Source organism: Campylobacter sp. P0085 (genome assembly GCF_002139495.1).
In the GTDB taxonomy this organism is placed as follows: Bacteria; Campylobacterota; Campylobacteria; order Campylobacterales; family Campylobacteraceae; genus Campylobacter; species Campylobacter devanensis.
The window spans coordinates 57,672-110,591 of record NZ_MJKB01000004.1 but is presented as its reverse complement, the minus strand read 5'-3'; the positions used below and the strand labels follow the sequence as shown (position 1 = coordinate 110,591).

The 52,920-nt window shown below is 32.6% G+C and carries 64 protein-coding genes and 2 tRNA genes (1 of these 66 cut by a window edge); 34 read left to right on the top strand and 32 right to left on the bottom strand.

All coding sequences use genetic code 11. From position 1 onward, the window contains the following. From CIGNP85_RS05650 to CIGNP85_RS05620, 9 genes are all read left to right on the top strand, one after another. Positions 1 to 485: WYL domain-containing protein (locus CIGNP85_RS05650; RefSeq protein ID WP_141031749.1), on the top strand; the 485-nt coding region annotated here is incomplete at its 5' end. 126 nt (positions 486 to 611) lie between these two features. Further along, positions 612 to 3,050: a BspA family leucine-rich repeat surface protein gene (locus tag CIGNP85_RS05645; RefSeq protein WP_201790152.1), complete on the top strand. Its 2,439-nt coding sequence runs from the start codon at positions 612 to 614 to the stop codon at positions 3,048 to 3,050. Positions 3,051 to 3,085: 35 nt separating this feature from the next. Next, complete coding sequence (locus CIGNP85_RS05640; RefSeq protein WP_086287358.1) at positions 3,086 to 4,789, top strand: BspA family leucine-rich repeat surface protein; 1,704 nt, start codon at positions 3,086 to 3,088, stop codon at positions 4,787 to 4,789. Positions 4,790 to 5,134: 345 nt separating this feature from the next. Then, the gene (locus tag CIGNP85_RS05635; RefSeq protein WP_086287356.1) at positions 5,135 to 5,968 is read left to right on the top strand and encodes a BspA family leucine-rich repeat surface protein; all 834 of its coding nucleotides are present in this window, start codon (positions 5,135 to 5,137) and stop codon (positions 5,966 to 5,968) included. A 99-nt stretch (positions 5,969 to 6,067) separates the two neighbouring features. Then, entirely contained in the window at positions 6,068 to 7,606 is a 1,539-nt protein-coding gene (locus tag CIGNP85_RS05630; protein WP_086287354.1) for a DUF2779 domain-containing protein, read from the top strand. Between the two features lie 500 nt (positions 7,607 to 8,106). Then, complete coding sequence (locus tag CIGNP85_RS08450) at positions 8,107 to 8,499, top strand: AAA family ATPase (RefSeq protein ID WP_201790154.1); 393 nt, start codon at positions 8,107 to 8,109, stop codon at positions 8,497 to 8,499. A gap of 46 nt (positions 8,500 to 8,545) precedes the next feature. Next, on the top strand, positions 8,546 to 8,932 hold the full coding sequence (locus CIGNP85_RS08445) for an ATP-binding protein (RefSeq protein WP_201790096.1): 387 nt from the start codon (positions 8,546 to 8,548) through the stop codon (positions 8,930 to 8,932). Positions 8,933 to 8,940: 8 nt separating this feature from the next. After that, positions 8,941 to 9,216, top strand: a complete 276-nt coding sequence (locus tag CIGNP85_RS08440) for an ATP-binding protein (protein WP_201790095.1) — start codon at positions 8,941 to 8,943, stop codon at positions 9,214 to 9,216. Positions 9,217 to 9,456: 240 nt separating this feature from the next. Beyond that, on the top strand, positions 9,457 to 9,681 hold the full coding sequence (locus CIGNP85_RS05620; RefSeq protein WP_086287352.1) for a hypothetical protein: 225 nt from the start codon (positions 9,457 to 9,459) through the stop codon (positions 9,679 to 9,681). 31 nt (positions 9,682 to 9,712) lie between these two features. Here CIGNP85_RS05620 and CIGNP85_RS05615 read toward each other — a convergent pair whose 3' ends face one another. The 6 genes from CIGNP85_RS05615 to CIGNP85_RS05590 all read right to left on the bottom strand — a co-directional run bounded on the left by CIGNP85_RS05615 (position 9,713) and on the right by CIGNP85_RS05590 (position 12,783). After that, positions 9,713 to 10,171 (bottom strand): hypothetical protein, encoded by a 459-nt coding sequence (locus CIGNP85_RS05615; RefSeq protein ID WP_141031745.1) that lies wholly within the window; start codon positions 10,169 to 10,171, stop codon positions 9,713 to 9,715. Positions 10,172 to 10,271: 100 nt separating this feature from the next. Further along, a complete protein-coding gene (locus tag CIGNP85_RS05610) occupies positions 10,272 to 10,697 on the bottom strand; it encodes a hypothetical protein (protein WP_086287349.1) in 426 nt (141 codons plus the stop codon). A gap of 276 nt (positions 10,698 to 10,973) precedes the next feature. After that, entirely contained in the window at positions 10,974 to 11,246 is a 273-nt protein-coding gene (locus CIGNP85_RS05605; RefSeq protein ID WP_272888189.1) for an AAA domain-containing protein, read from the bottom strand. Positions 11,247 to 11,405: 159 nt separating this feature from the next. Continuing rightward, entirely contained in the window at positions 11,406 to 11,735 is a 330-nt protein-coding gene (locus CIGNP85_RS05600) for a hypothetical protein (protein WP_086287344.1), read from the bottom strand. Positions 11,736 to 11,884: 149 nt separating this feature from the next. After that, entirely contained in the window at positions 11,885 to 12,475 is a 591-nt protein-coding gene (locus CIGNP85_RS05595; RefSeq protein ID WP_086287342.1) for a hypothetical protein, read from the bottom strand. Beyond that, positions 12,475 to 12,783 (bottom strand): hypothetical protein, encoded by a 309-nt coding sequence (locus CIGNP85_RS05590; RefSeq protein ID WP_086287340.1) that lies wholly within the window; start codon positions 12,781 to 12,783, stop codon positions 12,475 to 12,477. Before CIGNP85_RS05590 ends, CIGNP85_RS05595 begins: the two co-directional genes overlap by 1 nt. A 468-nt stretch (positions 12,784 to 13,251) precedes the next feature. Between CIGNP85_RS05590 and CIGNP85_RS05585 the strand changes: the two genes are divergently transcribed. The 14 genes from CIGNP85_RS05585 (at position 13,252) to CIGNP85_RS05530 (ending at position 24,770) form a co-directional block, all read left to right on the top strand. After that, a complete protein-coding gene (locus tag CIGNP85_RS05585; RefSeq protein ID WP_086287337.1) occupies positions 13,252 to 14,187 on the top strand; it encodes a helix-turn-helix transcriptional regulator in 936 nt (311 codons plus the stop codon). 3 nt (positions 14,188 to 14,190) lie between these two features. After that, positions 14,191 to 14,331, top strand: a complete 141-nt coding sequence (locus CIGNP85_RS08350; RefSeq protein ID WP_179187379.1) for a hypothetical protein — start codon at positions 14,191 to 14,193, stop codon at positions 14,329 to 14,331. An 84-nt stretch (positions 14,332 to 14,415) separates the two neighbouring features. After that, positions 14,416 to 16,542, top strand: coding sequence for a DNA/RNA helicase domain-containing protein (locus CIGNP85_RS05580; protein WP_086287335.1), 2,127 nt, complete (start codon positions 14,416 to 14,418; stop codon positions 16,540 to 16,542). 61 nt (positions 16,543 to 16,603) lie between these two features. Continuing rightward, positions 16,604 to 18,445, top strand: coding sequence for an AAA family ATPase (locus tag CIGNP85_RS05575; protein ID WP_086287333.1), 1,842 nt, complete (start codon positions 16,604 to 16,606; stop codon positions 18,443 to 18,445). Positions 18,446 to 18,448: 3 nt separating this feature from the next. Further along, entirely contained in the window at positions 18,449 to 19,432 is a 984-nt protein-coding gene (locus CIGNP85_RS05570) for a hypothetical protein (protein ID WP_086287331.1), read from the top strand. A 117-nt stretch (positions 19,433 to 19,549) separates the two neighbouring features. Next, complete coding sequence (locus tag CIGNP85_RS05565) at positions 19,550 to 19,954, top strand: hypothetical protein (RefSeq protein WP_086287329.1); 405 nt, start codon at positions 19,550 to 19,552, stop codon at positions 19,952 to 19,954. A gap of 2 nt (positions 19,955 to 19,956) precedes the next feature. Then, positions 19,957 to 21,405: a hypothetical protein gene (locus CIGNP85_RS05560; protein WP_086287327.1), complete on the top strand. Its 1,449-nt coding sequence runs from the start codon at positions 19,957 to 19,959 to the stop codon at positions 21,403 to 21,405. Next, the gene (locus CIGNP85_RS05555; RefSeq protein ID WP_236845598.1) at positions 21,402 to 22,100 is read left to right on the top strand and encodes an OmpA/MotB family protein; all 699 of its coding nucleotides are present in this window, start codon (positions 21,402 to 21,404) and stop codon (positions 22,098 to 22,100) included. The genes CIGNP85_RS05560 and CIGNP85_RS05555 overlap by 4 nt, the downstream gene beginning before the upstream one ends. After that, positions 22,097 to 22,846 (top strand): HNH endonuclease, encoded by a 750-nt coding sequence (locus CIGNP85_RS05550; RefSeq protein WP_086287325.1) that lies wholly within the window; start codon positions 22,097 to 22,099, stop codon positions 22,844 to 22,846. The genes CIGNP85_RS05555 and CIGNP85_RS05550 overlap by 4 nt, the downstream gene beginning before the upstream one ends. Positions 22,847 to 23,063: 217 nt before the next feature. Next, positions 23,064 to 23,384 carry a hypothetical protein gene (locus CIGNP85_RS05545; protein WP_201790106.1) on the top strand — a complete coding sequence of 107 codons (321 nt, stop codon included), beginning with the start codon at positions 23,064 to 23,066 and terminating at the stop codon, positions 23,382 to 23,384. Between the two features lie 10 nt (positions 23,385 to 23,394). Further along, positions 23,395 to 23,613 carry a hypothetical protein gene (locus CIGNP85_RS05540; protein WP_086287323.1) on the top strand — a complete coding sequence of 73 codons (219 nt, stop codon included), beginning with the start codon at positions 23,395 to 23,397 and terminating at the stop codon, positions 23,611 to 23,613. Positions 23,614 to 23,664: 51 nt separating this feature from the next. After that, complete coding sequence (locus CIGNP85_RS08345) at positions 23,665 to 23,817, top strand: hypothetical protein (protein ID WP_179187378.1); 153 nt, start codon at positions 23,665 to 23,667, stop codon at positions 23,815 to 23,817. A gap of 204 nt (positions 23,818 to 24,021) precedes the next feature. Further along, positions 24,022 to 24,363 carry a hypothetical protein gene (locus CIGNP85_RS05535; RefSeq protein WP_086287320.1) on the top strand — a complete coding sequence of 114 codons (342 nt, stop codon included), beginning with the start codon at positions 24,022 to 24,024 and terminating at the stop codon, positions 24,361 to 24,363. A gap of 20 nt (positions 24,364 to 24,383) precedes the next feature. After that, positions 24,384 to 24,770, top strand: coding sequence for an N-formylglutamate amidohydrolase (locus CIGNP85_RS05530; protein ID WP_086287316.1), 387 nt, complete (start codon positions 24,384 to 24,386; stop codon positions 24,768 to 24,770). Between the two features lie 122 nt (positions 24,771 to 24,892). Here CIGNP85_RS05530 and CIGNP85_RS05525 read toward each other — a convergent pair whose 3' ends face one another. The 16 genes from CIGNP85_RS05525 to glmM form a co-directional block, all read right to left on the bottom strand. Continuing rightward, positions 24,893 to 25,297 carry a WYL domain-containing protein gene (locus CIGNP85_RS05525; RefSeq protein WP_179187377.1) on the bottom strand — a complete coding sequence of 135 codons (405 nt, stop codon included), beginning with the start codon at positions 25,295 to 25,297 and terminating at the stop codon, positions 24,893 to 24,895. Further along, positions 25,290 to 25,811, bottom strand: a complete 522-nt coding sequence (locus CIGNP85_RS05520; protein ID WP_086287312.1) for a helix-turn-helix transcriptional regulator — start codon at positions 25,809 to 25,811, stop codon at positions 25,290 to 25,292. Before CIGNP85_RS05520 ends, CIGNP85_RS05525 begins: the two co-directional genes overlap by 8 nt. 15 nt (positions 25,812 to 25,826) lie before the next feature. After that, a complete protein-coding gene (locus CIGNP85_RS05515) occupies positions 25,827 to 26,066 on the bottom strand; it encodes a hypothetical protein (RefSeq protein ID WP_086287310.1) in 240 nt (79 codons plus the stop codon). Positions 26,067 to 26,075: 9 nt separating this feature from the next. Beyond that, positions 26,076 to 26,249 carry a hypothetical protein gene (locus CIGNP85_RS08340; protein ID WP_179187376.1) on the bottom strand — a complete coding sequence of 58 codons (174 nt, stop codon included), beginning with the start codon at positions 26,247 to 26,249 and terminating at the stop codon, positions 26,076 to 26,078. A gap of 64 nt (positions 26,250 to 26,313) precedes the next feature. After that, entirely contained in the window at positions 26,314 to 27,426 is a 1,113-nt protein-coding gene (locus CIGNP85_RS05510; RefSeq protein WP_086287308.1) for an HP0729 family protein, read from the bottom strand. Between the two features lie 936 nt (positions 27,427 to 28,362). Then, positions 28,363 to 29,127 carry a hypothetical protein gene (locus CIGNP85_RS05505; RefSeq protein WP_086287306.1) on the bottom strand — a complete coding sequence of 255 codons (765 nt, stop codon included), beginning with the start codon at positions 29,125 to 29,127 and terminating at the stop codon, positions 28,363 to 28,365. A gap of 88 nt (positions 29,128 to 29,215) precedes the next feature. Next, positions 29,216 to 29,503 carry a helix-turn-helix domain-containing protein gene (locus CIGNP85_RS05500; protein ID WP_086287304.1) on the bottom strand — a complete coding sequence of 96 codons (288 nt, stop codon included), beginning with the start codon at positions 29,501 to 29,503 and terminating at the stop codon, positions 29,216 to 29,218. Then, positions 29,500 to 29,724, bottom strand: a complete 225-nt coding sequence (locus CIGNP85_RS05495) for a helix-turn-helix transcriptional regulator (RefSeq protein ID WP_086287302.1) — start codon at positions 29,722 to 29,724, stop codon at positions 29,500 to 29,502. Before CIGNP85_RS05495 ends, CIGNP85_RS05500 begins: the two co-directional genes overlap by 4 nt. A 147-nt stretch (positions 29,725 to 29,871) precedes the next feature. Continuing rightward, positions 29,872 to 30,672, bottom strand: a complete 801-nt coding sequence (locus tag CIGNP85_RS05490) for a hypothetical protein (RefSeq protein WP_086287300.1) — start codon at positions 30,670 to 30,672, stop codon at positions 29,872 to 29,874. A gap of 135 nt (positions 30,673 to 30,807) precedes the next feature. Then, the gene (locus CIGNP85_RS05485) at positions 30,808 to 31,863 is read right to left on the bottom strand and encodes a tyrosine-type recombinase/integrase (protein WP_086287298.1); all 1,056 of its coding nucleotides are present in this window, start codon (positions 31,861 to 31,863) and stop codon (positions 30,808 to 30,810) included. Between the two features lie 166 nt (positions 31,864 to 32,029). Further along, positions 32,030 to 32,106 (bottom strand) — tRNA-Met (locus CIGNP85_RS05480). Between the two features lie 11 nt (positions 32,107 to 32,117). Further along, positions 32,118 to 32,193, bottom strand: a tRNA-Val gene (locus tag CIGNP85_RS05475). Positions 32,194 to 32,268: 75 nt separating this feature from the next. Further along, positions 32,269 to 32,715 (bottom strand): CopD family protein, encoded by a 447-nt coding sequence (locus CIGNP85_RS05470; RefSeq protein ID WP_086287296.1) that lies wholly within the window; start codon positions 32,713 to 32,715, stop codon positions 32,269 to 32,271. Between the two features lie 50 nt (positions 32,716 to 32,765). Then, the gene (locus CIGNP85_RS05465) at positions 32,766 to 33,134 is read right to left on the bottom strand and encodes an NINE protein (protein ID WP_086287294.1); all 369 of its coding nucleotides are present in this window, start codon (positions 33,132 to 33,134) and stop codon (positions 32,766 to 32,768) included. Continuing rightward, the gene (lspA, locus tag CIGNP85_RS05460) at positions 33,134 to 33,580 is read right to left on the bottom strand and encodes a signal peptidase II (RefSeq protein WP_086229389.1); all 447 of its coding nucleotides are present in this window, start codon (positions 33,578 to 33,580) and stop codon (positions 33,134 to 33,136) included. Before lspA ends, CIGNP85_RS05465 begins: the two co-directional genes overlap by 1 nt. Next, positions 33,573 to 34,913, bottom strand: a complete 1,341-nt coding sequence (glmM, locus tag CIGNP85_RS05455) for a phosphoglucosamine mutase (protein WP_086228324.1) — start codon at positions 34,911 to 34,913, stop codon at positions 33,573 to 33,575. Before glmM ends, lspA begins: the two co-directional genes overlap by 8 nt. Before the next feature lie 168 nt (positions 34,914 to 35,081). Between glmM and rpsT the strand changes: the two genes are divergently transcribed. From rpsT to CIGNP85_RS05440, 3 genes are read left to right on the top strand one after another with little or no spacing between them, the layout of a single operon-like run. Further along, positions 35,082 to 35,348, top strand: a complete 267-nt coding sequence (gene rpsT, locus CIGNP85_RS05450) for a 30S ribosomal protein S20 (protein ID WP_086225312.1) — start codon at positions 35,082 to 35,084, stop codon at positions 35,346 to 35,348. A gap of 8 nt (positions 35,349 to 35,356) precedes the next feature. Continuing rightward, positions 35,357 to 36,424, top strand: coding sequence for a peptide chain release factor 1 (gene prfA / locus CIGNP85_RS05445; protein ID WP_086287292.1), 1,068 nt, complete (start codon positions 35,357 to 35,359; stop codon positions 36,422 to 36,424). Beyond that, complete coding sequence (locus CIGNP85_RS05440; RefSeq protein ID WP_086253146.1) at positions 36,424 to 36,981, top strand: manganese efflux pump MntP; 558 nt, start codon at positions 36,424 to 36,426, stop codon at positions 36,979 to 36,981. Before prfA ends, CIGNP85_RS05440 begins: the two co-directional genes overlap by 1 nt. On the opposite strand, the gene CIGNP85_RS05435 is transcribed toward CIGNP85_RS05440, so the two are convergent. Together CIGNP85_RS05435 and CIGNP85_RS05430 are read right to left on the bottom strand one after the other, a co-directional pair. Beyond that, entirely contained in the window at positions 36,970 to 37,209 is a 240-nt protein-coding gene (locus tag CIGNP85_RS05435; RefSeq protein WP_179186995.1) for a replication/maintenance protein RepL, read from the bottom strand. The genes CIGNP85_RS05440 and CIGNP85_RS05435 overlap by 12 nt on opposite strands. A gap of 11 nt (positions 37,210 to 37,220) precedes the next feature. Further along, a complete protein-coding gene (locus CIGNP85_RS05430) occupies positions 37,221 to 38,741 on the bottom strand; it encodes a phosphoethanolamine transferase (RefSeq protein WP_179187375.1) in 1,521 nt (506 codons plus the stop codon). Positions 38,742 to 38,887: 146 nt separating this feature from the next. On the opposite strand from CIGNP85_RS05430, the gene CIGNP85_RS05425 reads away from it, so the two are divergent. Further along, complete coding sequence (locus tag CIGNP85_RS05425) at positions 38,888 to 39,646, top strand: exodeoxyribonuclease III (RefSeq protein ID WP_086287288.1); 759 nt, start codon at positions 38,888 to 38,890, stop codon at positions 39,644 to 39,646. Between the two features lie 9 nt (positions 39,647 to 39,655). Then, positions 39,656 to 40,156, top strand: coding sequence for an isochorismatase family protein (locus CIGNP85_RS05420; RefSeq protein ID WP_086251123.1), 501 nt, complete (start codon positions 39,656 to 39,658; stop codon positions 40,154 to 40,156). A gap of 106 nt (positions 40,157 to 40,262) precedes the next feature. Here the strand turns inward: CIGNP85_RS05420 and CIGNP85_RS08335 are convergent, their stop codons facing one another. Genes CIGNP85_RS08335 through CIGNP85_RS05400 form a run of 5 tightly spaced genes read right to left on the bottom strand, consistent with a single transcriptional unit; the run spans position 40,263 to position 46,025 of the window. Continuing rightward, a complete protein-coding gene (locus CIGNP85_RS08335; RefSeq protein ID WP_179187280.1) occupies positions 40,263 to 40,415 on the bottom strand; it encodes a hypothetical protein in 153 nt (50 codons plus the stop codon). Further along, a complete protein-coding gene (locus tag CIGNP85_RS05415; RefSeq protein ID WP_086251122.1) occupies positions 40,399 to 42,237 on the bottom strand; it encodes a mechanosensitive ion channel family protein in 1,839 nt (612 codons plus the stop codon). The genes CIGNP85_RS08335 and CIGNP85_RS05415 overlap by 17 nt, the downstream gene beginning before the upstream one ends. After that, a complete protein-coding gene (locus tag CIGNP85_RS05410) occupies positions 42,200 to 42,835 on the bottom strand; it encodes a carbonic anhydrase (RefSeq protein ID WP_086225428.1) in 636 nt (211 codons plus the stop codon). The genes CIGNP85_RS05415 and CIGNP85_RS05410 overlap by 38 nt, the downstream gene beginning before the upstream one ends. Before the next feature lie 47 nt (positions 42,836 to 42,882). Next, positions 42,883 to 45,270 (bottom strand): sensor domain-containing phosphodiesterase, encoded by a 2,388-nt coding sequence (locus CIGNP85_RS05405; RefSeq protein ID WP_236845597.1) that lies wholly within the window; start codon positions 45,268 to 45,270, stop codon positions 42,883 to 42,885. A 38-nt stretch (positions 45,271 to 45,308) separates the two neighbouring features. Next, positions 45,309 to 46,025 (bottom strand): class I SAM-dependent methyltransferase, encoded by a 717-nt coding sequence (locus CIGNP85_RS05400; RefSeq protein WP_086287286.1) that lies wholly within the window; start codon positions 46,023 to 46,025, stop codon positions 45,309 to 45,311. A 101-nt stretch (positions 46,026 to 46,126) separates the two neighbouring features. Here CIGNP85_RS05400 and CIGNP85_RS05395 point away from each other — a divergent pair, with 101 nt between their 5' ends. The 3 genes from CIGNP85_RS05395 to CIGNP85_RS05385 are packed head-to-tail and all read left to right on the top strand — an operon-like array spanning position 46,127 to position 48,542. Beyond that, complete coding sequence (locus CIGNP85_RS05395; RefSeq protein WP_086233426.1) at positions 46,127 to 46,987, top strand: metal ABC transporter solute-binding protein, Zn/Mn family; 861 nt, start codon at positions 46,127 to 46,129, stop codon at positions 46,985 to 46,987. Then, a complete protein-coding gene (locus tag CIGNP85_RS05390; RefSeq protein ID WP_086245816.1) occupies positions 46,984 to 47,745 on the top strand; it encodes a metal ABC transporter ATP-binding protein in 762 nt (253 codons plus the stop codon). The genes CIGNP85_RS05395 and CIGNP85_RS05390 overlap by 4 nt, the downstream gene beginning before the upstream one ends. A gap of 26 nt (positions 47,746 to 47,771) precedes the next feature. Beyond that, positions 47,772 to 48,542 (top strand): metal ABC transporter permease, encoded by a 771-nt coding sequence (locus tag CIGNP85_RS05385; RefSeq protein ID WP_086239129.1) that lies wholly within the window; start codon positions 47,772 to 47,774, stop codon positions 48,540 to 48,542. On the opposite strand, the gene pseB is transcribed toward CIGNP85_RS05385, so the two are convergent. Then, positions 48,543 to 49,538: a UDP-N-acetylglucosamine 4,6-dehydratase (inverting) gene (pseB, locus tag CIGNP85_RS05380; RefSeq protein WP_086225322.1), complete on the bottom strand. Its 996-nt coding sequence runs from the start codon at positions 49,536 to 49,538 to the stop codon at positions 48,543 to 48,545. A 15-nt stretch (positions 49,539 to 49,553) separates the two neighbouring features. After that, positions 49,554 to 49,985: a copper chaperone PCu(A)C gene (locus tag CIGNP85_RS05375; protein ID WP_086225323.1), complete on the bottom strand. Its 432-nt coding sequence runs from the start codon at positions 49,983 to 49,985 to the stop codon at positions 49,554 to 49,556. Between the two features lie 120 nt (positions 49,986 to 50,105). Between CIGNP85_RS05375 and CIGNP85_RS05370 the strand changes: the two genes are divergently transcribed. Genes CIGNP85_RS05370 through CIGNP85_RS05360 form a run of 3 tightly spaced genes read left to right on the top strand, consistent with a single transcriptional unit; the run spans position 50,106 to position 52,314 of the window. Then, a complete protein-coding gene (locus tag CIGNP85_RS05370; protein WP_086234899.1) occupies positions 50,106 to 51,071 on the top strand; it encodes a L,D-transpeptidase family protein in 966 nt (321 codons plus the stop codon). A 3-nt stretch (positions 51,072 to 51,074) separates the two neighbouring features. Next, the gene (gene cmeU, locus CIGNP85_RS05365; RefSeq protein WP_086225325.1) at positions 51,075 to 51,317 is read left to right on the top strand and encodes a CmeU family protein; all 243 of its coding nucleotides are present in this window, start codon (positions 51,075 to 51,077) and stop codon (positions 51,315 to 51,317) included. Beyond that, a complete protein-coding gene (locus CIGNP85_RS05360) occupies positions 51,310 to 52,314 on the top strand; it encodes an alanine racemase (protein WP_086245158.1) in 1,005 nt (334 codons plus the stop codon). Before cmeU ends, CIGNP85_RS05360 begins: the two co-directional genes overlap by 8 nt. 246 nt (positions 52,315 to 52,560) lie before the next feature. On the opposite strand, the gene gdhA is transcribed toward CIGNP85_RS05360, so the two are convergent. Then, on the bottom strand, positions 52,561 to 52,920 hold the end of the coding sequence (gdhA, locus tag CIGNP85_RS05355; RefSeq protein ID WP_086225327.1) for an NADP-specific glutamate dehydrogenase. The gene runs 1,005 nt beyond the window's last position; 360 of the gene's 1,365 nt are visible here — the last part of the coding sequence; its start codon lies beyond the right edge, outside the window; it ends in the stop codon at positions 52,561 to 52,563.

Sequence of the window (52,920 nt, the reverse complement as noted above, 5' to 3'; positions counted from 1 at the left end):
AAAAACTTCAAATTAGATTAAACTATGCAGGTAAGTTTCGCACCATAAACCCTTTAAAAATCGCACTTTTTGGAGGTTTTTGGTATTTAGTATGCGAAGAAGATGGCTTTGTAAAGACATTTTATTTAAAAGAGTTAGAAAATATCGAGCTATTAAATACACATTTTAAACTTTGTACTGATGTAAGCAATGTATTGAAAAATGCTAATTCTGTATGGTTTAGCAATGCAGAATCCTTTAGCGTTAAGCTGTTAATAAATTCACAAATATCTAAATATTTGATTCGTAAGCCATTAAAAACACAACGAATTATAGAAAAATGCAAAGACGGCTCATTAATAATAGAAATCTACGCAAACGATAAAATGCAAGTAAAGCCTATAATATATGAATATTTGCCACATATCACACTTTTAGAGCCACTTTGGCTAGCAAATGATATAAAGCAAGAATTGCAAAGTTATATAGAAAAACTTGAAACATAGATGATTAATATTTACAAATATAAAAAGTTACAATTTTCTACATAGAAATTTAAAATATAGACAATTAATGTCTAAAAATGTATTGTAATATTCTAAAATTAAACCATAAATAAACAAGGAGAAAAAATGGCAGAAATGAAAACAGAGCAAAAAGATATTATGAGCTATCTTTCTGGGAATAAGTTTTTAATACCTATTTTTCAAAGACCATATGCTTGGACTACAAATGAGTGTGAGCAATTGTGGAACGATATTGTAGAGTTTTTCTTATCAAAAGGTCAAGACGATGACGACGATGATAAGCAATATTTTTTAGGCTCCATTGTAATGTATAAGCAAAATAAGGAACAGCATGTTATAGATGGACAGCAAAGAACAACTACGCTAATGCTATTGCTTAAGGCTATATATGATAAGACAATACAAAATGCTAGTAATGATAAAAATTTAGAAGGCCTACAAAGAATTATTGAGAAATGTTTATGGGATATTGATTTTGGATCAGGTAAAGCTAATAAAGAAAAATCTCATTTCAAAAGTGAAGTGGCAACTGATAAAGATAAAGAAGTCCTAGAATCAATTTTGCAAGATACATATACCTTGCCTAATGATATAGATAAGGTTATAAGGGATAAGAAAACATCTGCTTATGAGAGAAACTATCTTTATTTTGTTTCAAAAACACAAGATTCAGATATTACAATTCGTTGGTTAGATTTTTGTCAAACACTACTTACGCAATGCATTGTATTGCCTATTGAATGTGATGGATCAGATGATGAAAAAAAACTTGAAAACGCATTAAGAATCTTTAATACGCTCAATAATCGTGGTATGCCACTAAGTGATTCTGACATATTTAAAGGCATTATCTTTAAAGGCAAAAAAACAAGCTCGGATAAAGCAATCTTTGCAGAAAAATGGAAAGAGATTGAAGAATCTCTTAAAGATAATGAAGATAAAGATATAGATATGAATTTTATCTTTAGAAATTATATGCACTTAATACGAGCTAGACACAAAGATAGTGGCAATGAAATGGGATTAAGGCAGTTTTTTGCAAGTGATAAAAACTATAAAGATATCTTGCGACAAGATGCAACAATGAGCGAGATTGAAGAGCTAAGCAAATTTTGGAATGGCGAATATAAAGATAAGCTTAGCAAAAGATCCTTGCAATTCTATGAAGTGTTAGAGTATATACCAAATGAGTATTGGAAATATCTTGATAGCGTATATTTTATGTATTGCAAAGATAAAGGACTTGACTACTTTAAAGACCACGAGCAGTTTTTGGCTAAACTTATCGCAAATCTGCTTGTAAAACTCATCAACAAGCAGTCTTTATTTGAAGTGAGACCGATAATCTTTAATGCCTATGCATCTTTATATGAAAAAGGCGAGATAGACTTTAAAACAAATACAAAAGAGATTTTAGAAAATGAGATATTTAAAAATCAATTTCTTGGAGCAAATAGTCTCATAAGAAGTCTTTTAAAACTCTATCTATACTTAGAATACCCAGAGCAAGAAGTAGGCATTCATGATTTGCATATAGAGCATATATTCCCACAAAAATTTAGAGCAGACTATAAAGGCTGGGATAAAGCTGAAGCAAAGCCATTTATAGAATCTATTGGTAATAAAATGTGGCTTGATCAAAAGATAAATATACAAGCAAGTAATGACTATTTCGATAACAAAAAAGAAAAATATGCTAAATCAGAAATTTTAGAAGCACAAGAATTAGCTAAATATCCTAAAAGTGATTGGCTAAAAGAGGATATAGAAAAACGCAGAGATAAAATCTATGAAAAGCTAGTAGCCTTTTTTAGAGAAAATATTGGTGGTTCAAGTAGGTCTGATAGCACAAAAGCGGTAAATACAAAATTTCAACCAAAAACAAAAGATGAGTTAAAAGAGCTAGTAGATAACCTTGAAATCAATCTAGGTGATATTGATACAAGCCTTATTACTGATATGTCAAATTTGTTTAAATACATGGACAGAAAGGATTTTAGCGGTATTGAAGCTTGGGATGTTTCAAAAGTTACCAATATGTCTAGTATGTTTAGTGGGGCGAAATTCTTTAATATGGATATTTCGCAATGGGATGTAAGCCAAGTAACTGATATGAGCAATATGTTTAGCTTCGCAAAGACTTTCAACAAATCATTAAATAACTGGAATGTGTCTAATGTAGAAAATATGAGGTATATGTTTTTTGAAGCTAAATCTTATAATCAGCCTATGAATGCGTGGAATGTCTCTAAAGTTACTGATATGAGCTTTATGTTTGCAGATGCTAAATATTTCAACTCTGATATATCTAATTGGGATGTGTCTAATGTAACCGATATGAGCTATATGTTTAGGAGTGCTACTTTCTTTAATCAACCATTAAATAACTGGAATGTATCTAAGGTTACTGATATGAGTAGTATGTTTGCAGATACTAAAAACTTTAATCAACCATTAAATAACTGGAATGTCAGCAATGTAGATTACATGGATGATATGTTTGACGAAGCTGAAGCTTATACCTATGGGGAGTTAAAGAAATAGGGTTTAAAATTTGAAGAAAATTTACAGGAGAAAAAATGGCAAAATTTCAACCAAAAACAAAAGATGAGTTAAAAGAGTTATTAAAAAATCTTGAAATCAATCTAGCTGATATAGATACAAGCCTTATTACTGATATGTCAGAGTTATTTGTAGATGTGGGTCGAAGTGATTTTGGCGGGTTAGAAACTTGGGATGTATCTAATGTTGAAGATATGAGTGGTATGTTTAAGGGGGTTGCACCTTTTAATCACTCTATAGATTCTTGGAATGTTAGTAAAGTCAAAAATATGAGAGAGATGTTCACAGAAGCTTTTTCATTTAATCAACCACTAAATAGCTGGGATGTATCTAATGTTGAAAATATGAGCAGAATGTTTTATTATGCTATTTCATTTAATCAACCACTAGATAACTGGAATGTATCTAATGTAGCTGATATGGGTGGAATGTTTAAAGATGCTGAGAGCTTTAACCGCTCTATAGATTCTTGGAATGTTGACAAAGTCAAAAATACGACAGAGATGTTTGTTAGAGCTTTTTCATTTAATCAACCACTAAATAGCTGGGATGTATCAAATGTTACTGATATGAGCGATATGTTTACACAAGCTAAAAACTTTAATCAGCCATTAAATAACTGGAATGTTTCTAGCGTGACTAATATGAGTAGCATGTTTGAGAGTGCCGAAAGCTTCAACCAACCACTAGATTCTTGGAATGTTTCAAGTGTAATTAGAATGAGCGGTATGTTTGCAGCAGCTAAAAATTTTAACCAGCCACTTGAAAAGTGGGATGTATCAAATGTAATTTACATGGGTAGAATGTTTGAAAAAGCTAAAGCTTTCAATCAACCACTTGAAAAGTGGGATGTATCAAATGTTGAAGATATGAGTTATATGTTTGCAGAAGCTAAAAGTTTCAATCAGCCATTAAATAACTGGAATGTATCTAATGTAACTGATATGAGCTGGATGTTTGGATGTGATAAAGATGTCCCTGATTATTTGCTAGAAAATTTCAATCAACCATTAGAGAATTGGAATGTATCTAATGTAACTGATATGAGCGGAATGTTTGCTGGTGCAGTAGTTTTCAATCAACCATTAGATAACTGGGATGTGTCTAATGTAACTGATATGAGTAATATGTTTGGCGGTGATGATGAAGATGCGACTGGAGCTAAAGCTTTCAATCAACCACTTGAAAATTGGGATGTTTCTAATGTAGAAACGATGCGTTGCATGTTTTGCGGAGCCGAAAGCTTTAATCAGCCACTAAATAATTGGGATGTATCAAGTGTTGGGGATATGAGCGATATGTTTTGTGGAGCTACAAGCTTCAATCAACCACTAGATGCTTGGTATACAGGGAATGTATACAATATGAACGGTATGTTTTGTGGCGCTATAAGCTTTAACCAGCCGCTAGAGAGTTGGGATGTTAGCGACGTAGGCGATATGAGTCGCATGTTTGCTCGTGCTGAATCTTTCAATCAGCCATTAAATTCTTGGCGTGTTTTCAGTGTGGAAAATATGGAAAGCATGTTTGAAGGAGCTACCTCATTTAATCAGCCATTAGAGGATTGGGAAGTATCTAGTGTAACTAATATGTATAGAATGTTTAGAGATGCTACAAGTTTTAACCAACCGCTAGATTCTTGGGATATTAGCAATGTAGATTGGATGGATGATATGTTTGAAGGAGCCAAAGCCTATACCTATGGAGAACTAGAAAATTAAGTAGATTTGTAAAAAGTCAATTTTTGAAATTGACTTTTTATACTAAAATAGGAATTTTATTAATATAATTTTGGCTTTGTAACATAAAATTTTATTACAAAGCCAAACATGAAAATACCTTAAGAGTTTTTATCATAAGTATTTTGCGATCCACGCTTAGAGCCAACAGAGTAATTTATAAAAGATATTTTGCAATACGCCGAACTTTTTAGTGAGCATTATATTAATTTAAGGATTTAAAGCAAGACAAGTTTTTAGTCTACTGTGAGCTAGATTAGATTTGCTATTGTAAAGGATCTTAAGAAAACTCAGAGAGCTCGTAATTTAAAATCAAAGGAGTTAAAAATGGCAAAATTTCAACCAAAAACAAAAGAAGAGTTACAAGAGCTAGTAGATAACCTTGAAATCAAGCTAGGTGATATAGATACAAGCCTTATTACTGATATGTCAGATTTATTTTATAACACAGACAGAAAGGATTTTAGCGGTATTGAAGCTTGGGATGTTTCAAAAGTTACCAATATGTCTAGTATGTTTAGTGGGGCGAAATTCTTTAATATGGATATTTCGCAATGGGATGTAAGCCAAGTAACTGATATGAGCCATATGTTTATATTCGCAAAGACTTTCAACAAATCATTAAATAATTGGGATGTGTCTAATGTTGAAAATATGAGTTATATGTTTTTTGGAGCTAAATCTTATAATCAGCCTATGAATGCGTGGAATGTCTCTAAAGTTACTGATATGAGTAGTATGTTTGGAGATGCTAAATACTTCAACTCTGATATATCTAATTGGGATGTGTCTAATGTTGAAAATATGAGTTATATGTTTTATGGAGCTACAAACTTTAATCAACCATTAAATAACTGGAATGTATCTAAAGTTACTGATATGAGTAGCATGTTTGACGAAGCTGAAAAATTCAATCAACCACTTGAAAAGTGGAATGTATCTAAAGTTACTGATATGAGTAGCATGTTTTCTGGTGCTAAATATTTCAACTCTGATATATCTAATTGGGATGTGTCTAATGTTGAAAATATGAGCTATATGTTTTATGGAGCTACAAACTTTAATCAACCATTAAATAACTGGAATGTATCTAAAGTTACTGATATGAGTGGTATGTTTGAAAGAGCTAAAGCCTATACCTATGGAGAGCTAGAAAATTAAAACAATAAAAAAGTATAATATGCTTGAAAAAAATGAGTTAAAAAAGTCTGTAAATGTCAAGAGTGTATAAAATATAATTCACTAATTAAAGGAAATAAAATGGGTCTTTCAAAATCTCTTTATGTAAATGGCATTCAATGCCCTAAATTAATGTGGCTAAGCAAGCATCGCAAAGGCGATGAGAGGGTGTTTGAGCCAAATGCTAGTTTGGAGGCTATTTTTGAGCGTGGTAATGAAGTGGGTGAGCTAGCTTGTGAGCTATTTGCTGGTGGTGAGCGTATAAAATGGGAAAACTCTACTTTTGATGAAAAAATAGCCCAAACTAGTGAGCTGATCACAAAAGGCACTCGATATATTTATGAAGCAACTTTTAGTTTTAAAGGCGCTTTGATTATGGTGGATATTTTGGAGATTTTGCCTAGTGGCGAGTTGGTGATAAATGAAGTCAAATCAAGCACCATTAATCCATCAAGGCCTCAACCAAATGAAGCTTATTTAAATGACATAGCTTTTCAATACTTTGTTCTAGCTTCACTTGGATATAATGTCAAAAATGTAAATTTGATTTGTCTTAATAGCGATTATATAAGGGGCGATGAGCTTGATATTCATCAGTTATTTTATATCCTTGACCTTACGCAAAATGCTAAAGAGCAGTTTAATAGTATAAAAGAAAATGTGGAGCATTTTGAGAAAATCTTAGAGCAAAAAGATGAGCCAAAGCGCGATATAGGCATACAATGCGGTAAGCCGCATGAGTGTGAAGCAAAAAATTATTGCTGGGGGCAAGCTGGTGCTTTAGTAGAAGGTAGCGTTTTTGATATAGCCTTGCTTGGTGGTAAGCAAAAGTTTAATAGACAAACTCTTTTTGAGTTATTTCATAACAATATAAAAACAATTGATGAAATTAAAAATTTTGATAAAATTCCACCTTATTTTTTAACACAAATCAAAGCTCACCAGCAAAAACTAAGAATAGTGGATAAAAATGCTATAAGAGAGTTTTTATCTACTCTTAGCTATCCGATCTATCATTTGGACTTTGAGACCTTTCAAATAGCTATTCCGCTATGGCGTGGGACTAAACCATACGAGCAAATACCATTTCAATACTCTTTACATATAGATAAAGGTGATGGAAGCACTCCTACACATAAAGAGTTTTTGCCAAATGAGTTTTGCGATCCGCGTTTGCAGCTAGCAGAGCGATTGGTAAATGACATACCAAAAGATGTATGTGTATTGGCTTATAACGCCAAATTTGAAAAAGGCGTGCTTAAAAGCTTGGCTACTATCTTTCCTAATTTAGCAGAGCATCTGATGGCTATACATGATAATATAAAAGATTTAATGCTGCCATTTGATAAAAGGTATTTTTATGATTATAGGCAAAATGGAGGTTATTCTATTAAAGATATACAACCTATACTAGCACCAAGCATAGATGAAGGATATAAAGCCCTAAAAGCAAAAGGAGAAATCTCTAATGGCGGTGAAGCTATGCAAGCTTTTCCTAGTTTTAAGGATAAAAGCGTTGATGAAATACAGGAGTTAAGAAAACAGCTTTTAGCGTATTGTGGGCTTGATACTCTGGCTATGGTGAAGGTGCTAGAAGGGCTAAAAGAGTTAGTTGAATAAGCTTTCATATTGCCTGTCATTGTGAGCTTTTGGCAAAGGCAAAAGCGTGGCAATCTCAAAATTCAAATTTAAATCAAATTCGAAAACCTTAATGCGAGATTGCCGCAGTCGTTTCACTCCTTTACAATGACGCTAAAAACATACAATAATTTATGATGTCTAATTAACTAATTAGCAAACTATACGCCACTAAATTAACTATTAATTTTAAATATATAGAGCTTTACTCAAAGCCACGAATTTGTAGCATAACCTCTAAATTAGTTCGCTAAATAGCGTAAAACTAGATAAATATAAGATAAAAATTTTACTAATACCTCAAAATAATTTTGTAATTAAAATGAAAAAACTTCTATAATTTCATAAGTTTTTTCATTTTAATTACAAAACTTTGCTATAATACTAGCAAAAAATAAAAAGAGTAAATATGCAAAAACTTCATAATAGAAAACGCTATTTTGATGAGCTTTTAGCCCATAAAGATAAAGAGTTAATAAAAAATCATCACAGGCATTAGACGCTGTGGCAAATCTAGCCTTTTAGAGCTTTTTAAAGAGTATTTAAAAAAGCAAAATGCAAAGTTCATACATATAAGCTTTGAGAGCTTGGAATTTGAGCATTTAAGCGATTACAAAGAGCTATATAAACATATAAAATCAAAGATAAAAAGTGGGAAATATTACTTGCTTTTTGATGAAATTCAAGTAGTAAAAGATTGGCAAAAAGCGATTGAGTCCTTCCGCTTGGATTTTGAGTGCGATATTTATATCACTGGTTCAAACTCGCATTTGCTCTCAGGCGAGTTTAGCACTTATCTTACTGGTCGCTTTGTGGAGATTAAATTACTGCCGCTCTCATTTGCTGAGTTTTTGATTCCACGAGCTTGGCAATAATCTTAGTTTAGAAGATAAGTTTCAAAAATATTTAATTTTTGGAGGTATGCCTATTTTAGCTCAGTATAAAATGGACGAAATAAACTCATTTCAAGCCTTAGAGGGTATTATCTCATCAATTTTACAAAAAGATATTTTGGCAAGATGCGATGCTTCATATATCTTGCTAGAAAAAATCACAAAATTCCTAGCTTCTAATATAGGCTCTCTTACAAGTCCAAATAATATCAGCTCTGTCCTAACAAGCGATAAAAATAGCATTTCACGAAATAGCGTGGATAAATATATCAAGTTACTTACAAGCTCATTTGTGTTTTATGAAGCAAATCGTTATGATATAAAAGGCAAGGCTTTGCTAAAAACTGGGCAAAAATACTACATTGCTGATACTGGCTTTTTGGGCGTAGGGATAGCGACTTTGGGCATATTTTAGAAAATATAGTGTTTTTAGAGCTTTTAAGGCGTAGATATAGCGTCCAAATAGGCAAAATCGGCGAGCTAGAAATTGACTTTGTAGCAAGCAATCCAAAAGAAAAAATCTATATCCAAGTCTCGCAAAGCATAATAGATGAAAAAACTCTAAAAAAAGAGCTAAGAGCACTACAATCTATCCCAGATAACTACGAAAAAATCATTATTTCAATGGATAAAAACTATACCTTATCAATAGAAGGCATAAAGATCAAAAACGCTACGGAGTGGCTTTTAGAAGTTTAGAGGGTAGCCTGTTTTTTTTATAAACTTTTGAAATTTTTTATAAATATTTTTAAGCTAAGGTGTATGGTTTGCCAATTATACACCTTGAACTTTTAAATATTTTATAAAAGAAAGCACCATATGAACTTTGTAGATAATATTTTGAAAAACACATCTGGCATGCAAACTTACGAGCAAGAAAGAGATAAAAAAGTAAGAATGTATGCTGATTTTATAATCAAGTTTTGCACGGATGAATAATTGAGCGATAGTGATGATTTTGCAATTCCTTTAAAAGATAAAGAATACGCAAATGAGGCTATAAGAATAGCAGCCAAAGAACTAGGTTGTGCTTACATAACGCTAAATCCTACTATTTTGGATAATATAGAAACGGAAAAACTTTATATGGAAATTTATGGACTTAAAATAAGAGAAAAACTTAAGTTTTTATATACTGCGCTGATGAAACTATGGATATGCTAATTGAGGGCTAATTGTAGATAAATATAAATCTTTAAGATTTATATTTATCTACAATTAGCCAGGCAGAAAGAGCGGCAAATATGTTCTCATTCTCATTAGATTTGCTTTGGTTATTTTTGTTATCAGCAGATCTTTTTTCTATCTCTATTTCTAGTTCATTTACTAATTTTTCTAATCCTGAAATATGATAATCAATAGATGAAGATTTTATTTGAGATTTTGCGGTGCTAACACCTAATAAACCTTTTTTTATCCAGCCAGCAAGAGAATGGTCTTTATAATTTATCTGCTCAAATTGATTAGACGCCAAGGCTCTTTTAGCATCATGCTGAGATATTCTAGCTTGTGATAATTGTGATTTTTCAAAGCGCAACAAAAGGCGTAGTTCATCTACACTAACTTTATCCCCGACAGCATATCTTTCATAGATATTTCTTGCTCTGGCTTTTTCTTCTTCATTTAGCCTATCTATTATTACTTGAAAGCTCATTTTCAAACTACCTTCCATGTATATGTATTTGTTCTATTATTTCAAAAACACTATCATGTCTCTTTTTTGCTTCTGGGTCGCTCTCCCACTTATGTAGCATTTATCTCCCCAATGCCTTGTCGATCTTTCGATCGACGTTTTTGAAGACATCATGTATCTTTTTTGCTTCTGGGTCGCTCTCCCACTCATGTAGCATTTCTTCATATGTTTCTATTAGCTTTTTTGTTGTTGAGATATTAAACTTGATAGCTCCGGTATTCATATGCTTAGCACCAGTGGATAAAGCCATAGCACCCTTTGTGATAAAACCCCAAAATGAGTGGTTATTATAATTTAGCGAGTCAAATTTATCTCTTGCTATTTCTTTATCCAGCTCTACTAGCCGATTTTCCATAAGCTCTATATCATGCTTTAAATATCTAATCAAAAGTCGCAAATCATCCAAGCTTACAGGCTCGCTATGCATTTTTGATTTTATTTCCTCAGCCCTAGCTTTTTCTTGTTCACTCATAAAATATTCAAACATTATTTTTAGCCTTCCAAACACTCACACTTAATGCGTTTTCTATTATACACTTTTTTGATTTAATATTCCTTGTGGACAAATTAAGCTCTTTTTTAAAAGCTCTTTGAATATTTTTATCTCTCATAATATACTTTTTTTAGCATCCATGGAATGTTTGTTCCATTGATTTCTATATAAAATTATAGTTTTTATTTTAGACTTATTTTGTCTAAAAGATTTTTTTATTACAAGAACTACTTTTTAAATAGCTATTTTGTTGTGATTTCTCAAAACTTATTATAAATGAGCATTAAAAATATCTTCTATATCGCTAGAATCAATCCTAGCAATATTTTGCGCTAAAATGCGGAAATACGGCAGCGATGACCAAGCTTTAAAATCCCCTATAACAAAAAAGTTCTGCCTAGCCCTAGCAAGTGCGACATTTAGTAAGTTTGGTCTTTTTGCCGCCCAGCTTCTAGCACCTTCGCTAGTGTCGCCAAGGACTAAAACTACAACCTTTGACTCTCGTCCTTGCATTGTGTGTATAGTATTTGTTTTTAGCTCGATGTTAGATTTTGCTCATGTTTACCACATTTACAAAGGGCGTAATAACGCTAATATCGCTAATTTTACCCCTAGTTCTGTGCTTATAAAATGCCAAAAATGCTTTTAGAGCGTTAATCTCCTCAATTCTCGCATTACCCTCATCTGCTTGACCAGTCTCATTTACATTGTAACAAAAGTCATAGACGAATTTGTTGATATTTTCGCTATTACCAAGCCTAAAACCAAAAGCTCCCCAGCTTTTTTACCCCAGTATTTACTAGCAATAGAGCTAAAATAATCTACATCCAAAAGCTTGCCAAGCAAATTCTCATCTATATCATCTGGGTTAGAAAGCTCTGCGCTTACATTTTCTACTGCTAGATTGTTTGATGAAAAAATCGTCATATCAAAGCCATAAAGCCTAGGATTTAGCAGACCATTTATTGTTATTTCATTCTCGTCAAGCTTAGCAAGTTCCATTGCTCTAGCTGTAAAAATACTAGCACACATTTCTTTTAAAATCGTGGTTTTACCAGTTCCAGGAGCTCCATTTATCGCATAAAATCCAGTATTTTGCCAAAAATCATCCCTGCTAGCTAGATCAAAACGCTTAAAGACTGAGTTTATAGCAAAATTTTGTGAGTCATTTAGCCTAGCTTTTAGCGGAAAAGAGCCTGCTCAAAACTCGCTTTTTTGCAGATTTGAGACAAAAAACTCCCTGCCATACTCACTGCGCCAGTAGCTAGGTAGCTATCTAGCAGGTTATTTGAGCCTTCTTCTTTGCTATAAAGCCCTATTGCGTCTCTAATGCTATCAATGTAAAAGCTATGCATCATAGGAGTGTATTTTGAGCCTGTTTTTGAAGAGATAAAGATACACTGAAGCTTATCGCTAACAAAGAGCTCTTTTTCTCCTAGCATTTCTTCGTATATCTGGCTAGCTTTGGCGTAGAACTCGCTTAACTCATCAAAGTCTAGGCTGATATAAAAATGCTTTGATTTCTCTTCTACGGCTTGATTTGGCTTAAAATCAAAGCGATTGTTTAAAAATCTATCTTGCGCCCAAGAAGTAAGTTTGTTGCTAAAAAGTCGTGCACTACTGCCATCGCACAAAGAACTAAGCGTCTCAAACTCAATCTCCTCAGTTATCAATGAAGCTACCAATGGAGCTAGGCTGAGATCTGAGCTATTTACCCTCTCGTGTGCGTCAAAGATGCAAGTTTTGGTGTTAAAATCAATCTGTTCAAACACTAGCGCAAAGCTAGCACTTTGTCCGTCTTCTTCGTTTGGCGTATAGGCATTAGCGAATTTTTGAGCTTTTTTTGGATATTTTTTGTGGGGTAAAGTGAGCCAAAGAGCGCAAAAGTGATGATTTTGTTATTATCAAGTCTATAAAAGGCGTCTTGCATATGCCTTGTAAATATGCTTTTTTCAGTATTTATTACTACTTTTGATTGCTTATCTACACGCTTTGGGGTAGGCTTGTCTGCTTGTTTTGGAGTTAGCGTCTCGCAAAGCAAAAAATACTTCAAAATATTTACTTTTTCTATATTTGACACGATTCACCTTTAAAGATTTATTGTTTAGATTATATCAAAATTATAAGAAATTGCTTTGCTAATTTTGAAATTAGCAAAGCAAGTCTAAAATAAAAGTAAAATTGTAAAGTAAGTTATTGACTTATTTTGTCAAAATTTTATATTTTTAGAGATTTAGTTTAATTTATGATATGAGAATTTTTTGTAAGTTAAATCCCTTAAACTAGGTCAGTTGTTTTAAATAGTCAAAAAATCATCAACTTAGAAAAATTCATGATTTTACCGATATTTGCGGGTTTATGAAAGTACCTAAATCAAAATAAGTGGTATTTTGATAAAAGCTTGAATAAATTTAAGCTAAGAAATTCTAGATTTGCGCAAGAATTATTGCCAGGAATTCTAGATTTTTCCTTAGGAATTATAGAATTCTCATAATATGTCCAAAAAATATATTATAATTCCACAAAAAAAGAATAAAAAGGACATAATATGACTAACCAAACAATGAGGGTTTTGGAGCTTTTAAAGCGTTTTAATGATGGAAAAATGGTAAAAATCTCGGAGCTAAAAAACCACGCTTTGTGGGAGGGCAAGAGCGAAAAAACTATTCGCCGTGACCTTGATGTAATAAAGCAGTATTTCCCTGATGGTTTTACTTGCGTGCGTGGCGAGGGTGGTGCGTATAGGGCTGTCACAAAAGATGCTTTTGAAAATTTTTTGGACGCTAAGACGCTTAGCTTTTTTGCCCTTGCTTACAATCTTGCTAGCAAAAATCAGCTTTTTTCTAGCTTTGGCTTTGATGAGAGGACAAAAGAAGCCCTAAAAGCCAAGCTAAAAAGCACGAACGCTTGTTATAGTTTTGTCTCACGCCCTTTTGAGAGCATAGAGAGTAAGGCTGAAATCATAAAATCATTAGAGTTTGCTATCACACATAAAAGAAAGATAAATCTAAAATACAAAAGCGAGCAGAAAACTTTGGAATTCCAAGAGATAAATCCTTATAAAATCGTCTTTATGAGTGAGAATTTTTATTTAATTTGTGCTAGCGAGCTTGGGGTTAGCAAGTTTCGCATAACGCAGATAAAAAGTGTGGATATTTTGAGTGCGACTTTTCACGCAAATGCTGATATAAGCGAGTTTATAGAGAGCATTCAAACACCGTTTTCTGAGTTTGGCAAAGAGCCTATAAATGTAAGGCTAAAAATATTAGCGCAAAAGGCAAGATTTTTTAAGGCTAAGAAGTTTTTTAAATCCCAAATGATAGAAAAAAGCCTAGAAAACGGCGATATAATTGTAAGCTACAAGATAACAAACTTTGATGAGATAAAAAGCTTTATCCTAAGCTGGCTTGGTAGTATAGAAATCTTAGAGCCAAAGGCATTAAAAAATGAAATAAACGAGCTTTTAGAGAATAAAAGAGTATGAGCAGTGACAGCAATAGAAAAAGCAAGCAAGATGACGCTAAAAGAGATTCAACAAATGAGTATAGAGGATTATGAAGCATTATTGAAACAATGTTTAGAAGAGATGTATCCGAAATATGCTCAAATCCTGCTGAATAGATATTAAGAAGATTCAGATGAGTTCTTGCGAGATTGTTTGAAACCAAATGTAGCAGCTACAGCGATGATGGGATACTAAAAGGATATAAAAATGGCAAAAATTTTTCCTAGTTTAGATGAAATAAAAAACGGTAGAGTAAAAGCACAAGCAGGTGAGCTATATTTGCTAGAAGCCCTAGGCAAAGGACTAGATGACACATACGAAATATATTTTCAGCCACTACTAAATGGAGATTTTCCTGATATAGTGGTTTTTAGAAAAAATCGTGGTGTCTATATCATCGAGGTTAAGGATTGGAATTTAGAATGCTATGAATATAAAATAGAAGAAAAAAATGGCAAACCAATAGAAACTATGTATGTAAGAGAAGAACAAGCCAGAATTAGAATTCCGATGAACCAAGTAAGAGAATACAGAGATAATATAAAAGATATATACAGCGTAAAACTTTATGAAAAAATACTTTTTTATAGATTAAAAAGTGCATTGGAGCAAGAGAATACACCAAATCCAAATTTCATAATAAACACAGCTGTGTATTTTCACAAAAGCTCTGAAAACCAAATAAAATCTTGTTTTGGAAATTTAGATAAAACAAATTCACCAAATAAATATGTAAAACTATTTGGATATGACTCAATAAATTTACTTATTAAAAATATAAAAAATAAAAGCGAGGTAAATCTTGAGGGTAATTTTGATGAAGTTTTTGATGAAATAGCAGAACTTTTAAGACCATCATTAGATTATATAGACCAAAGAGCCAAAGTCAACAACAATAAGCTTAGCGCAGAGCAGTTGCAATTAAGTAAATATTCGCAAGGCATGAAAAAGAAAATAAGAGGCAAAGCCGGAAGTGGAAAGTCTCTAATACTAGCAAACCTTGCTATAAACGCAATGAAAAGTTTAGAACAAAATAATAGGTATAAAAGAGTTTTGGTTTTACACTATAATATCACTTTAAGAAATAGACTTAGAGATATGATTTCTAGACAATACGGACAATCTTTTGGTGATAAAATTTGGATAACTCATTTTAATGACTTTATCTCAAAAGCATTAAATTTTCATGATATTGAACCATTTGTAATAAGAACTAAAAAAACAAAAATTTTACCAAGTGAAAGAAATATAGAAAATAAAGAAATAATAGAAATAGATTCCATGGATTTTAATGAATATATGAAAAGTGCTATTAAAGATTTATATGATTGTAAAATAGATGAGATATTTAAACAAGATGTTATTTTGATTGATGAAGGGCAAGATTTTAAAAAAGAATGGTTTGCGCTTTTAAGAGATAAGTTTTTAAATAAAAATGGCTCGTTTGTTATATTTGCTGATGAAAAGCAAAATATTTATGAAACTGATTATGGCGAGGAAAGATTGCCAAATACTGGCATCAGTGGTAGGTGGAATGAACTTAAAAAAACTTATCGTTCAAATTATAATTTAATGAAATTTGCTTTGGAATTCCAAAAATATTTTTTAGAAAACAAATATCAATTAGACTATGAAGAACACAAAGAAATAAATGAAAATCGTCTTGATCCTGACTATTATGGGCAGGTTTATATAGAAGATGATATAAAAAATATAAGCATACAATCTATTGTCAATAGAATTTTAAACTTAAGAGATGAAATACACATAAGTGATATTGCTATTCTTGGCTCAAAAGTAAATGCCTTACAGCATATAGACTATAAAGTTCGCAAAGAATGTAGATTTAAAACAAATACTGTATTTGCAAACCTAGAAACGATGCAAGAGATATATAAAAATATGACAAAAAGGATAAAGGAAGCACAAGACAAAGGCTATTTAGATAATAATGGAATAACTGAAAAATTCTTTTTTGATGTAAGGATGATGAACGCCTTTAAAGCAAAACGACATGAAATAGATATGAGAACATTAGAAAGATTTTACAAAAACCCTTCTGCTTTTTTATCAGCAATAGATGATGAAATAGCAAGAATTAAAAAATTTGCCTTTCAAGCTAATTCTGGAAAAATAAAAATTTCTACAATTCATAGTTTCAAAGGATGGGAATCTTATGCTACAATTTTACTTATCGGAGAAAAAATGAATCCGGAGCTAATATATACTGGTATAACAAGAGCAAAAGAAATTTTATATATTTTGAGTGGAAATGTGGAATTTAATAATTTTATAAAGCAATTTAACCGAAATAAAAATAAAATAATATTTTAAAATAGACAAAATATGGCTATAAAATTAGCTATAATTACACAAAAAATAAAAAGGATAAAAAATGAATACAATAGGATTTAAAAACTTCAAAGCCTTTGGCGGTACTATGCAAACTTTCTCAAACAAGCCTATAACGCTGATATATGGACCAAATAGCGTGGGCAAATCAAGCATACTTCACGCTTTAATGTATGCTAAAGAAGTTATAGGTGGTGCTAATCCCGATATAATGAAGATTGATGATATCATAGATTTAGGTGGGTTTAAAAATTTTATTCATAAACACGATGAGGGTAGAAAATTTGAGTTTGAGAGGGAATTTAATGATTTTAGAACTATCGCCTCTATAATGGTAAAAAATAGAGTTCGTATTGACCCTAGTAGCATTGATGCTTACGGAATGTTTGGCTATGAAAAAACTTCTAAATTTTCTGATGAGTTTACAAAAACAAAAGAATGGGACTATATAAAATCAGTTGGTGGAATATCATTTAATGTAAATGAAATCATTACTTATGCAAAAGATGAAAATCTATTTAATGAAGTAATTGAAAAATCTCAAAAGCATTACGATGGTAACATTGAATTTCTAGCTGATTTTTTAAAATTAAAAGAGTGGTATGATGAAATATTAAAATTTACTTTTGGAATTTCATCGGTTAAGTTTAAAACTATCGTATATAATCATAAAGAAAAAAGAGAATTTTGGGACAAACGAGAAGTAAATACTATTTTATATAATTTAGAATTATACTTCAATGATGAATTATACGCTACTGCAAATTTTGATGACAAAAGAGAATTTAAATATAAAATTTCTATAAATCAAGAAAATTCTATATTCAAAAAAATTGCTGATTATGTAAAATATAGTGGAGACATGGAAAAAGAAAAGCGAGATTTATTAGAAGAGCTAGGAAAACAAATAGAAGATGAAAATTATAATATAGACATCAAAGATTATAATTATTTTATGTTTAATTTGGATAAATATTCTTATATGGCATATGCTGGAATAAATGAACTAATAGAAGAATTCCAAAAAAATAAAAACTCTTGGCTTTTATTTGGTGAAATAGCAAATATTTGGTTTCAACTTTACTTTGTCACAAATAAAAATAGCAATTGGCAACATATAGAGCCTTTGCGTCATTATCCTAAGCGTAGTGAGCTAGTATTTGAGCCTAGTTATAGCAATCTTGCAGCACTACAACTAAACTCAAAAGACATTTGGAAAATCATCACACTAGATGATGCAACTGAGCTAAGAAATAAAATAAATGGGTGGTTAGGCGACCCAAATAAACTAAATACACCTTATAAAATAGAAGTAAATAAATTCTATAAAGAAGACCCTGAAAATAAAGGCAGAATTCTAGAAAATGACTATATAACAAAACTAGAATTTCTAGATATACGCAAAAATACGCTAGTATTGCCACGAGATATGGGGCTTGGTGTGTCACAGGTGCTACCTATTTTGGCTAGTTGTTATTTTAGTGCGCCTATAACTACTGGCGATGATGCGTTAAAAAGCACAAATAGCATTTATATAGAACAGCCAGAGCTTCATTTACACCCAAAACAACAATGCGAGTTAGCAGATGAGTTTATAATGGCTGTAAAAAGTGAAGAGAAAAAGCTATATATAGAAACTCATAGCGAGCATTTGTTGCTCCGTATAATGAAGCGTTTGCGCCACTCAGCTGATGGTAAAATCAGCAAAGATGATCTACTATATATCACGCCAGATGATATTTGTCTGCTGTATGTGGATAACGCAGATGATTGTGCATTTATAAGAGAATTAAAACTCGATTGTGATGGTACATTGCTTACTCCATGGCCACATGGATTTTTCGAAGAAGGCTATAATGAAAGATTTGATGTGGATGAGGAATAATTTATGATAGTAAAAGAATTTTTTCTCTCACCAGAAATTTTTACAAATAGTTATTGTAATGGAATAATCGCAGAACGTCTTGAAAATTTACTTAGATATGTAAAAAATAGTGGATTTTTGATATCGTTAAATAATAAAGATTGGTTTAATAATGTAAATAAATTTATTAATTTATTTGATGATAACGATAAAGAGCAATATAAAAATAAATTTATGTTAACGACATTACTAAAAACGCTAGATACGCAAAAAAGAATAGAATACCACCCAAAATCTAAAATTATCCCAGAAAAAGAAGATGATTGGTTGAATATAGCCAAAGAAACTGATAGTCAAAGAAAAATAGATTTTATTTTTAGCAAAAGTGGCGATTGCTCTTTTAATACACATACAATGGATGAACTAAAAGGGGAGCTGCTAGAAAGGATACAAGAACCTGTATCTTATTATGAAATAAAAAATATAGATAATTTTGCTAAAGTGTTTCAAAATATTTTAGGATATGCAAGAGAGGTTAATATTATAGATCCTTATTTTTATATTCATAAGAGCTGTTTTAAAACATTAGAACAAGTTGCCAAATATCTTGGATATTTTAGAGGTGCAAATCCACAAAACAAAGGCACAATAAATATTCATTGCTCTTATTGCGGGCATGATTCTAAACAAAGAATAGATGAGTATAATATGGAAAAATGGCCAAGTAAGCTTGCAGGTTTAAAAAAATATGGTCATATAATTAAAATATATGTATGGGATATGTCAAAAATACCTGATGCTCACAATAGGTATTTAACTACCGAAAGTATTGGAATAGTCATAGATGCTGGATTTGATATTGATGATAAAACGCCGACAAATATTAGTTTATTAAGCAATAAGCTAAGACAAGAAAAATGTGAAATTTTTGGCGGTGAACATCCAGAGAGCTACCCTGGTTTGGAATTAAAATATTTTGTCACAGCTAGTAGAATTGAAAAAAAATAATGGTACGAGGCGCAAGGATGAACGACAATATTTTTAGCAATTTTGATGATAGATTTAAAGAAATCAAAGAAATATTAAAGCGTGAGTATAAAAGCGATTATCTTGTGGGGATTTATTTTGATTTGTTTTTTTGCGCATAAAAAGCTAAGTGCTAGAAAAATATATGATTTATTGAGCTTTGAAAGAGAGCAAATAAAAGAGCGGATAAATGAATATTTCAAGTGCCGTGTAGAACAAGCAAAATACGAGTTTGAGGCTCTAAATCATCCTGTAAATGGCTGGAAAAATATGTTCTCACGCTTTTTGTGCGGTGTAAATCAAGCAAGTGCGTCTCTTTCATCATCTGCTACAAAATGGGCGATAAATGTCTTAGTAGAAAAATCGCAAAAAATAGAAGCTGAGCTAAAGGCATGTTTGGCTGATCCTTTGCGGTATGATAAAGATATCGATGATGAAAATAAGAGCTATTTGGCGTGGTATGAAAAGCAAGAAATCAAAATGCTAGAATATGAAAGTAGGTAAAAATGCTAGAATTGATATCAAAAGGTTTTAATGGACATGTCGCAGTCGGTATAAGTGTAATTGGCGTGTTTTTTGTGTTGTTTTTGGTACATTTAATTCGCACAAAAGCTCTACATCACTTTGCTGTGAGCTTGCTCATAACTACTGGAATTCTTTTTACTTTTTATGGAATTTCAGTTGGACTTATGGGCTTTGATGTAAATGATACAAAAGAGGGTTTGCCAAATCTCATAAATGGGATTAAAACTGCCTTTTTGGTCTCTGTTGTGGGAGTTCTTGGGGCGATTATTTTAAAGGTGCTTTCGCTGATTTTTGAGCTATTTAGCAAAAAAGAGCAAAAAGAGCCAGATGATTACACCCTAGCCGATGTGGCACAAAATCAAAGTAGAATTCTAACTGCGCTAGAAAAGCAAATTGCGCAAAATGAAAACAGCATAAATGCCCAAAATGAAATGAACACAAGGCTTATAAAAGCAATTAGTGGTGATGAGGACTCATCGCTTCTAACACAGGTAAAAAATCTGCGTATGGACACAAATGATAAGTTTAGCGCACTTATAAATGAGTTTAAAAATTTTGCTACTACAATGGCGCAAAATAATCAAAAAGCTTTGATTGAAGCTTTAAGTAGTGTGATAAAGGACTTTAATGATAAGCTTACTGAGCAGTTTGGAGAGAATTTCAAAGAGCTAAATAGTGCTGTAGCAAAGCTGGTTTTGTGGCAAGGAAACTATAAAAATTACATTGAAAATACGCAGAATTCTATAAATTCAGTGTTTGAAGCACTCACTAAGCAAAGCGATGATTACAAAAATCTAGTAAATAGCACAAATGAGTTTTTAGAAAATTCAAAAGAAATTTATAGCGTGGTAGAAAATATAAAAGAACAAAGAGAGCTTTTAGCGCAGAATTCTAGTGCTCTTGCTGCTCACCTTGATAGCCTAAAATTCACTATTCCAGAGATAATGGAGCAGATAAATAGCTTTGCTAAAATGAGTAATGAAAACTTTGTTCAAATTACGCAAATGAGCGATAAGCTAAGCCAAAATTACGAAACTAATGCTAAAAATATGATGAGTGCGACAAATGACTTTGCCCAAAGTATCCAAAATTCGATAAATGAGCAAGGCAGCAAGCTAAATGAGAATTTTACAAGCACAAATAATGCTATGATAGAAAATATCAAAACTCATTTAAATGCACTTGATAGCGAGTTTAACGCCTATAATGAGCGCCTAAATACGCAGCTAATCGAAGCGCTAAATAAAGCAAGTGAGGGCATAAACTCACAAGCAAAGGTGCTTGATAGTGAGCTAGAAACTGCGCTTAAAAACACTTCAAGAAATATAGCTGGAATTTCAGAGCAGTTTGTAAATGACTATCGTATGATGACTGAAAATCTGCGTGATGCGACATCTGCGCTACTTGGCGCACTTGGGGGCAGAAGGTGAGAACGCACAAAAAGCACGGTGAGGATTACTGGATAGCACTAAGTGATATAATGACTGCTTTAATGCTGCTTTTCTTGCTAATTTCAGTGGTTTATATGATAAAGGTTCAAGGAAGCGTGAGAATTCCACTTATCTTTAAAGAGACTACGCAAGGACTTTATGAGCGATTAAACAAAGAGTTTGAAAGCGACTGGCAAGCGTGGGGTGCTGTGATGGACAAAGACCTTACAATTCGCTTTTTTCAGCCTGATATTTTATTTAGCGTGGGCTCGTCTGCGCTAAGTGATAAGTTCAAAGGAATTCTAGATGATTTTTTCCCAAGATATTTAAAGATTTTGATGGCTGATGAGTTTAGAGATAATATAGAAGAAATACGCATTGAGGGGCATACATCGTCATTTTGGGGCGGAGAGAGTGGCGTGAGTGCGTATCTAAAAAATATGTCTCTCTCGCAAGATCGAACCCGTGCGGTGCTAGGATATATCATCACAAAAGAGAGTTTAAATGACGAGCAAAAAGAGTGGCTAAAAAAGCATTTTAGAGCGATTGGATTTTCATCTGCGCTGCCTTTGGATGAGAATTCTACGCCGTTAAGAGTTGGTGGTTTAGAAGATAGCAATAAAAGCCAAAGAGTGGAATTGCGTGTGCGCACAAATATAGAGCGCAAAGTCGCCGATGAGGTAGAAAAAAAATGAAAGTAAATGAAATCATCGCTCCACTAGAAAATGCTAGAAAAAAAATTGGCGCAAGGCTAGTAGATATCAGCACAAAGTATGAGAAAAACACAATTTCAGCCACTGAATTAGAGCGACTTGGAGCTGAGGGTATAGAAATCAGCCCTGATGAGATTGAGATTTTTGATGATAAGACCTTTGTTTATAAGGGCATTAGAGTGATTTTGTATATCCGTGATGTTTATAAATACAATGATCAGTGGAGTTTGCCAAAGTTTCATGTGTGTAACTGCTCTACATATGAACAAATGGTTCAAAGTGGCAGAAAAAAGCGCTATGTAGTTTCAAGCCGTGATGATGGTGTGTTTGTGATAAATAAATGCGAGAATTCTAGCATCTGGCAAAAATCAAATGAAAGGCTAGATATTTGTAAAAATTGCCTAAAAGAGCTAGGCTGGAGTGAGGTGTTTGATTTAAAAGAGTTTTTTAGGCGCTATCCAAAAAATATTTTAAGTGGTTTTGGACATCATAAAGACAGCGTAGCCCCACTAAATGACTACACAGATGATTGGGCACAAATATCGCTTAAAATGCGAAGAAAGGCAAATTTTATTTGCCAGAATTGTGGTAGGAATTTTAGTTTGCAGCCGCATTTGCTTCATGTCCATCACAAAAATGGCGAAAAATACGACAATAGAGAAGAAAATCTAGCCGTGCTGTGTAAAGACTGCCACGCAAAAGAGCCATACCACGAGCATATAAAATAATTTCTTTTAGACAAAATATGACTATTTATCTTGCTAGAATTCCACTTGATTTTTAAACAAAGGGGGTAAAATAAGAATTTTTCTTTGTGCGCTTATTGTGCTTGGCGTTTTAGGTCTCTCTGGCTGTGGCAGTAGTAGCTGTGAAGGCGGTGGGTGTCGTGATAAAATCAAATCACACGGCAAAGCTCGTGGTAGATAAAAAATTAAGGAGAAAACAATGAAAAAACTAATTTTTGTAATGCTAGCAATTTTTATTGCTAATAGCGAAACAATTTGGCATAGCGATGGTAGCTATACTACAATAAATGGAGATACTGCTTGGCATAGCGATGGAAGTTACTCTACTAGAAGTGGAGATACTATATATCATAGTGACGGTAGTTATTCTACCAGAAGTGGAGATACCACTTGGAATAGTGATGGCAGTTATTCTACCAGAAGTGGTGATACTATTTGGAATAGCGATGGCAGTTATTCTACAAAAAGTGGCGATACTTACTATCACAGCGATGGTAGCTACTCTACTATAATGCCATAAGGGAGATAGCATGGAAACACTAGGGACTATAATACTTTGGATAGTTTTAATCCCTGTTATTATAGGAGCTGGGTTATATCTCATAAGAAGTGTATTTGCTGGCATTTTGTGTGCGGTTGTAGCAGTAAGTGATGATGAGCCTAGTAATAGACTTGGCGCAGTTGGTGGGCTTATAGTTTGTGCTATTATTGGCATTTGTGCCTTTGCTTTGCTAAAAGCGATATTCTAAGGAATTCTAGAATTCCCTAGAATGATAAATTCTTTTATGAAGGAGTAAGATATGAAAGATTTTATTTCATCAAAGCATTTTTGCTGCATTTATAATAATGCGAACGAAGCAGAGCGTAAAAAAATGCTTGAAAACTTACTAAAAAGCGAATATATCCCACTTGGATTAGAAGAGTTCTTAAAAGGAATTTATCATAATTCATAAAAGGATATGTTTGAGCTTATGTATAAGCTAGAAGAGCAAAACACTTTTATAGGTAAATCGCCTAGATTTGTAGGCATTCGAAGAGATTGGAGTGCTTAGCCTATTTGGCATGATGGTGATAATTGTGATTGTGGTGAGTGTCTGCTGCTACCAAAACAACTGCAAAAGCAATATATAAATTTACTAAAATGCATCAAGCTTTTTGTGCAATATAGATTTGATATTCGCATGGGATATGGACACATAGATGATTGGGAAATTCTACTTTTTAAACTAAAAGATGGTGTGCTTTTTGATGAATGTAACAAAATAGTATCTTTGAGTGATTTGCAAAAAAGATTTAAACTTGATGAAAACATAGAACTTGAAAAAGCTTTTATAAACTGGGGAAAGCTGCTATATAAATGCCTAGATGGAGGCAGATATTACTGGCTTAGCAAAAATGTAGATATTGATGAGTTTAATAAAATAGGCAAAAAACTAAAATTTAAACTTCAAAAATATTTACCAGAAAATGTGGTTGTGGAATACGAGAACAAGCAATAAAATGATGTAAAGGAGCTAAAATGAATATTTTCTCATCCGTGCTTTTTCATTTGCCCCACGATAGTAGCAGAGTTCCTGCGTGGTGTAAAGAACAGTTTATGCTAAGCAAAGCAGCTTTTAAAAAAGAGCTTATTTTGATGAGAGATTATAAAACAAAGGCTCTTTTGGATTTTGCTAAAAGTGCTTTTGAAAAAGCTGGATTTGAAGTAGCGCTAAACACACCTTTTGCTGGGGCTATCACGCCTATTAAGTTCTACGAAAAAGATAGCAGAGTTAGTTCGCTTATGATAGAGGTTCGTAGGGATTTATACATGGACGAGACTACTGGCAAGCTAAGGGGTGATTATCTAGTTACAAAAGCTAGGCTAAATAGAGCTTGTAAGCAGATTTGCAAATATTTTAACTAAATTATAAAATTTTAGCAGGTGTATAATTTGCAAATTAGCAAACTATACACCATTATAAATACATTTTAACCTAATTCTCCAAAATAAAGTGAAAAAAATAAAAATTACTCAATCAAAAAACATCAATAAGTATAACACTTGCCACTGTCTTTTATATAATCTTTTAGTATATCTTTAAGTTTTACATCTAGCTCTTTTGGCTCTATTATTTTTATATATGGTATCCATGCTTTTACTACATTTAAAAGCTCATCATCAAAGGCAAAATTAACTTCTAGCAAAATACCATTTTTATCATCTTTTAGCACTTTAAAGCTAGAAAATATTTTTTTTCGTTCAAAATATTCCCTAGCCTCAGGTAAAACTAGAATTCTAGCTGTTTTTGCGCTAGCATTTAGCCATTTAAGATTATTTTCTTCAATGCATTTTAGAAAAATATTAGATGGAGTGAAAGTTTTATCTATAATCTCACAATTTTTAATTTTTGAGAGTGTAAAATGTTTTAATTTAGCCTTTTCATCAGCCAACAGATACCACACCAGCTATGTTTATGAGTTTATAAGGTTTTGCGATACGCTGTGAGCCATTATAATAAAAGCTTACAATAAAATGCTCCAAGATAGCACCAGCGATACTCTCAAACATAGACCTTAGAGCCTTAGAGCTTTGTTTTGGCTCGTTTGTTACGCTAAAACTCTTTGATACGCTCATATTTAGCACATCAGCTATCATTGGAGCATCTAGCTTTGAATATAAGTCTTCAACACCGCTTTTTTGCGCAAAGGTTTTTATATCGCCAAAGCTAAGTGAGCCGTCCTCATGCTCTCCACGAGATATATAATAATTACCATCTTTACCTTTTTCTAGCTCTATGTCGCAGTAGTCTTGTAATCTTGGTATATCACGCTGTAAAGTCCTTAGGCTAGTGCCAAACTCTTTACATAGCTTATTGGTATTTAGCCCATGCCCAGAATAAAGTATTTTTAACATTATCATAAATCTGCGAACCATTTTTTCGCCAGTTGCTTGTTTACCACTCATTGCATTTATCCCTTGTTACTTCAAATACCATTCATTATCTATATCTACATCCCTTTTTCTCTTTTTCAAAATATTGACGGCTATACCTATAACCATGATAGCAAGCATTATCCAGCCGATTTCTGTCTGCGGTGTATTGTCCCTGCTTATTAAAAAATAAGCAAAAAGAGAGCAGAGAATAATGCCTAGCGGTTTTAGCTTAATCGCCCAAACAAGCAAACCAACTATGATTAAAAAGCCTATAAGTAGAGCCACAACAGCCCTTTAAGCCTTAAAGCTATTTATAATTTTGTCTAGCAAGCCCATAGCACATGGTTTCATCAGTATGCCGCATTTTGGGCAAGTTTGAAAGTTTGAAACACAGCCAGCCGTGGTAATCTCTGTTTTGCCACATTTTGGGCATTTTAGTTTTTGGGGACGAGGAACAAAGCCGTTCATTTTATATCCTTTATACTACAATTTTATGAAATTCTAGCATATACTGACGACATATTTTGTCGCTTTATCTATTATAAGACTCTTTACACAAAGCATTTAGCCTAGCTTTTATCTCCAAACAAATCGTCAAAATACTCTCTTTGCCTATCCCCAAAATTATATCTCTAAGCTCCTCTGCTTCTTTTAGGCTAGCATTTTTGCCGTGCATATTTTCATTTCTAATATCTTTTAAAACCTGCATAAACTCAAGTATTTTTTCGCTAAAGCTATTTTTGATATCATCTGGGACTATGTTTTCAAAGGTGCTTGCTATCTCATCTTTTTTCATTAAATAATTATAAGTACCAAGATTTGGCTTATGTTCAAAAATATCTTTTAGTCTATATTTAAGCCCTTGAACCTCATATCCAATGCTCAAAATACCAGGATTATTGTAGCCCAAATACGCAAAAAGAACTTTAAAAAGAGCGTAAAACTCCCTCTCCATACTTTTAGAGTATTTCATAATAATCGCACTAAAATCATTTAGTGGATTTTCTTTATTTTCTAGATATTCGATTTCAGCTAAGACTAAGGCATCTATGCTATCACTCATTAGTGTATCAATGCTTTTACCAAAGCAGTATCTAGCTAGCATCTCTTTGGTATCTAGGTATTTTTGCGTTTTATAGATATTTTTGTAGTATAGCACTTCATTTTCAAAATAATTTTGATCTTGTTTGATAATAAGTGGATAAACATAGTTATTTCCATAAAGAGCATAAGTGTGATTATCACGCAAAGGCATAGTAATATTTGCCAAAAAATAATCCCTCACGCTCTCAAAATCATTTCTATAAATCTCGCGCATATCTGTGATAATAAACCAGCTATCTACTTTTAAATCTTTTTCTTTGTAGTATAAAGGTGCTAGCATAGCGCAGTCATCATGTGTAATTTTTACCACCTTTGCTACATATAGACTAGCATAATCTGTGATAAAAAGTTGAGTAAAGTCCTTTTCATTTGTAGCACTATATATTTTTTCTAACTGAGCTTTAAAAGGATGAGTCATATCATTATTTTTTACTTGCACCTTGCCAAAGGCTACTTCACCGCATTCTCTTAGCACATTTAAATGAGCGTTTATCAAATCACTTTGATATTTTGGATTATAAAGAATTAGTAGGTTATTCAAGTGGATCCTATCGGGTTTATTTTTTATAACTAAATTTGATAATTATACTACTTGATAATTAAAATAAGCATAAAAAATTTATTATAATTAGGGGGGGGGGAGCCGTATAAATATTATTAAATAGCGGTTATATCGTTATTTGGTGGGTTTGTTAAGGTTTGCGTGGGTATCCTTTTGGGTATCCCTTTGTAAAATCACTCCCTTTATTTTGCTTTAGATTTTATCTATTTTTGGCTGATTAGATTGGATTGTATTAGCTTGTGCTTGTGCTATCCACTTTATGCGTGGAGAGCTTTGACTTTGTAAAGGGTATAAGTTTAACTTATCCGCTTTAATAAGCTATCTAGATTTAATCTGGATAGCTTTATCCCTTGATTTTTAGTTAAAAATTAATAACCTATGATTATAGGGTATTAAGATTATTTAAAAAACAATATGATTAAAAATTGCCTTGATATTATATCTAAAAATGCTTAAATAGTAAATTAGCTGGTTAGGATTTAGATATGATTGCTAATTTGATATAGCGTTGTTTAGGCAAGAAAAAAGCCCCGATTATGTAGGCAATATTCTCTAATCTCTCTATTTATGGGGATAGAAAAGTAAATAAAATTGGTAGAGAATTTATATTTTATTTTTATCTCCATTAGAGAGCTAAAAAATCAAATGGCGTTGTGGTTCGTGCGCGTGGTGCTTTCGTGGCGTTTTTTTAAGTCGCAAAAAAGCCGAAATAAGGCGGAGAAGTATTCCAACTCATTTCAATTATCACACAATAAAAAAATAAGATTTTAAGTAAAAATTAATATTTAGAATTTAGCTATTTTTTGGCTTGTGATTTTAGGATTTTTGGCTTGGCTCTTTAGATTGTTGGATTGGGATTTTGGGTTTTGGATTTTAGAATTTTGGATTTTTAAATTTGGTTTTAGTCACTTAATTTTAGTCACTTATTAAAAAAATAAGTTCAAAGCGGTTAAGGGCGTATGATAGTGAATTTTTGATTTGCTTATCATAAATTTTGATTTTTTGTAGATTGCTATTGATATTTTTAGCGGTTGGGGCTTTGCTCTCTTGTATATATAGGGTGCCTTGGTAATTAAAGAATTTAGCGTGGATTTGGTCTAAATATGGGGCTTTTTTTAGTGCGTATTCTTGGTTTATTTGGGCTTGGTCTAAATAGTCCAAAGATATATCAAAGCTCTTTAGGGTTAAGGCTTGGCGCTCTTTTGAGTTATTACAATAGCTAAATATAAATTTAAGTATTTTTAGCATTTTTTCGTTGTGTGGTATTGGGTTTGGCGTGTGTTGGTCGTATTGTGCTAGGCCGTGAATTTCTAAAATTATATAATTATTTAAGGCGTGGTGAATTCTCCTAGATTTTTCAAAAGAAATGCTAGAATAATAAGCATATATTCTGATTTTATCGGTGATTTTGAGTAAATAGCGCTCTTTTGGGGCTTGTATGGTGTAAAGGTCGTTTAAAGTGAAGTGATTTGGGCTTATATTTGTTGGGCTCATTTGTAGGTCTTGGCGCTGTAAAAAGGCGGTAAATTTGCTATAAAATGCCTTGGTTGCTATAAATCTTAGGCTATCACAATTTATAAAATTAGGTTGGCTAAATGCGTTTATATTGCCTAGGGTGTTGGTGGCTTGGATATCGCCGATGGTGTTATAAATGCTGTTTAAAAGATTAAATTTAGCCATTAAGCGCCTATAAGATTAATTTTATAGGCTCACCCCTAAACTAATAGTAAAATATTAGCTTAGGGCTATTCCTTTGGGGATTGCTCCCCTATTTTTTGCCCATCTTTTTTGATTGGATATAAAAATTCAAAAGGGTTTTAGCCTTTGTTATATTTGCTTCGCTAAATTCCAAATAATACTTATCATATCGCTTATTATTTGGCGTTTTGATAGTTTTATTTGTTATTCTAATACCACACTTTCTAAGCTCGACTATTGTGTTACTTAGTCTTGTTGTGTGATAATTTATCCCATTATTGGCGGTGATATCATCACGCTTATCCAATAAGCCGTCTAAAACGGCTATTAAACTATCTTTAGTAGCTAGGGCGCTCATAGCTCACCCCCTTGGGTATTTTCTTGGCTCTTAGCCGTTAAATGGGCTAAAAGCTCATTTTTATCCCACAATCTCATATTCCTACTAATATTAAATTTAGGTTGAGGTATTATCCCTTCTTTTAAATATCTCCATAAGGTGGCGTCGCCTTTAATGTGTAAAAGCTCTTTTACCATTTTTGAGTTTAGTAAGGTTGGATTTGATGAAATGTTTTCTTTCATTTTGTCTCCTTAAAATTAAATTTAAAAGGCCTTATAACCTTTTATTTCAAAATTATGCTTTATAGGTTTTGTAAAAATTTATCGGTATATTTGTTGTATATATGGTAAAATCGATATTTTAAGCGGTTTTAATCATTTGTAAAAATGCTAATTATCTGATATAAAATTTGCTTTTTTACCTAGTTTTATAAACTCATCAGCGCTTAATTTTATGATAAATTCTAAATTTATAGGCTCTAATTTTTCGCCTAGTTCTAGTCTAGATAGCAAAAAATCCCTTTGAAAATTATATTTAATAGTAGATAACAAATATTGCTTAGAATTATGTGCCTTTTTAAGAGTAACTTTTATTTTGATTTTGCCTTTATTTTTACCCTTAAAACGCTTATTATAAAATATAGCATTTGTGAGAGATAACATAACTATAATAAAAGATTTTACAAAGCGTAAAAAATACTTTTGATAATCTTTATTAAAAAATAAATCTTTTAATAGTTGTGTATTGCCCTCATAATCGTATAATTTTGGGATTTGATATCTTATAATATTTTTAAAACTTCTTTGGGCTTTTAGCTTGGATTTGTGAGATTTTCTATTTAATAAACGGATAAAATCTCTTTTTTGTTTGTAACCTGCTATCAAAAAGTCAATTCCCAAAAGAGCATAAACAATATTTTCTTTTATATCGCTAAATTGTAATTCTAGGCTATCATTTGAATATTTTGCTTCTTTAAAATGTTCTAAATAGATAAAATCAGTCGTTAAAAAGCTATCAAATTTAGATATTAACTCATCATTATATCTATTTTTTGAAACGCTTGTTAAATTATCATCTAAGCGCTTAATAATATCGCCTATTATTTCTTTAATGCGCTTATCAGCGTTTGGGCTTGTTTGCTTAATTAATTCTAAGTTTGTGAAAAGAAATCCTTTATCTTTTTTAATCATTTCAACCCCCTTATTTTATCTATATAATCATTATACCACTTCATTAATTTTGCTTTTTCACTTAATCTTTCAGAGTGATTATAGGCGTTTCTTATTTGGTTGGTATCTGCGTGGGCTAAGCATAGTTCTATTATTTCAGCGCTTAATCCGTGTTCTTGTGTGTTCGTTACATATTGTAGAAAATAGCCCCCTTAATCCGTGAAAATCCGTATCATCTTTAAAGCCCATTAGCTTTATAGCCTTGTTTAGCGTCCCATCGCTCATCACATTAGAATTATTAATGCTAAATAGATATTGACCTAGCTTATAAGGCTCTAATTCTTTTAATATCGCTTTTATTTGATTGGTTAGTGGTAGTATAAATGGTTTTTTGGTTTTCATCTGCTCTTTTGGTATATTGATAATTTCTTTTGTGTAGTCTATATATTCCCATTTTAGCGTTCTTAATGTTTTGCTTCTTAGGGCTGTATAAACGCCCATTTTTAAAGCGTATTTTGTTAGGATATTGCCTTTATAATTCTCAATAGCGTCTAAAAACTCTTTAAGCCTTTTTGGCTCTTGTATGTAGCGGTGGTGGGTTGTGGTGTGCTTATCTTTACAAATATCACCGAAATTTAAATCCGCTAATGGGCTTATATAGTCATGGATTAATCCGTGGATTGCTATAAATTTCAAAATATCTTTTAATATCCCAAAAATCTTGGTTTTAGTCTCATATCCATCGCCCCTATTATCTTTTAATTCTAATTCTAAAACGCATTTAATAAGCCTATCACGCTTTAAATCTTGGATTTTGATATTGCCTAGCTTTGGGATTATATGGTTATTTAATCTGCCTTGTATCTTTTTAAAAGTTGCTAAATTTTGTTTGGATTTGTGTTTTAACCATCTTTGTGCTACTTCATTAAAAGTTAGCTCTTTTAGTGTTGGGTCAATACCTTGGGTTATTTGGGCTTTTAATCTTATGGCTTCTTGCCTTGCGGTGGCTAGTGATATTAGCGGATATTGGCCTATTTTATATTGCTTCATCTTACCATCTATTTTAGCTCTAAAAATAAAAGATTTTGTTTGTGGGCTAATTCTTACTATTAGGTTAGGTGTGCTCTCATCTTTTATTATTAGCTCTTTTGTATCTTGTGGTAGGGTGATAGCTTTTAGTTGGCTGTCTGTTGTAAAGCTTTTATTTTTCATTTGGGTATCCTTTTGGGATTTGGTTATTTGCGTGGGTATCCCTTTGGGTAAAAATAACTAAAATGAAATGATAACAAATAAGAGCTTAAATTAGTTCTAAAATCCGATTTTTAGGGCTTTTTTGATAATTTGTGAAAATTTAAGAAAAGTATTAAAATGGGGGGATTGGTGCCTAGGGGGAGACTTGAACTCCCGACCTCCGGCTTATGAGACCAGCGCTCTAACCAGCTGAGCTACCGAGGCACAAAGGATTATGGTGGCTCTAACAGGACTTGAACCTGTGACCCCCACCATGTCAAGGTGATGCTCTACCAACTGAGCTATAGAACCTTTTTGGCTAAAAAGAATAGAATTATACAAATTCAAGCCTTAAATTTGAATAAATTTTGGGCTTGAATTTAAAATTTATACCAAATTTGCCTTTACAAGCATAGCATATAGGATAACAAACATTATAATTGTAGGGACTTCATTATACATTCTAAAGAATTTACCGCTTTTTTTGCAGCGATTTTCTTTAAATTGTTTCATAAAATATCCTAAACTAAAATGATAAATCACTAAAATCACTACACAAAGTAGCTTCATATGAAAATATCCTTGCTTCATTAGTTCAGGTTTAGCGCCAATTAAAATAAATAATCCTGAAGCTATCGTAATAATCATCGCAATCCATCCGATTCCATGAAATAGTTTGGATTCTTGAATTTTTACAACATCACAAAAGCCATTATTTGCGATATGTTCAGCATGATAGACAAATAGCCTAGGCAGATAAAAAAGCATCGCCATCCACGATATAAAAGCAGCATAGTGCAACCATTTTAACCATAAATAGGTCTCGTATTCCATATTTTCTCCTTAAATTTTTTGCAAGTTTAGCATATGATTTATAAATGAATTTAAATATTTTTTAAAATAGAATCTTTTCTACTAAGATACTCTTCATAACTTATAGCTCCACTTTTGTAAAGCTCGTAAAGTTTTTCTATATTTTCTAAATTTTTAATATCACTAATACTATGCTGCAATGCGTTTATCTCGTTTATTTTTGCCACCCAGCTATGAAGCAAAAAAGCATCAATTAGCCACCATATTAGCCAAAATCCTAAAAATATATAGCCAATTAAAAATATTGCCGTAGCACTTCCAATCCAAAATAGTGCTAACTGCATAACTCCGCTTAAAAACTTTCCGCAGTAAATTCTATGAGCGCTAAAAGCTGATAGAAAAAACCATAACAGATAGGCTATGTAGATATTTCGTCCCATTATTTTGCCTTTTTTTGGATTAAGGTTTGTAGCAAGATTATAGCTACGCCTAAATTTATCATTATATCAGCAAAGTTAAATACAGCAAACTCAAACCACTTATGCCAAAATATATAATCGACTACGCCTGGATGTATGAATCTATCAAAAATATTAGAACATCCACTGCCTAAAATCAAACCAAAAGCCGCTGTGTGCGACTTTAAAAGCTCTTTTTGCTTAATTAAATAAATAACTAAAAGTGCGATTAATGCAATCTGAAGATATTTTAAATTTCCTTCTAAAAATGCTAACATTGAAAATGCAACGCCTTTATTGTAAACTAGCACTAGATCAATAAAATCGCTTTGCCATCTAAAGCCTTGCAAAAATAGCCATTTGATTAGCTGGTCAGCTGCAAAAATGATAGCAAAATAGCCTAAAAATTGTAAAAATACCTTATTCATTTAATGCTTTTAAAAAGAATTTTTCTACCTCTTCCATCTTTTGAGCGACTAGATTTTCATCCTTGCCCTCTAAGAGTAGTCTAATTAAGTTCTCTGTACCAGAGTAGCGAAATAGTGATCTAATATGGAGTTTTTCTAGTTCGGATTCAAGCTCTTTTATTCCGCTGATTTGATCAAGTGGGCGTTTTTGTACTATTTTTAAATTTGTTAATTTTTGTGGATATGGTTTGATTTTTCCAAATATTTCACTAGCTTTTTTACCACTTTTTAATAAGCATGCACTAACTTGAAGTGCTGAGACTAATCCATCTCCGGTTTTAGAAAAGTCGCTAAATATGATATGGCCGCTTTGTTCGCCTCCAAAGTTTATCCCATGTTCTTTCATCATCTCTAAGACATATTTATCGCCAACATTTGAGCGTTTTAGGGCAATTTTGTGTTTGCTTAAGTAATCATCTAAAGCAGCATTGCTCATCACAGTTGTTACTATTGCTTTTTTGCTTAGCATATTGTTATCATCTAAATAGCTAGCCAATACCCCAAGAAGCGCATCACCATCGACTACTGTACCTTTTTCATCTACTACAACTAACCTATCAGCATCTCCATCAAATGCAAATCCTATATCAGCTCTAAGTCTTTTAACCTCAGTAGCAAGACTCTCAGGATGCAAAGCGCCGCAATTTTCATTAATATTTGAACCATTTGGTTCATCATTTAAAACGATTATTTCAGCACCTAATTCGCTAAATACTGTCGGAGCAACTTTATAGGCTGCACCATTTGCTACATCTAGGACAACTCTTAACCCTTTTAAGGTTAGCTCTTTTGGGAAGGAGTTTTTAATATGCACGATATAGCGACCTATTACATCGTCTATTCTTTTGGCGCTTCCGATATCTAGGCCAGTTTTTTGATTGTGTTGGATTAAATCTAGATTAAAGTAAATTTCTTCAATCTCTCTTTCATCGGCTTCAGCTAGTTTATTGCCACTCCCATCAAAAAATTTAATTCCATTATCAAAAAATGGATTGTGACTCGCACTTATCATAATTCCAGCATCACAACGCATATCTTCAGTTAAAAATGCAATAGCAGGAGTTGGCATTGGGCCAATTTGCACTACATCATAGCCAACTGCTGTAAGTCCTGCTACTATAGCAGTTTCTATCATATAGCCACTTTTTCTTGTATCTTTTCCTACTAGAATTTTATTAGTTTTAGAGTGCGCTCTAAAGTAAATTCCAGCAGCCATCGCTAGGCGCATAGCAGTCATTGCATCAAGCTTTTTACCTGCTAATCCTCTTACTCCATCAGTTCCAAATAGCTTCATATCATCCTCATAAATTTGTAAATTTAATCGCATTTTAGCTAAAAATGTTAAACTAACAAAAATAGTGCTAGAGTTGGCTATTTTACTATATTAAAAGATACTTAAATTCAGTTTTAATTAATAATATTTTGGTATAATTCCGAGCTAAAATTATGAAAAAGGTAAGTTATGGCAAATCATAAATCTGCTGAAAAAAGAGCAAGACAAACCATTAAAAGAACAGAGAGAAATAGATTCTACCGTACAAGACTTAAAAATTTAACAAAAGCGGTAAGAGTTGCAGTAGCTAACAACGATAAAGAAGCAGCATTATCAGCATTAAAAGATGTAAATAAAAGCTTCCATAGCTTTGTAAACAAAGGCTTCCTTAAAAAAGAGACAGCTTCTAGAAGAGTTAGCCGTTTAGCAAAATTAGTAAATACATTAGCTGCGTAAGCTAGTTTATGCTCGCACAAAAATTACAACCATTCATAGATCGTTTTAGCGAGATTGAGAGCTTGCTAAGCGATCCATCAGTCATTAGTGATATATCTCGTATGACTGAGCTCTCCAAAGAACAGCGAAATTTAGAACCAATAAAAGAAGCTAGTGATAGGTATCTTAGTATCTTATCAAGTATCGAAGAGAATCGTGAATTATTAGGTGATCCTGAGTTGGGTGAGTTGGCTAAAGATGAGCTTAAAACGCTTGAGCCAGCGCTTGAGAGATTAGAAAATGAGATTAGAATTTTACTTATTCCAAAAGATCCAAATGATGATAAAAATATATTTTTAGAGCTTAGAGCAGGTACTGGCGGAGATGAAGCAGCATTATTTGTTGGTGATTTGGCAAATGCATATATGCGCTATACAGAGCAAAGAGGATATAAATTCGAAATTGTTAGTTCTAGCGAGGGAAGTGCTGGCGGATTTAAAGAGATTATTTTGCTAATAAAAGGTGATGGTGCATATTCAAGACTTAAATTTGAAGGCGGTACCCATAGGGTTCAGCGTGTACCTGAAACTGAGTCACAAGGTAGGGTACATACATCTGCTATCACAGTAGCAGTAATGCCAGAAGTGCAAGATAGCGAGATTATTATCAATGAAAATGATCTTAAAATCGATGTAATGCGCAGTAGCGGTCATGGTGGTCAAAGCGTAAATACTACTGATTCGGCTGTAAGAATCACGCATAAACCAACTGGTCTAGTAGTAGTCAACCAAGATGGCAAAAGTCAGCATAAAAACAAAGAAGCCGCAATGAAGGTTTTAAAAGCCAGATTGTATGAGATGCAAGAAAAAGAGCGTCTAGCAGCCCAAAGTCAAGAGAGAAAAGATCAAGTCGGAACAGGCGATAGAAGTGGTAGAATTCGTACATACAACTATCCACAAAATAGAATTAGCGACCATAGGATAAACTTAACTTTATATAGACTTGATGCGATTATGGCCGGAGGGCTATTTGATGAGATTATCGATCCATTAATTGCTGATTATCAAGCAAATGTAATAGCGAGTGCTGGTTTGTGATGGAGTTGCTGCTTTTGGCTGTGGCACTATCGATGGATAGTGCAGCATTAGGCATAGCCAATGGCGCAAGATGTGGAAAATTAAATTTATTTAAAATTAGCAAAATTGCCTTTATTTATGGATTTTTTCAAGCCCTTATGTTGCTTATTGGTTACTTTTTAGGGCTTGAATTTATTAAATATGTCGAAGCCATTGATCATTATATAGCATTTTTTATATTATTTGTTTTGGGCGCTAAGATGATAAAAGATTCTAGAGAAGAAGAGAATCTAGAGTGTAGTATTGATTTGAGTTTAAAACTTTTAATAATTGGGGCGATCGCTACTAGTATAGACGCATTGGCTGTTGGTGTAGCGCTTAGCTTTGAGGGTGGTAGTATCGCAGTTAGCTCAATAGTTGTAGGGCTAGTATGTTTTGCTATTTGTATTGTTGCAGTTTATATCGGCAAGTATCTAGGTGAAGCGCTAGAGAAAAAGGCGCTTATTTTGGGTGGGGTTATCCTTATAATTATCGGATTTAAGATTTTATTAACTCATATTTTTGATTTAGATATTTAGTTGATATAGGCCATTTTTGATCTTTTTTATAACCCTTTTTTGGGTTAGTAAATTTATGGTATCAATGGCCGTTGGTTTGCTGATATTTAGCGTAGCGCATAGCTCTTTTATAGTGTATTTAAATCTCTTATTATCATCTAAATTATCTATGATAAACTCAATAATTTCTGATTTTTTATCTCCTAAAATCATACAAATAACACTTTTATATAGAGCTATATTATCCAAATTTATCTCCATTAATCTTGTTGATACATTATATCTAAGTTTGGATTATAGACGCTTGTTTGGATAGCAAAAAATCCTAGCATAGTGTGAAAAATATTATCATGTGAAAAGCTATTATCTTTTAATATTTTTAAGCTTTCTAGCTGATTTTGATCTTTTAGCCATAGCAGTGCTGGGACTTTGGTTTGAAAATCTGGTGCTAAGAAATATGGGGCGCCATGAAGGTAAATACCATTTTCTCCAAGGCTCTCGCCATGGTCGCTAACATAGAATAATCCGGTTTGCATATCGCTTTGTTCTAGCATATCCACTATTTGATTGACTATATAATCTGTGTATAAAATTGTGTTATCATAGGTATTTACTATCTCTTCATAGGTGCAGTTTTTAAGCGTAGCGGTATCGCAAGTCGGGCTGAATTTAGCAAATTCTTTTGGATATCTTTTGAAGTATGTAGGTCCGTGGCTACCTTGGAGATGGATTACTATAAAGCTACTCTCTTTGGTATTTTGAATTCTCTGCCTGATCTCATCAAGCATAACGCCATCATAGCTATCGCCGCCAAAATTTTTGGTATCTTTTAAGCGAGCGCAGACGCCTTTGCAATATCCAGAGTTATTTCCTACCCAGCTTACTTTTATCCCAGCAGTCTCTAAGACATCTAGTAAATTTCCGCTATTTTGGGCTATATCGGCGGAGAAATTATCTCTATTTAAATTCGAAAACATACAAGGCAAGCTTATAGCAGTTGAGGTCCCGCATGAACTAAACTTAGAAAAGCTTAAAAGGCCATTTTCTTTTGAGTATGGATTTGTATCATATTTATCATATCCATTTAGTGAGTAGTTGGCTGCCCTAGCAGTCTCACCAGCTATAAAGACAAATAGCTTTTTTGTCTCTTTTGCCTGTTTGGCATCAAGGCCAATAGGATTAAATTCGGCCTTTGGTGATAGGGATTTTATATATTTGAAGCTTGAGTATAGTGAATAAAATGGGGTTGTGTAAAATCTTATTTGATTGTAATTTCTAAAAAATGGGATATAGTTTTTGCTTAAAATACCAAAAAGAGAGCCAAAAATCACTAATGAAGAGATTATGAGTATGGTGCGATTTTTTAAGGCTGTTGGGATATTGGTTTTGGTTATTTTGACTTTTATTATCAAAAATATAGCTATAATAGCTAAAAATATCCAAAATATCATATTTAAATTTAATAGATCTTGAACCTCTTTGGCGTCTGTTTGAAGAGCATTTCTTATCATTTCGCTATCGATGATTACCGAGTAGGCATTCATAAAATAGGCCCCAACAACGCCAACGATGGTTACAAATATTGCTAAAGCCTTTGTGATATAGGGCAAAAATATTAAGCCAAATACAAATACTATTAACGAGTAAAATAGTATCGGTAAGGTTAATAAAGTAGAGATATTTTCAGAGAAATTTAAATTTTCAAACCCAAAGGCAAAAAATTTATAATTTAATGCTGTGATAAATAGGGCAAAATATAGAATAAATTTGTTTGAGCTCAATATAATTTCCTTTGAATTAAATTAAAAAAGATAGAATAGATTATATAGTTAATTAGTAATTTAATGATAAAAATATGGTTAATGATTGTAAATTTTAAAAAATATTTTAAAATTTGAATTATAATGAGATTAAAAAAGGATTAAATTTGAGATTGATTTCGTGGAATGTCAATGGGCTTAGGGCTGTTGTAAATAAAGATGGATTTTCGTGGCTTGGTGAGTATAGGCCAGATTTTTTGGCTTTACAGGAGATAAAGGCAAGCGAGGATAAGATACCAGCCGAAATTTATAATCTAGGATTTGAGAATATATCTGTAAATTCAGCTAAAAGAGCGGGGTATTCGGGTGTGATGAGCTTATCAAATTTAAAAACACAAAATCGAAAATCGCAGTTTTTTGATGATGGTGAGGGTAGAGTTTTGGAGCATAGATTTGATAATATCCATCTTTTTAATATATATTTCCCAAATGGTCAGCAAGGTGATGAGAGACTAGGGTATAAGATGGATTTTTATGATAAATTTCTAGTTTATATCAATGCTTTGGTTAGTGATGGTAAAGGGGTGATATTTTGCGGTGATGTTAATACTGCTCATCGTGAAATAGACCTTAAAAACCCAAAGGCTAATGCTAAAACAAGCGGATTTTTACCAGTTGAGAGAGCGTGGATTGATAGGGTGATCGAGGCTGGCTTTATCGATACTTTTAGATATATTCGTGGCGATATAGAGGGTGCGTATTCGTGGTGGAGTTATAGATTTAATGCACGGGCTAAAAATGTCGGCTGGCGGATTGATTATTTTTTTGTCTCGCAAGGGTTAAAAGATAGATTAAAAGATGCTTTTATATTAAGTGATATCGAGGGTAGTGATCACGCTCCAGTTGGGATTGATATTGATTTGTAGGAGAATTTTATGAGTTTAGTTTTGGTTATAGATATTCAAGAGAGATTAACTTCAGCGATGAGTGACGCAGAAGAGTTAGTAGCAAATTCGTTAAAGTTTTTACAAATTGCTAAAGAGCTTGGAATAAAAATCATTGCAACTGAGCAATATCCAAAAGGACTTGGAAATACTATAGATAGTTTAGATTGTTTTATAGATGAAAAATTTCAAAAGATGGAATTTAGCGCTTATAATGCTATAAAAGATCAATTAACAATGGTAAATAATATCTATATAATTGGCATTGAAGCACATATTTGTGTATACCAAACAGCTTTGGATTTAATAAAAAATGGCCATAATATTACGCTAATTGATGAGTGTATTAGTTCTAGAGATCCAAAAAATAAATCCCTTGCATATGCAAATTTAAAAAATATAAGTGTAAAACCACTTGAAATGGTGGCATTTGAATTACTCAAAAGTGCTGAACACTCAAGCTTTAAGGCTATTTCAAAATTGATAAAATAGTTTTATTATTTTCTTTAGTGATAGCAAATTGTCACTAAAGAAAATAAGTTTTACTAATATTGCAAGAGATAAAAGCAGCAGTTAGAACTAACAAATTTAACTATATTTACTCCATATCATAGCTATCTTCTTCGTCCTCATTATCATATGAATAGTCATTTTCATCATAGTTGTAACTACGAGAATTTTTATAAGAAAATTCCTCATCTTCATAATCTTGCAGATCTTCATCTAGATCATCATCAAATCTGTTTGTCATCATTTTCTCCTTTATAAATTTGAATTTTTGGGATGGATTCTATGTATAGACTTCTACTAGGGAAAGCGAAACTCGCATCATCATATCGCTCTACTATCTCTATTATTTTTAGCATTACATCCTCTTTGGTAGCTAGATACTCGCCCCAAATCACGCTTTTGCTAAAGCAATATATCAAGATATTTATAGAGTTATCGCCAAACTCATCAAGCACTACAAAAAGATTGCTCTTATATCCATCTAGGTCATCGACTGAAACCATACTTTGGCGATATTTTATCCGTGCGTCATTGCTATTTAGGGCACTATCTATACCGCTTTTAGCGATGCCAGGGTGATTTAAAAGCATCTGTTTTATATCATTTATGCAGTTTTGGATGCTCTCTTTGCTTGTAGTGTAGCTTAGGCCGACTTGCATTTTGATTTGGCGGCCGACTTTGCGGCGATTCCAGTTTTTGATACTTTCGCTCATAATTTTTGAATTTGGCACAAATACCAAGGCATTATCAAAGGTTCTAATAGTGGTTTTTCTAAGTCCGACTTCTACTACAGTTCCTTCTATCCCAGCGCAAACTATCCAATCGCCTTGACTAAATGAGCTATCAAAAAGCAGTAAAATCGAAGCAAAAAAGTTGGCTATAATATCCTTTGTTGCTAATGCTACGGCTAAGCCACCGATACCAAGAGAGGCGATAATGGTGCTGATATCAAAGCCAATTTTGCTTAAAATTACCAAAATTGTAATGAGAATAACGATGAAATATAGCACTTTAATTATGAGATTTATCACCTCTTTTCGGCCTGATTTTTGGGCGATTTTGGATAATAGCATTATGCCATATCCATCAAGAGCACCTATCACAAACCACGCTATAACCACGCTATAAGCGATATCGAAGTAGTTTTTTATCTCTATATTTATGGTGGAAGGATAATAGGCAATTATCAAAGACAAATTCAAAGCATAAATAATAAAAAATATAAATACCGGTAGCCTTATAGCAGCTACAAACTGCTCTTTAAATTGATTTTGTGTATTTTGATAGCGTGATAAGATGGTGATAAATAGCTTATAAAGCAAAAGCGAAGCTAGTCTTGGCATTAAGATAAAAAATATACAAACTAAGATTATAATCGCTATTTTTCCAATATTTATGGAATTTGAGTTGAGGTTTAGAGATGAGTTTATCTTGTCAATTATGCTTTGTAAATTTAGGCTAGTTAATACAAAATTGCTATCAAATAGTTCAGAATTATCCTTTAAATAGTTGAGAATTTCGCTATAAGTTTGCCTTTTTAGCTCTAAGGCGTCTATATCATCTTTATAAATTTGAGTTTTGTCTTGGCTTAGGGCTTTTATCTCTTGGTAGTTTGAGATTTGAATTTGAGTTATAGCATCTATCAAGGCTTCATCTGGGGTTTGGTCGTAGTCTTTGAAGGCTATTGAAATTTGAGACAGAGTTAAGTAGTAAATTTTGTCTAAATTTATAGATGCTAAATTTATTTGAGTTTTGATATAGTGATTAGAGCTAGGCTTATATTTTGCAAGCTCTTTATTTAGTACTTTTATGTATGAGTTTATCTGTGTTTGATTGAAGTCACTACTGCTAGTTATGAGTGCTGGTAGGCTCTTGATAAGGTTATCTTTTTCTTTTTGTAGAATGGATATCTCATCATTAATGCTAGCATTTTGCTCTTTTATTATGGTTAATTGAGAATTTAGCGATATGATTTTATCACTTACGCTAATTAGCTCATTTGATAATAAGATATTACAAAATAGATTAAAAATCAGTAAAAATTTGAGAGTAAATTTCTTCATAGTTGATGCTCTTTTCTAATAATTTAAAGCTTTTTGTAGTGTCATCATAGTTGTATAATTCTCCTGTTTCTATAATGTAGTGCCAACCATATAGTTTTAGCTCTTTGGCTTTGAGCTTGTCTATCACGCCTGGGAAGGTCATGATATTTTGAAGTGAGTTAATGATATTTAGCCTTTCAGTTACCCAAGCTCTTTTGGCTGGTGTGATATTTTTGTCTTTTAAAACTTCAGTTTTGATATCTTCAATTATCATAAGCCACTTTTTGACAATTGGTGTATTAGCTAGCTTATCATCGCTTTGATATAGCGCTTCGCAGCCACCGCAGTTGCTATGTCCGCAAACTATGATATTTTTAATCCCTAGAGTATGTATCGCATACTCAATAGCAGCCGTTGTAGCCAAAAATTCATCTACTAATCTATAATGTGGGACTATATTTGCGATATTTCGCACGACAAATAGCTCACCAGGCAGGGTATTGGTAATCAAATTTGGGACAACTCTAGAATCAGAACAACCGATAAATAGCGTGTGTGGCGCTTGTTTTTTGCTTAGATGTTCAAATAGCTCTTTGTGCTCTATGAAGTTTTCTTCCATGAATTTAACTGCGCCGTTTATTATATTGTGATGCAAATTTGCTCCTATTATTCTATATTATTTGGCAATACCGGCCTAGCTAATAGATAGCCTTGTGCATAGTCTATGCCTAGATTTTTGATAATCTCTAAAATTTGTGGAGTAGAGACAAACTCAGCCACGGTTTCATATCCTTGACGCTTAGCAAAATCTACAATCGTCATTACCACGCTTTGAGCATTCTTATCAAATGGTAATTTAGATATGATAGAACCATCTATTTTGATATAATCTATATTTAATTCAAGCATTCTATAGTAGTTAGAATACCCACTACCAAAGTCATCAAGACTAAGCTTACAGCCATAATTTTTAATCTCTTGAATAATTGGGTTTATAGCATCATAATCATCAACCCCTTCACTCTCTAAAATCTCAATGGTAAGATTTTGTGGATTAGAACAGCTATCTAGCTTTTGAATAAATAAATTTTTGACTGGTTCATTCATCATATCTACACTTGAGAGGTTGATAGAAAATCTCTTTTTATCCCCAAATCTCTCTAAAAGTTCAAAAGCACGATTAATAACTTGCTTGGTAAGTGCTAGATATAGCGATGTTAGCTTGGCCACACTTAAAAACTCATTTGGATAGTGAATTTGATTTTGTTGATCTAAAATACGAATTAAAATCTCATATGAGCTAATTTTTGGTTTATTTTCTCTAATATCAAATATCCCTTGACACTCGACAATTACTCTATTTTCATTTAAGGCGTATTGAATTAGTCGTGTAATGGTGGCGTTTTTTTGATAGTTTTTCTCTATTGGGTTATCGTGATTATAAAAGCTAAAACTTAAATCTTTATCCTTAGCATCTTGAGCAGCTAAAATAGCTTGAGTTAGTCTATTTAAATTTGGCTTATCTTCATTTGAGCTAATACCAATGGTAATAGAAATATTTGGTAAAATCTCAAATCCGCCCTCAGTCTGAATGGTGATATTTTTGGATTTGAAATATTCTAAAAGATATTTTATATCTTTTTTGATATTATCGCCTTTATACCAGATACAAAACTCATCAAGTTGCATTCTATATGCCATAGCGTCAATTTTATAAGTACTAATAGCTAGTTTGATAGAGTTAGCAATTGCTACAAATATTAAATCAATTAAATCTGAGCGGTAAAAAAATCTTAAATTTACAAAATCTGTAATCATTAGATAAATTAGTGTGCCATTTTGGTTGGCTTTGATAGCATCATTAAGTGAGGTTAAATTTCTTAATCCTGTGAGATTATCAATATTTGAACTCTCTTGTAGTTGAGCGTTTTTAAAGTTTAATTCCTTACTAGTTAATCTCTCTTTTGTGATATCACGTTTTAGGATTATAGCTCCACTAATATCGTTAAATTCATCTAGCATTGGTATCGCAACTATATTTTCGTAGATAAGAATTCCATCTTTTGATTTGCTCACAAATTCGTTATATGTTTTAACATCTTTGCTTTGGCAAATTTCATCAAATATATCAGTTCCTTGCATATTCATATTTAATGCACTTAGCTCTTGATTTATAATATCTTCTGGGCTAAAACTGCTTGAATTTATAAATGAATTATTTACACTTGATATTCTTCCAAATTTGTCTAAGATTATTATTTGATTTGGGTTGCTATCAATAAGATAGGCAAGCTGCTTTAGCTTAGCTTTATTACTGCGATTTTGATTGCTTAAAATCCCATTTTTAGTCAAAGCTAAAAATGCTACAACTAGTAAAAATACTGAACATGTAATAAGCGCATATAAAGCAGAGTTAAAATGCTCTATTGAGTGATTTAGGAGTTGATCAATTTTGCTTTCAATTTTTAGTGCTTTGTTTTGGATTTTAAGGTTTGGAATAGTGATTAAGTTATCATTTACATGCTGAATTTTGATTAAAAATTCATAATCAAACTGCTCCCTTGGCTCGTTAATTAGCTTGGTTAGATACCTATCAAACTCATCTCTATTAAAATCAGATATAAATCTTGAGTTGATTAACAAAGCATAAGCTTGTGCCATTTGTTTAAAATCTATAGTATTTGGTAGTTCTTTGTTTAGCTCAAATAGACTTTTAGAGATATCTTGACGGATTATATAATAATTTCTAATGATATCATTTCTGGTTTTTAATCTGCTTTTTAATGTGTCTAAAAGTTCAACATGTTCAACATTATAAAATAGTTTTGTAATAATAAAATTTGAGCTGATTTTATCCATTAAAGTGTTGATTTCATTAATACTATTTTCGGTATTTTCAATTGTCGTATGGATATTTTGGAGGTCAATTTGCAGATACAATTCCTCATTTAAGCGCTTTAATTCAGCAAAATCATATAATCGCTCATTTGTTTTTAATAAAATTTGCCCAGTTGATATGATAAAATAAAGGCATACCAAGACAAAAAATATCAATACAATTCTTATAATATTAGTTTTTAAAATATTTGCTTTCAAAATATCATAACTTTCACGCAAGTGGCGATGCTCTCACTGATTTCATCACCTTTTGCTAGGTTTATTATCTTGTTTTTTATCTCATCTTTTGTGTAGCTTTGGCCGCTAATCTCTAAATGCCATGCCAAATTCTCTACCATATCATCTAAGCTTCTTGTGGCAGTTCTATTCTCATTTATAATTTTGGATTTGAATTTGATATTTTTGGTTTTTAGAAACTCTTCAAGTCTAGCTATAGGTGCTGACATATCAGATCTATTAGAATTACTATTAAAAAGCTCTAATAAATTTGATTTTCTAGGTTTGAGCCAATTCATATATATATGCGTATTAGCAAGATTATAAAATATCTCAAAATCCTCATCGCTCCTAAGTGCGGGCGACATAGTCAAAAATGCTATATCAAATTTGCGATCTTTGATATCGTGTATTTGGTTATTTGTGGTTTGTATGTTGGTTATATTGTGTTCTTTGGCGCTTAAACTTAAAATCTCAAGCATAGAATCACTGATATCTAAGGCCAAAACGCTTTTACTCATTTTGGCTAAATGTAAGCTATATACACCAGTTCCAGCGCCTATATCAATTACGCTTTTATCAGCAAAGCTAACCCCGCACTCATCTAAAAAAGCGAAAAATTCCGCCTCAAATGGACGCATAATAGGGCTAAATTTAGGATATGTTTTGGACTTTTTATTCCAAATTTCACGCATATAACTACCTTAGGATTGTTTGCTAAATTTTATCAATTTTTGCTTTAAATAAATTTAAGTCAAATCAGATATAATTTTACACTTAATTTTATGGAGAAAATATGGTTAGATTTAGCTTGATTTTGGCATTTTTGGTTGGAGTGATTTGGGCTAAGCCGGTAGTTAGTGCAAGTATTTTGCCAACGGCGTTTTTTGTTGAGCAAATTGGTGCTAGTAGTGTTGAGGTTAATACGATTGTTCAAGAATTTGCCGATCCACACTCGTTTGAGCCTCGAGCTAGCGATATGAAAAAGCTTGAAAATAGCGATCTTTTCTTTGCAGTTGGAATAGAATATGAGGATGTTTGGTTGCCTAAATTTAGCAAGACATTTCCAAATTTAAAAGTTATAAAAACTCAAGGCAAAACACCAAAATATGATAAAATCACTCATGATGATCACCACGAACATGGCGATCATAAACATGAAGAACATGAGCATGAATTTGATACTCATATTTGGCTAGATCCTATAATGGTAAAAGAGCAAGCCAAGATAATAGCCCAAGCATTAAGCGATGAGTATCCACAAAATTCTCAAATTTATAGCCAAAATTTGGATAAATTTAATCAAGAAATTGATAAATTAGATAGTTATATAAAAGATAGTTTAAAAGATTTAAAAAATAGAAAATTTATGGTTTTTCATCCATCTTGGGGATATTTTGCTAAGCGTTATAATCTAACTCAAATCGCTATAGAATCAGGTGGCAAAGAGCCAAAGCCTGCTGCCCTTGCAAAGCTTATTAAAATGGCAAAGAGTGAAAATATCAAGGTGATTTTCATCTCGCCTGAGTTTAGTCAAAAATCAGCTAAATTAATCGCAGAACAAACTGGCGCAAAGTTAATAGAAATCAATCATTTATCAAAAAATTGGCTTGAAAATATGTATACAATTGCTGATATTTTTAAAAGTTCGCTATGAATATTGAGATTACAAATTTAAGCTTTGGCTATGACGATGGTAATATTTTTAAAAATTTAAATTTTAGCTACCATAGTAGAGATTTTTTAGCAATTATTGGACCAAATGGCGGAGGCAAAAGTACACTTTTAAAGCTAATGCTTGGAATATTAGAGCCGCAATCTGGTAAAATTAGTATAGATTCTAAGCCGCCAAAATTAGCAAAAGAACTAATTGGCTATGTTCCGCAGTATATTCCAGTTAATAAAACCTTTCCAATGAGTGTTTTAGAAGTTGTGCTGATGGGAAGACTGCGTAGCGGGCTATTTAAGTTCTACTCAAAAGCAGATAAAAATATGGCTATGCAGGCTTTAGAAATGGTCGGTATGAGAGAGTTTAGCTCTAGGGGTATTGGGGCACTTAGTGGTGGCCAAAGGCAAAGAGTCTATATAGCAAGAGCCTTAGTAAGCGGAGCTAGGATTTTAATGCTAGATGAGCCAACAGCTAGTATCGATACGCAAGGCCAAGCTCAAATTTATTCTGTATTAAAAGAGATAAACCAATCAAATGTAGGAGTAATCGCCATTAGCCACGATATAAATATGGCTATTAATTTCGCTTCTAAGGTCGCTTATGTGAGTAATGGTAGTGTGGTGCTTCATGATATTTCAAATTTGGATAATAGAGAGTTTATAAATCATCTTAGTAAGGATCATACGCATTTTTGCGATGTTGAACTAGCGCTTAATAGTTGTGGTTGTGCTTCACATAAGGAGTAGTAGTGGAGATTTTAAACTTTAGCTTTATGCAAAATGCTTTAATTGCTGGGATTTTAGTTAGTATAGCGTGCGGTGTGATTGGTTCACTTATTGTGATAAATAAGATGACTTTTATCGCTGGTGGTGTTGCACATGGGGCGTATGGCGGGATTGGAATAGCCTTTTTTTTAGGCGCATCTCCACTTCTTGGAGCGGCTGGGTTTGCAGTAGCAATTGGGCTACTTATCGCATTTATTAGTGGACAAAATCGTGATCGAATAGATAGCGTAATTGGTGCTATCTGGGCGTTTGGAATGGCTGTTGGGATTATTTTTGTTGATCTTAGCCCAGGATATAATGCTGATTTGATGAGCTATCTATTTGGTTCGATTTTAGCTGTTAGCACAGAAGATCTGATATTTATGGGTATTTTGGATGCTATTTTTATAGCTTTTGCTTTGCTTTTTTACACTCAAATTTGTGCTTTTTGCTTTGATAGTGAGTTTGCTAAGCTTCGAGGTGTAAATGTTAACTTTTTGTACTATTTAATGAGTGCATTAATCGCACTTTGTGTAGTTAGTACTATTAGGGTTGTAGGACTTATTTTAGTAATTGCTTTGCTTAGTATTCCACCATATATTGCTGAGAAATTTAGTCCAAATTTGGCCATAATGATGGTTTTATCTGCGATTTTATCAGCTATATTTATATTTTGTGGGTTGATACTTAGCTACTATTTTGATCTAACAAGCGGAGCAGCAATTATCGCAGTAGCTACTGTGGTATTTTTTGTAGTGGAGTTTTGTAAAAGAGGGTGATTAAATCCTCTTCATCATTGTCTCTAGCCAAGCTTTATCGAGCCATTGAGTATTATTATCTGAACGGTATTCAAAATTGCTACTTACGGCACGACCTTTTTCTCCAAGCCTATTAATAGCAAAATCAGCCTCTTTATCATAAAATTTAATAGATGGCCCAATTACATAATGATCATCAAATTCCAAGCTGTGCATAGTATCATCAGCACTTATCATTATTTCATGAAGTTTCTCGCCTGGACGAATTCCAATGATTTTAATAGGTAAATTTGGCGCTAGAGTTGCAGCTAAATCAATAATTTTCATAGATGGAATCTTAGGGATAAATAGCTCACCACCTTGCATTCTAGCAAAGTTTTTAAGAACAAATTTAACCCCATCTTCAAGTGTAATCCAAAATCTAGTCATTCTCTCATCTGTGATTGGTAGTTCTTTTGCGCCATTTGCGATTAGGCGCTTAAATAGTGGAACTACCGAACCTCTTGAGCCTACAACATTACCATATCTGACGACACTAAACCTAGTTGGGCTTGTGCCTGCGATATTATTGGCTGCTATAAAGAGTTTATCACTTGCAAGTTTAGTAGCACCGTATAAATTTACAGGATTGCACGCTTTATCAGTACTTAGAGCAATTACCTTTTCTACTCTATTTTTTAAACTAGCATTAATTACATTTTGAGCGCCATGAATATTGGTTTTAATACACTCCATTGGATTATATTCTGCGATTGGTACGTGCTTCATAGCAGCAGCATGGATGACAAAATCCACACCATTCATAGCAGTGTTTAGTCTATTTTCATCACGCACGTCACCGATAAAATATCGCATTGATGAGCTTGAAAACTCCTGTGCCATTTCATATTGTTTTAATTCATCTCGTGAGTAGATTATTATTTTGTTTGGTTTATAATTTTCTAGCAATATTTTGGTATATTTTTTACCAAAACTACCAGTTCCACCAGTTATCAAAATATTTTTATTGTTAAACACTGCTATCTCCTAATATTAATGCATCTTAGCTGGAATTACTTTTTTAACCGGAATTTGGTTTAGTTCATAAGTTTTGCCATTGCTAAAGGTTAAATTTAAATCTATATTGCTATTTTCATTGATTTGATTTTGAATACCTAAAAACATTATATGAAGTCCACCTGGTTTTAGTTCAACTGATGAATTAGCTGGGATTTTGATACTTGGAATTTGTATCATTTTTTTCATACCATTTTCTTCTATGTGAGTGTGAAGTTCAGTTACTTTACTTATATTACTATTAGCTGAAATTAATTCAACATCGCTATTGCTTGTATTTTGAATTTTCATAAATGCAGCGCTGTTTTTAGCATTTGGTGGAGTTGCTTTGGCATATGGGTCAACTAATAAAACTTCAGCTTGTAAAGTAAGCATAGTTATAGCTGCTAAAGAGAAATATTTGAACATTACAATATCCTTATATAAAAATTTAAATAGGCCAAATTATACAGGAATTTAAATTAATTTTCAACCGATTTTGATATAATTTTGGAATTTAAAAATTTATAAAATTCAAGGAAAAACAGAGTGAAAAAGCTTATTTTGCTACTAATTTCAGCTTGTATGATTGCTGGTGAATTAGAAGACTTATACCTTCAAGGTGGTATCACAGCAGTGCAAAAAAAGATAGAAAAAAATCTTCAAAATCCAGAATACTGGAATAATAATTTAAAAGATATGAACTTGACATACGGCTACTATAGTAATAGCGATAGACTTATTATTGCAGTGGATAAAACTGCAAAGCAAATTTCAATAAATAGATATGAAAATGGTAATATTAAGGTGTTAAAAAGCAATGAGATAATCACTGGATTAATGGGCGAAAAACTAGCCGAGGGTGATCTAAAAACACCTGTAGGCGCATATGAGATTACTCGCAGATTTACTCCACCAACAACATATTATGGGCCAGTTGCCTTTAGTCTTTCATATCCAAATTTATACGATAAGATGCGTAGCAGAACCGGCAGCGGGATTTGGATTCATGGCTATCCGATGGAGGGCGATGTAAGAGAAAACGAAGTAGAAACTAGAGGTTGTGTGGCGATGAAAAATGATCTGTTAATAGCCTTTGAAGATGTCGTAAAAAATAATAAATCCATTGTAATAATTAGTGAAAAAGGCTATCCGCAAGCTTTAACTTCAGATATTGCAGTGATTTTTGCTGGACTTTTTGCGTGGAAAAATGCTTGGACGATAAGCGATTTGGATAGATATTTAAGCTTTTATAGTAGTGATTTTCGCCGTTTTGATGGAATGAAATTAAGCGAATTCTCGGCGATGAAAAAAAGAGTATTTAGTAAGAATGAAAGCAAGATAATTGAATTTAAAAACTTTACAATCGTACCATATCCTAGTACTGATAGTAAAAATATTTATCGTGTGAGCTTTGATGAGAGATATAGAGCTGATACATATAATTTTGATGGGCAAAAGGTGCTATATGTGGCTGTAGAAAATAATAAGATGAAAATATTAATAGAGGAGTAAAAAATGAGCGATGATAAAGAGTTAGTTAAAAAGCAAATAGAAGAGTTTTTAGCTGCAAGGGGTAGATTTTTTGAAGTTTTGGATGCGAGTGTGCCTAAAAAGGGCAATAGCACGGCTTTTGACTTTGATGCTTGTAATGAGCCAAGTTTAAAAGCATTGTATAAAGAATTTTACGCATATGATTATGCAGTAAGAAAGATGTTGCCGCATATTTATAAAAAATTTGATTTGAGCTTTAATGTCTGAGATCTTACTCTCTAAGAGTGCTTATGAGCATAATCTTACTCAAATTGCTAAAAAAGTAGGCTCTAAAAAACGAATAATTTCTGTATTAAAAGATAATGCTTATGGGCATGGGGCGCTTTTAATGGGGAAAATTGCAAAAGAGTTTGGTATAGAGATAACCTGCGTAAAAAGCGAGATAGAAGCTAGAGAACTAGCTGGATTATTTAAGAGTATTATAGTGCTTTCTCATCTGCCAACTGGAAATGAAAGTAGTGAGTTTATTTATGCTATTAATGATATTAGGGCTTTAGAGATTATTAGGCCTGGTACTCAAATTCATCTTGCTATTGATACTTTAATGCATAGAAACGGTATAGATGTAAGTCAGATTAAAAGCGCTATAGAGATTATTAAAAGACGAAATTTAGATCTAAAAGGTGCTTTTACTCACTTTAGAGCCAGTGATGAGCATGGGGCAGATTACTTCGTGCAAAAAGATAATTTTGAGCTAGCTAAAATTATGATAAGAGAGCTATTTAATAAAGAGCTTATATTTCATTCTCATAACTCCGCAGCAATAGAAAGAGCTAGCGATGTAGGCGATGAGTATGTTCGTGCTGGTATGGCACAATTTGGATATTCTGGATTTGATGAGAGCTTAGGATTAAAAAAAGTTTTAAAGCTATATGCAAATCGTGTAAGCTCTAGAGTATTAAAAGCTGGTCAAAGCGTGGGCTATGGCGGGGCATTTACTGCTAAAGAAGATATGAATATCGCTACATACGATCTTGGCTATGGCGATGGGTTGCTTCGTTATAATGGTAAAGGCGAGTTATATTTAGCCAATGGCGAGCCAATTTTAGGCAAGATGTCTATGGATAGCTTTAGCTCTATAGATATGGGTGAGAGAATCTGCGTATTTGATAATGCTGATATTTGGGCGGAGTTTTTTGATACTATTAATTATGATATTTTAGTTAAGCTTAGCCCTACGATTGCTAGAAGAGTAGTGGAGTGATTGTTTAAATTTTTAGATTTAGACTATTTAATTTTTTTAGACTAAGCAAATTTAGATTAACCAAAATTTGGTTAATAAATTTTTAGATTATTAAATTCAAATCAATTTTTTAGATTAAGTGATTTTTAGATTAATAAAATTCTATTATTTAAATTCAGATTTAGATGATTGAATTTCTTCGGTTATTTGATTTTTAATTTTGAACCACATAAATGGCTCAGCCGACGCATTGTCGGCTAGAGTTTATTATACATATCCTTGATCGATCATCGCATCAGCGACTTTTCTAAATCCTGCGATATTTGCGCCTAGAACAAGGTTGCCCGGTACGCCAAATTCAACAGAAGTTTCATAACTAGCTTCAAAGATATTTGTCATAATGCGGTGAAGTTTGCTATCTACTTCATCGAAAGTCCATTTTTGCATACTTGCGTTTTGTGCCATTTCCAATCCACTAGTTGCCACACCGCCAGCATTTGCAGCCTTAGCAGGGCCAAATAAGAAATCTTTTTTGCTAAGCATAAAGTCAATAGCCTCAAGTGTGCTAGGCATATTTGCACCTTCACAAACTAATCTACAACCATTATTATAAAGAGTTTTGATATC

Excerpts from the sequence above, each read along its gene's own strand:
- CIGNP85_RS05645 (WP_201790152.1), top strand. The coding sequence starts at position 612 with ATGGCAGAAATGAAAACAGAGCAAAAAGATATTATGAGCTATCTTTCT.
- CIGNP85_RS05640 (WP_086287358.1), top strand. The coding sequence starts at position 3,086 with ATGGCAAAATTTCAACCAAAAACAAAAGATGAGTTAAAAGAGTTATTA.
- CIGNP85_RS05635 (WP_086287356.1), top strand. The coding sequence starts at position 5,135 with ATGGCAAAATTTCAACCAAAAACAAAAGAAGAGTTACAAGAGCTAGTA.
- CIGNP85_RS05630 (WP_086287354.1), top strand. The coding sequence starts at position 6,068 with ATGGGTCTTTCAAAATCTCTTTATGTAAATGGCATTCAATGCCCTAAA.
- CIGNP85_RS08445 (WP_201790096.1), top strand. The coding sequence starts at position 8,546 with ATGCCTATTTTAGCTCAGTATAAAATGGACGAAATAAACTCATTTCAA.
- CIGNP85_RS05615 (WP_141031745.1), bottom strand. The coding sequence starts at position 10,171 with ATGAGCTTTCAAGTAATAATAGATAGGCTAAATGAAGAAGAAAAAGCC.
- CIGNP85_RS05610 (WP_086287349.1), bottom strand. The coding sequence starts at position 10,697 with ATGTTTGAATATTTTATGAGTGAACAAGAAAAAGCTAGGGCTGAGGAA.
- CIGNP85_RS05600 (WP_086287344.1), bottom strand. The coding sequence starts at position 11,735 with ATGTGTGCTAGTATTTTTACAGCTAGAGCAATGGAACTTGCTAAGCTT.
- CIGNP85_RS05585 (WP_086287337.1), top strand. The coding sequence starts at position 13,252 with ATGACTAACCAAACAATGAGGGTTTTGGAGCTTTTAAAGCGTTTTAAT.
- CIGNP85_RS05580 (WP_086287335.1), top strand. The coding sequence starts at position 14,416 with ATGGCAAAAATTTTTCCTAGTTTAGATGAAATAAAAAACGGTAGAGTA.
- CIGNP85_RS05575 (WP_086287333.1), top strand. The coding sequence starts at position 16,604 with ATGAATACAATAGGATTTAAAAACTTCAAAGCCTTTGGCGGTACTATG.
- CIGNP85_RS05570 (WP_086287331.1), top strand. The coding sequence starts at position 18,449 with ATGATAGTAAAAGAATTTTTTCTCTCACCAGAAATTTTTACAAATAGT.
- CIGNP85_RS05560 (WP_086287327.1), top strand. The coding sequence starts at position 19,957 with ATGCTAGAATTGATATCAAAAGGTTTTAATGGACATGTCGCAGTCGGT.
- CIGNP85_RS05550 (WP_086287325.1), top strand. The coding sequence starts at position 22,097 with ATGAAAGTAAATGAAATCATCGCTCCACTAGAAAATGCTAGAAAAAAA.
- CIGNP85_RS05545 (WP_201790106.1), top strand. The coding sequence starts at position 23,064 with ATGAAAAAACTAATTTTTGTAATGCTAGCAATTTTTATTGCTAATAGC.
- CIGNP85_RS05540 (WP_086287323.1), top strand. The coding sequence starts at position 23,395 with ATGGAAACACTAGGGACTATAATACTTTGGATAGTTTTAATCCCTGTT.
- CIGNP85_RS08345 (WP_179187378.1), top strand. The coding sequence starts at position 23,665 with ATGAAAGATTTTATTTCATCAAAGCATTTTTGCTGCATTTATAATAAT.
- CIGNP85_RS05530 (WP_086287316.1), top strand. The coding sequence starts at position 24,384 with ATGAATATTTTCTCATCCGTGCTTTTTCATTTGCCCCACGATAGTAGC.
- CIGNP85_RS05520 (WP_086287312.1), bottom strand. The coding sequence starts at position 25,811 with ATGAGTGGTAAACAAGCAACTGGCGAAAAAATGGTTCGCAGATTTATG.
- CIGNP85_RS08340 (WP_179187376.1), bottom strand. The coding sequence starts at position 26,249 with ATGAACGGCTTTGTTCCTCGTCCCCAAAAACTAAAATGCCCAAAATGT.
- CIGNP85_RS05505 (WP_086287306.1), bottom strand. The coding sequence starts at position 29,127 with ATGGCTAAATTTAATCTTTTAAACAGCATTTATAACACCATCGGCGAT.
- CIGNP85_RS05500 (WP_086287304.1), bottom strand. The coding sequence starts at position 29,503 with ATGAGCGCCCTAGCTACTAAAGATAGTTTAATAGCCGTTTTAGACGGC.
- CIGNP85_RS05495 (WP_086287302.1), bottom strand. The coding sequence starts at position 29,724 with ATGAAAGAAAACATTTCATCAAATCCAACCTTACTAAACTCAAAAATG.
- CIGNP85_RS05490 (WP_086287300.1), bottom strand. The coding sequence starts at position 30,672 with ATGATTAAAAAAGATAAAGGATTTCTTTTCACAAACTTAGAATTAATT.
- CIGNP85_RS05485 (WP_086287298.1), bottom strand. The coding sequence starts at position 31,863 with ATGAAAAATAAAAGCTTTACAACAGACAGCCAACTAAAAGCTATCACC.
- CIGNP85_RS05470 (WP_086287296.1), bottom strand. The coding sequence starts at position 32,715 with ATGGAATACGAGACCTATTTATGGTTAAAATGGTTGCACTATGCTGCT.
- CIGNP85_RS05465 (WP_086287294.1), bottom strand. The coding sequence starts at position 33,134 with ATGGGACGAAATATCTACATAGCCTATCTGTTATGGTTTTTTCTATCA.
- lspA (WP_086229389.1), bottom strand. The coding sequence starts at position 33,580 with ATGAATAAGGTATTTTTACAATTTTTAGGCTATTTTGCTATCATTTTT.
- glmM (WP_086228324.1), bottom strand. The coding sequence starts at position 34,913 with ATGAAGCTATTTGGAACTGATGGAGTAAGAGGATTAGCAGGTAAAAAG.
- rpsT (WP_086225312.1), top strand. The coding sequence starts at position 35,082 with ATGGCAAATCATAAATCTGCTGAAAAAAGAGCAAGACAAACCATTAAA.
- prfA (WP_086287292.1), top strand. The coding sequence starts at position 35,357 with ATGCTCGCACAAAAATTACAACCATTCATAGATCGTTTTAGCGAGATT.
- CIGNP85_RS05440 (WP_086253146.1), top strand. The coding sequence starts at position 36,424 with ATGGAGTTGCTGCTTTTGGCTGTGGCACTATCGATGGATAGTGCAGCA.
- CIGNP85_RS05420 (WP_086251123.1), top strand. The coding sequence starts at position 39,656 with ATGAGTTTAGTTTTGGTTATAGATATTCAAGAGAGATTAACTTCAGCG.
- CIGNP85_RS08335 (WP_179187280.1), bottom strand. The coding sequence starts at position 40,415 with ATGACAAACAGATTTGATGATGATCTAGATGAAGATCTGCAAGATTAT.
- CIGNP85_RS05415 (WP_086251122.1), bottom strand. The coding sequence starts at position 42,237 with ATGAAGAAATTTACTCTCAAATTTTTACTGATTTTTAATCTATTTTGT.
- CIGNP85_RS05410 (WP_086225428.1), bottom strand. The coding sequence starts at position 42,835 with ATGGAAGAAAACTTCATAGAGCACAAAGAGCTATTTGAACATCTAAGC.
- CIGNP85_RS05400 (WP_086287286.1), bottom strand. The coding sequence starts at position 46,025 with ATGCGTGAAATTTGGAATAAAAAGTCCAAAACATATCCTAAATTTAGC.
- CIGNP85_RS05395 (WP_086233426.1), top strand. The coding sequence starts at position 46,127 with ATGGTTAGATTTAGCTTGATTTTGGCATTTTTGGTTGGAGTGATTTGG.
- CIGNP85_RS05390 (WP_086245816.1), top strand. The coding sequence starts at position 46,984 with ATGAATATTGAGATTACAAATTTAAGCTTTGGCTATGACGATGGTAAT.
- CIGNP85_RS05385 (WP_086239129.1), top strand. The coding sequence starts at position 47,772 with ATGCAAAATGCTTTAATTGCTGGGATTTTAGTTAGTATAGCGTGCGGT.
- CIGNP85_RS05375 (WP_086225323.1), bottom strand. The coding sequence starts at position 49,985 with ATGTTCAAATATTTCTCTTTAGCAGCTATAACTATGCTTACTTTACAA.
- cmeU (WP_086225325.1), top strand. The coding sequence starts at position 51,075 with ATGAGCGATGATAAAGAGTTAGTTAAAAAGCAAATAGAAGAGTTTTTA.
- CIGNP85_RS05360 (WP_086245158.1), top strand. The coding sequence starts at position 51,310 with ATGTCTGAGATCTTACTCTCTAAGAGTGCTTATGAGCATAATCTTACT.